The organism is Catellatospora tritici, from assembly GCF_019083965.1.
Classification (GTDB): domain Bacteria; phylum Actinomycetota; class Actinomycetes; order Mycobacteriales; family Micromonosporaceae; genus Catellatospora; species Catellatospora tritici.
Genome location: NZ_JAHRCY010000008.1, coordinates 314,719 through 371,396 on the forward strand (window position 1 = coordinate 314,719; position 56,678 = coordinate 371,396).

Sequence of the window (56,678 nt, forward strand, 5' to 3'; positions counted from 1 at the left end):
CGGGGGGGGGGGCTTGTCCGCGCGGGTGTGTCCCGGGCGGCGCGCGGGGGGGGGGGGGGCCCCGGCGCCGCTTCCGTGTCACCACTGAACCGCTTTACCTCGCGAATGGACTGCCCTAGCATGGGAGCGCTTCCATAGATGGCCGTCCCGGCAGTCGCGGTTGCCCGACCGCCGTACGGGACCGGCCGTTCCGCCCCTCTGAGGAGTCCCCATGTCCAGAAATTCGCGGCGGTCGCTGCTCGCCGCGCTCGCGGCGGTGCTCGCGGCCGTCACCCTGGCGCTGCCGTTCGTCGGCGCCCCGGCCGCGCGGGCCGCCGATCCGCGCGACAGCTTCATCACCCGCTGCGGCATCCGCTTCTGCCTCGACAACCGGCCGTACTACTTCGCCGGCACCAACACCTACGACGTGTTCACCTTCGGCTACGACTGGCTGCCCGGCGAGCAGTACGTCGACAAGGCCAAGATCGACGCGCACATGCTCCGGCTGCAGAACGACAAGGTGCAGGTGCTGCGCCTGTGGATGTTCAGCCACGAGGACTGGATGGGGTTCGAGGCCGCCAAGGGCGTCTACACCGAGGAGGCGTTCGTCCTCTTCGACTACGTCATCAAGTCCGCCCGCGAGCACAGCATCCGGCTCATCCCGGTGTTCGAGAACTTCTGGGAGGCGTACGGCGGCATCGACAAGCGCCTGGCCTGGGAGGGCCTGCCCACCGGGTACGCCAACCGCTGGCGCTTCTTCAACAAGACCGCCTGCCCCGGCTGCTTCACCCAGTACAAGAACTACGTCCAGAAGGCGCTGACGCGGACCAACTCGATCACCGGCGTGGCCTGGAAGAACGACCCGACGATCCTGGCCTGGGAGCTCATGAACGAGCCCCGCTACCCCGACGCCACCCCCAACGAGAACACCACCGGCACCACGCTGCGGGCCTGGGTCGACGAGATGGGCGCGTACGTCAAGAGCCTGGACCCCAACCACCTGCTCGGCACCGGCCAGGAGGGCCAGGAGACCGCCTACGGCTACGGCGGCGACTCCGGGGGCCCGTTCGTCTACATCCAGCAGTCGCCCTACATCGACTTCACCTCGGCGCACATGTATCCGACCGAGGGCTGGGCGGGCCTGAACTACGCCTCGGCGCGCACCCTGCTCAAGAAGTGGATCAGCGACTCGCACACCCTGGTCGGCAAGCCGTTCTTCCTCGGCGAGTGGAACGCCCACGACAACAAGACCACCTGGTGGACCGAGATCTATGCCGAGATGGAGGCCAGCGGCGGCGACGGGGACGCGTTCTGGTGGTATCCGGCCAACACCAACTGCGGCGGGTTCGACTCGGGTGAGGGGTGCGCGGAGCACGCGGTATTCCGTACCCACTCGCAGAACATGGCCGCCAAGAGCGGCGTGGCGGTCAGCCCGAGCCCGTCCCGGTCGGCCAGCCCCTCGCCGAGCCTCTCGCCGAGCCCGTCGCGGTCGGCCAGCCCGTCCCCGAGCGTCTCGCCCAGCCGGTCGGCCAGCCCGTCGCCGAGCACGAGCCCGAACACCGGGGCGGCCTGCCGGGTGACGTACCGCATCGACAACTCCTGGCAGGGCGGCTTCAACGCCTCGGTCGTCATCGCGAACACCGGCACCACCACGTTCACCAACTGGGTGCTGACGTTCACCCTGGCCAGCGGCCAGACCGTGGTCAACGGCTGGAACGGGATGTGGACCGTCAGCGGCAGCACGGTCACCATCACCGCGCCCTCCTGGGCGCCCAACCTGGCGCCGGGCCAGAGCTGGACCGCCAGCTTCACCGGCGGCGGAACGACCGCCGTACCGAGCAACTTCAAGCTCAACGGCGTCGCCTGCGCCACCGCCTGACCCGACCGTCCGTACCCGGACACGACGAGGGCGGGCCGATCACCATCGGCCCGCCCTGGTCCACAGCCTCAGGGCTCCTGCGGCTCGTCCGGGTCGTCCGGGGTCGGCGAACCCGGGCCCACCCATGCCTTGTCCGGGTCGCCCGACGGGGGCGCGCCGGGCCCGACCCAACCGCTGGCCTCGGCGTCCGGCTTCGGCGAACCGGGGCCCACCCACTTGTCAGATCCGGAGACCTGCTCGACGTTCTCCACCACTCCCAGCTCCTCAAGCTCGGCGAGGGTGACCGCGTCGATGTCGACAAGCTCGCCAACGCCGTGTGCGACCCCGAAGGGGTCGGTCCAGGCGACCGCCAGTCGCACCAACATCGTTTGCTCGGCCTCCCCCGCGATCGGCACAATTCGATCGAACAGCGATCCACCAGGACCGCGACCAACGTCACGGTCTTGTGTGCACGAAACTGTAGCCGCGCGGCGGTGTTGCCGTACGCCCCTTGTCGAGTTAGCTACACCTGGACGACAACATTCCCGGTGGTCAGGCCATACTGGACCTCCGGCGAACTGGCGGAGACGTGAACACCCCTACTTGCGTGCACTGTTCCCGAGTGGCGGGCCCGGACGACAGGTTCTGCGGCGGCTGCGGGGCGAGCCTCACCCCACCGTGTGTCCACTGCGGACGCGCGGTGGCCTTCGGCGACGCGTTCTGCACCGGTTGCGGCAGTCCGCTGACCTCCCCGACGGCAGCCGTCGTGCACGAGGACCGGCGTCAGGTCAGCGTGCTCTTCCTGGACATGGTGGGCTTCACCACCTTCTCCGAGCAGGTCGACCCCGAGCAGGTGCGCACGCTGCAGCAGGAGTACTTCGCCACCGTCCGCCAGGTGGTGCGCCAGTACGGCGGCGTGGTCGAGAAGTACATCGGCGACGCGGTGATGGCCATCTTCGGCGCGCCCGTGGCGACCGAGACCGACGCGCTGCGCGCGGTGCGGGCCGGGCTGGAGGCGCAGCGGGTGCTCGGCCGCGGCCGCCTGGCCGAGGCGATCGCCTTCCGGGCCGGGGTCGCCACCGGCGAGGCGCTGGTGGACGTCGGTGCCGCCCGCGACGGCGGTCAGGCCATCGTCGCCGGGGACGTCGTCAACACCGCCGCCCGACTACAGGCCGCCGCCGAGCCCGGCTCGGTGCTGGTGTGCGCCGAGACCGCCCGCGGCACCGCCGACGACATCGAGTACGACGAGCGTCCGGCCCAGACCCTGCGCGGGCGTACCGCCAGCACCCGTGTCTTCCTGGCCGTCGCGGCCCGACTGCGCCGACGCGACCGGGACGAGTCCACCCCCATGGTCAACCGCGACCACGAGCGCGGCCTGCTGGTCACCGCGCTGCACCGCACCATCCGCGACCGCAGCACCCAACTGGTCACCGTGTTCGGCCCGGCGGGCATCGGCAAGAGCCGGCTGCTGCGCGAGCTGTTCCGCCACGCCGAGCGCATCCCCGACACCACCGTCACCTGGCGGGTCGGCCACTGCCCCCCGTTCGGCGAGAACGTGACGTTCGCGGCGCTGGCCGAGATCGTCAAGGCACAGGTCGGCATGCTGGACACCGACGACGAGGCGACCGCCCGGACGCGGCTGGAGACCGCGCTCAAGGCGATGGTCGGCGAACTGGAGGCGGCCCGGCTGGCCGACGCGCTCGGCCCGCTGGTCGGCCTGCCCGGCGCGGGCCTGAGCCCCGGCGAGACCGAGTCGGCCTGGCGACGGTTCCTGCTGGCGATGACGACGGCGTCGCCGACCGTGCTGGTCTTCGAGGACATGCACTGGGCCGACGAGGCGATGCTGCGCTTCGTGGAGATGCTCGGCAGCATCGGCCCCGGCGTGCCGCTGCTGGTCGTCGCGACCGCCCGGCCCGAGCTGCGCGAGCGCCGTCCGGACTGGACCAGCGCGGTCACCGGCGCGGTGTCGGTGTCGCTGGGCCCGATGCACGACGAGCACATCGCCGCGATGTACCGGCTGATGTTCGGCCAGGCGGTCTTCCCCAGCACCGGGGTCGCGCCCCTGGTCGAGCTGGCCGGTGGCAATCCGCTCTACGCCCACGAGTTCGTCCGGATGCTGGTGGAACGGGGTGAGCTGCGCCCGGTCGGGGCCAACTGGGCGCTGGCCGACACCACGCCGATGCCGCAGACCGTGCAGGCGGTCATCGCCAACCGCCTCGACCTGCTCGACGGCACCGACCGCGCGGTGCTGCAGGCCGCCGCGGTGGTCGGCAGCCAGTTCTGGCCCGGCCCGGTCGCCGCCGCGCTCAACGTCACGCCCGACGTGGTGGTGCGCTCGCTGCGCCGCCTGCAGCAGCGCGACATCGTCGCCGAGCACCCCACCTCCGCCATGGCGGGCGAGCCCGAGTACGGCTTCCGGCACGTGCTCGTCCGCGACGTCTGCTACCAGCGGCTGCCCCGGGCCGAGCGGGTCAGCAGGCATCAGCGCACCGCCGACTGGTTGGAGCAGATCAGCGACAACCGGGCCACCGACCTGGCCGAGGTGCTGGCCAACCACCGGTGGGCGGCGCACGAGATCGCCCGCACGCTGGGCATGGACCCCACGCCGTACGCCCAGCCCGCCCGCAACGCGCTGCACCGGGCGGCGCGGCGCGCGTACGCCCTGCACGCGCTGGACGCCGCGGCCGTCCTGGTCGACCGCGCGCTGAGCCTCAAACTCGACGCCGACCCGGTGCTCGAACTGTTCGCCACCGAACTGGCCCTGTTCCGCGACACCGGCTCGTTCGCCGACGGCAGCGGCTTGCGGCAGCTGTCCGACCTGGTCGAGGAGCTGACCCGGGCCGGTGAGCGGGCCGCCGCCGCGCGGGCGCTGACCCTGCTCGGCACGGTCGCCTGGAGCCGCGCCGACCGCGCCGCCACCCTGGCCTACCTGGACGCCGCCGTCGAACGGTACGAGGAACTGCCCGAGACCCTGGAGAAGGCCGAGGCGCTGCTCGAGCTGGCCCGGGTGCACATGATGAACTTCGAGACCGAACCGGCCATCGCCGCGTCCGAGGCCGCCGCCGACATCGCCGACCGGCTCGGGCTGGCCGAGGCCCGCGCGAACGCCCGCATCACCTCGGCCACCACCCGCTACCAGGCCGGGGACCCCACCGGCTTCGCCGACCTGGAGCTGCTCACCAACCACTGCCGCGAGCACCGGTTGACCAGCCGCCGCCGCGCGGTGCAGAACCTGGCCTGGGCCTGCCTGGAGGAGGGCGACCTCTCCCGGCACTACCGGCTGCTGACCGAGCAGCGCACCGTGGACGTGGCGGGCGGGCTGAGCCTGGCCACCAACTTCCACAAGGAAGCGGCCGACGCGTACTTCGCGGGCGACTGGGCGACCCAGGTGCGGGCGATCAGCGAGACGATGCGCACCGACGCCGCCGAATGGGACGCCACCTCGGTGCTGACCTCGTCCTGGATCCGGGTGCTGCGCGGCGAGCCGACCGACGACGACGCGATCGAGAAGGTGCTGCACCTGGCCCGGGGCAGCGGTTTCCACCGGGTGCTGCGGGGCGCGGCGGCGCACGCGGCGCTGTGCCGAGCACTGCAGGGTCGGACCGACCAGGCACTGTCACTGCTGTCCGAACTGGACCGGGACTGGCGGGCCCGGGTGACGCTGCCGTACGGCGAGTGGGCGGCCGCGGCGGGACACGCGGGCAGCCTGCTCGGCGAGGAGGCGGCGGCCCGGGTGCGCGTGATGCTGGAGCTGTCGCCCCGGCGTACGCCCTGGGTCCTGGCCGCCCTGGCCACCGTCTCGGGCGACCACCTCACCGCGGCGACCCACTTCGCCCGCATCGGCGACGCCAGCGACCGCGCCCTGTCCCTGTCCTGGGCCGCCCGCGCCGGCGCCCTCCCCCAGCCCCTCCTCACCGAGCTGCACGACTTCGCCGCCCGCAACCACGCCCCCCACCTCCTCCCGCCAACCCCACCCCGCCGCCCCCGCACCCCCCGCAAACCACGTTGATCATGAACCTTTGGCACGGTTCGGCGGCGTGTCCCAGGCACAGCTTCCTGATCACCGGCCCAGGGCTCGGCGTGGCCGGTCAGGCGTGGCCGGTCAGGCGGGGCCGGTCAGGCGGGGCCGGTCAGGCGGGGCCGGCAGAAGGAGTGAGACGGGTGGTGAGGGCGGCCAGGTCGGGGAGGAACCAGAGCTGGCGGCCGCGGTTGGACTCGTACACGAAGTCGCGCAGAGCGGTGCTCGCCGTGACGTGGTGAGCGATGTCACCGAGCACGGCCAGGCGCAGCCGGTAGTTGACGAACTTCTGCGCGATCTCGCCCGCCACCCGCGTACGCAGCGCGAAGAAGTCCTCGTCGAGCCGGGTCACCGGTAGCGCCACCCACTCGGCGCCGCTGCCCAGTGCGTCCCCGATCACGTCGGTGATGTCCCGTTCGGTGTAGGCGGGCCCGTCCGCCGGGTACACCAGCACCGCCAGCCCGTTGATCTCCACCAGCTCCGCACGCACGACTGCCCCTTTACCGACGCGACAAATCGCCCACGCTAACGACCCCGACTACAGGCCGCATCCCGATTTCCGGGATGCCGCCCCTTCCACAGGTTGTCGATCAGGAAGCCGTGCCCGCGCCACGCCGTCGAGCCGTGCCACAAGTTCATGATCAACCGGGGGGTGGCGGGGTGGTCAGCCGACGGGGACGGGTGGGGTGGGGGCGGGGGCGTTTTTGAGTTTGGCGGCGTAGATGTCGACGTATTGGCGGCCGGAGAGGTCCATCAGCTCGTACATGATCTCGTCGGTGACGGCGCGTTCGACGAAGCGGTCGCCGGCCATGCCGGCGTAGCGGGAGAAGTCGAGCTGGGGGCCGAAGCGGATGCGGACGCGCATCACCTTCGGGATGATCTTGCCGGTGGGCTGGACCACGTCGGAGTTGAGCATCGCGACCGGCACGACCACCGCGCCGCTCTCCAGGGCCAGCCGTGCCACGCCGGTCTTGCCGCGGAACAGGCGGCCGTCGGGCGAGCGGGTGCCCTCGGGGTAGATCCCGGCCAGGCCTCCCGCGCGCAGGACACGCAGCTGGGTGTCCAGGGCCGCCTGAGCGGCCCGGCCGCCGGTGCGGTCCACCGGGATGGTGCCGGTGCCCACGAAGAACATCTTGGTGAGCCAGCCCTTGATTCCCTTGCCGGTGAAGTACTCCGCCTTCGCCACGAAGGTGACCTTCCTTTTGACCACCAGCGGCATGAAGATGGAGTCCGAGAAGGAGAGGTGGTTGCTGGCCAGGATCGCCGGACCGGTGGCGGGCACGTGCTCCAGCCCTTCCACCTGCGGACGGAAGATCAGCTTCAGCAGCGGCCCGAGGATGACGTACTTCAGCAGCCAGTAGAGCACTTAGTCCCGTCCAGGTCTGATTGGGCGAACGTGGCATGCATCGCAGAGCCTACTGCCGCAAGTCGGGGGAAACGTGTCAGGATTTGATGCGGTGCCCACCGGCGCCGACCGAGCCCCTACCGCCGCCAACGCCCCTACAGCCGCCAAGGAGTGTGCCAGGTGCCAGCCACCGACGACCCGGACCGCACCCCGGCCGAGCCGGCACGTCCCGGAAACTCGGGCGACCAGGCCACGCCTGAGCAGGTGGACGCCGAGTTCGCGCGGATCGTGGCCGCCTTCGACCAACCGGTCGCCACGCCGACGTGGCCCGCGCCCGAAGAAGCGCCGCCCAGCAGCGGCGGTGCCGCCACCGGCACCGGCCTCATCTGGCCGACCGGCGGCCCGATGCTGAACCGGCCCGTGCTGTCGGGCGACCCCCGCGCGGTCGGACCGCAGGACCCGTCGCTGCTCGACGGGCTGGACACGTTCGGGGCGGGCCTGCCCGACGACACCCCGGAGGAGTTCGTCCCGCCGCCGCCCCCGCCGCTGCCCAAGATCCCGTTCGCGGCCGTGCTGTCGGTGTTCGCGATCATCTTCGGCTTCGTGCTGTTCTTCGACACGAGCCTGCTGCCGCTCAGCGAACAGGTGAACATGCTGCTGGCGCTGACCGGCATCCTGGGCGGCGCGACCGCGCTGGTGCTGCGGCTGCGCCCCGGCGACGAGGACGACGACCTGCCCCACGACGACGGCGCGGTGGTCTGACCGGCCCGACTGGGTGCCCGGCCGGAGGTCCGGCCGGGCGGTGACCGGCGGGGTCAGTTCGACTTCTCCAGCCAGTCGAGGATGGCGTCGATCGGCTCGCGCCACCGCGTGTCGAGCATCAGGTCGTGGCCCATGCCCGGGAACAGCAGCGGGGCGCCGCCGTAGTGGCGGGCGACCCGGCGCAGCGCCGAGGCGGACACGATCCGGTCGTCGGGGCTGCCCACGACCAGCACCGGCGGGTCGCCGACCGGCGGCTCGGGCTTGCGCCCGGCCAGCAGCTGCCACTGGGCCCGGCTCGAGGCCCGGCCCAGGCGGGCGGTGTAGGCGCGGCCCGCGCTGGCGGGCAGTTCCCGGCTGAACAGCTGCCCGGCGGGCAGCCGCAGCCCGGCGCCGAACGCGGCGGGCAGGCTCACCATCGGGTTGCGCAGCGCGGTGCCCAGGCCACCGAAGACCGGCGACAGCAGCACCGCGGCGCGGGCCGGGTAGCGCGCGAGCGCGTGCGCGGTGACCAGGGCGCCGGCGCCGTGGCCCACGATCACCGCGCGGCGCGGCAGGCCCGCCGCGGCCTGGGCCACATCGTGGGCGTACGCGCGCAGGTCCGCCTTCTTCACCGGGGCGCTCTCGCCGTGCCCGCGCAGACTCACCGCGTACGCGGCGAACCCGCGGTCGGCGGCGTGCTCCAGCCAGTGCTCGGCGAAGACCCACGCCCCGTGGCCGAAGCCGGGGACGAACAGCACCGGCGGCTTGCCCTCGTCGACCTCGGGTGTGGCCCGGCGCAGTTCGCGGCGCGCGGGCGGGACGGGGAACGCCCACTCGCGGGCGCGGATGACCTTCATCGGGCCGCCCCTTCGACGCTGACCTCGTCAAGCAGCCGCTGGACCGCCTTGAGGTACGTGGTGTGGCTGATCTCGAACCAGTGCCGGGACGTGTCCTTGACCTTCGCCGAGGTCCAGCGTCGGTCGAGCTCGGACTCCAGCTTGCGCTGCACCGCGACCGCCTTGGCCGGGGCCGCCTCGCGCAGCCGCAGCATGCGCGCGAACAGCACCATCTGCCAGTGCACCAGCGGCAGCAGGCCCGAGTCGGGTTGCAGCAGCCCGGCCACGGCCAGCGTCGGCTGGCGGCGCGGGAACGCGTGCAGGGACAGTTTCGGGCGCCCCTGCGCGTCGATGCCGAGCAGGGCCGGGTCGATGAACTCGAACTTCGTCTCGTACCCGGTGGCCAGCACGACCAGGTCCGGCTCGATGATCTCGCCACCCTTGAGTTCGACGTCGTTGCGGTGGAACCGCGCGATGTCGCCGACCGGGGTGATCGAGCCGTGGCCGAGGTGGTAGACCAGCTGGCTGTTGACGATGGTGTGCGTCTCGTAGATCTTGTGGTCAGGCTTGGGCAGGCCGAACCGGGTCAGGTCGCCCACGGTCGACTTGAGCGTGCGGTGTGCGATGAACTGCCGCGCCTTCAGCGGCAGGCGCAGCCACAGCATCAGGTCGTTGACCTGGTCGGTGGGGCGGCCGAGGGTGAACTTCGGGGTGTACCAGTACCCCCGGCGGCTGGAGTGCCAGCACTTGCTCGCCTGCTGGGCCGCCTCGACGGCGATGTCGCAGCCGGTGTTGCCCGCGCCCACGACCAGCACCTTGCGCCCGCGCAGCTGCGCGGCGTCCTTGTACTGCGCCGAGTGGATGACCTCGATCTTGGTGTCGTCCAGGCCCTCGTAGACGGGGCGCTTGGGCGACCAGTTGTGCCCGTTGGCGATGACCACCGCCGCGTACCGGTGGATGCGCTCGCCGCCGAAGCCGCCGGTGGAGCGGGTGGTCACGTCCCAGCGGTCGCCCTCGGCGGGCTCCACCTTCACCACCTCGGTGCCGAACCAGATGCTCTTCTTCAGGTCGAAGTGGTCGGCGTAGTGCTCCAGGTACTCCAGCACCTGGGTGTGCTTGGGGTAGTCCGGCCAGCTGTCGGGCATCGGGAAGTCGGGGAACTGGGTGAACGGCTTGGATGAGATCAGGTGCGTGCCGGCGTAGACCGGGCTGCGGTTGTGCCGCCAGTTCCAGGCGCCGCCGACGCTGGTCTCGCGCTCGTAGCAGTCGACGCCGAACCCGTGCTCCTTCAGGTTCTTCATCGCCGTCAGGCCGCTCGGACCGGCACCGATCACGCAGACCGTGCCACTGCGGTCGTACACCGGCCAGCCGTCGCGCCACGCAGTCGCGGGGCCGCCGAGCTCCGGATCGCCGTAGCCCGTTGAATAACTCACCCGCGACCTCCACCCGAGCATGACCGAAAGACGCAGTGCATCTTTCCCGGTGGCGGGCGCGGTTGTCCATACCGGGCGGCGGGGCGAAACGGTCAGGCCAGGTCGACCACCAGCGGGTAGTGGTCACTGGCCCGGACCGCCTGCTCGGTCTCGTGCACGCGGTAGTCGACCAGCTCCAGCCGCCGGTCCAGCAGGATCGCGTCCAGCCGCCGGTCCACGCCGTGGGTGGGGAACGTGCCCTGGTCACCCCGGCCCGCCAGCGCCGCCGCGTCGGCCAGCTCCTCGGTGAGCAGCCCCCACGAGGGGCCGCCGGGCGTCTCGTTGAGGTCGAGGCCGACCACGATCGGCTCGCGCACCGCCGCCAGCGCGGGCCGCAGCAGCGCCGCCTGCGCGGGGCGTTCCACGTCGTCGGTGGACAGATGCGAGCCGACCACGACGAACGGGTCGCGGCCGTACACCTCGCAGCGGGCGAAGACGGCGCCGCGCAGGTGGCGGCCGGGGGTGAGCGGGTAGCGCAGGCACCAGTGCTCGCGGACGCGTACCCGGAGATTGGTCATGATCACGTTGCCCAGGCCGGGCAGCCCGCCCGCGCCCATCACCAGGCCGAACGAGTCGGCCAGCTGGGCACACTTGGTGCGCCAGCGCCAGCGGCGCGGTGCCTCCTGCACGATCAGCACGTCCGGGTCCAGGTCCCGGACCACCGAGGCGAGCGCGGAGAGGTCGTCGCGCAACGAATGCACGTTGTACGACACGACGCGCAGAGTCATGCCCAACGCTTCTACCCCCTCACCCTCCCCTTGCCACCGCGCCACGCCGGACGCGCGGCGTCGCAGGGCGTCGCCGGAAGGCGCAGTTTCGGGGAAAGTGCCCGAAAGCGGACCAAGATTCGCGCAGCTTCCCCGAAACTGCACGCCCCCGCGCGACGCTCGGGGCGCCCAGCGGGAGGACGGAGCGGGAGGACGGAGCGGGGGGCACGGGGCGGGGGCGCGGAGCGGCGGGGAAGGGGCCCGCCACCGGCGAGCGGCGGCCGGTGGCGGGGCGGTGCTAGCGGCGGGCGAGGTCGGCGGCGCCGACGAGGCCCGCGACGTTGCCCATCTTCGCGGCGCGCAGCTCGGCCACCGGCAGGCGGCCGCGCTGGGCGAGCGCGTCGAGGTAGGACTGGCGGGTGGGGGTCATCAGCAGGTCACCGGCGTCGATGACGCCGCCGCCGACGACCAGCACCTGGGGGTCCAGGATCTGCACCAGGTCGGCCAGGCCCTGGCCGAGCCAGTAGCCGATCTGTCCGAACGCCTCGATCGCGACCTCGTCGCCGGCCTGCGCGGCGGCGGTGACGATGGGACCGCTGATCCCCTCGACCCGGCCGTCGGCCTTCGACAGCAGCAGCTCGGCCCGCTTGGGCTCGGCCTGCGCCCCGGCGCGCGCGAACCGCACCAGCGCGTTGCCGCTGGCGTACTGCTCGATGCAGCCGTGCCGACCGCAGCCGCACTTGTGCCCGTCGGGCACGGCGAGCATGTGGCCGATCTCGGCCGCGATGCCGTGCGCACCCCGGACCAGGTTCCCGCCGAGCACGATGCCGCCGCCGATGCCGGTGCCGACGGTGAACATCACCATCGAGTCCTCCGCGTCGGCGGCCGCGCCGTAGCGGAACTCCGCCCACGCGGCCACGTTGGCGTCGTTCTCGACCACCACGGGCAGGTTGACCGCCTTGGCGACGTACTCCCGAAGCGGCTCGTCTCGCCAGGCCAGGTTGGGTGCGAAGAGCACCGTCGACCGACTGGCGTCAATCCAACCGGCGGCGCCGATGCCGACCGCGTCCACCGCATGATCGGTGGACAACTCCTTCACCACATCGATGATCACGTCCCGGGTCGCGGCGACGTCGCCGGCCGGGGTGTCGCGACGCGAGGTCGCGATTACGGTGCCGTCAGGATCGACCACACCGCCGAGCACTTTGGTGCCACCGATGTCCACGCCGATGGTGAGTGCCACGGCCGAACCCTTCCTTGCTGGGCTTGCCGGCGGTGACGACAGGGTGCCACGCCGTACGACGGATCATCCCCGCTCGCGCCGGGACCGGAACTGCTTGCGCATCACCCTAACGCCGTGGCGAGCTGCCACAAGCCTCGCCCGGCAAAGATCGATGTCAGAGCTCGGCGGGCGGGTGTGGTGTCGCCTTGCGGACAGCCTTCTTAGCTGGCTTGACACCTTCGGGTGTCGCCGGGGTTTCCGGCTCAGAAATTCCCGGTGTCTGTTTCGCGACAACCTTCTTGGCAATCTTCTTCGCGACCTTCTTGGCGGCCGGTGCCGCCGCCGGGCCGGATGGCGTGTCGCCCGCGGCCGCACCGGAACTCGCTGCGGCCTCCGGCGTGTCGTGGCCGTGCCCGCCGTACGTCGCGTCGCGCCACACGTCGTCGGTGCCCGGCCGGGCCGCCGACACGCTGCGCAGGAAGCTGGCCAGGCCCGCGGCAAGGTCACCGGCGCCGGTGGCGACCCGCTCGACGAACTCCGGGTCGGGGTCGCGCACGGCGGCGATCACCCGGCACAGCGGGCAGACGCAGCACTCGGCCGAGCCGGTGGCCAGGTGCGGGTTGGCATTGGCGGCCAGGGTCGCGGCGGCCAGCGCGGCGGCGACGAGGCGCTCGGCCTCTTCGCGGGCGGTTCCGGGGGAGATGTCCATGTCGCTCAGCCCGCCGCTTCCACGCGCTTCTTGAGCTCCTTCAACGCGGTATCCATGATCGCCTTCTCGGCCTTCTTCTTGAACATGCCGAGCATGCCGATGCTGAGGTCCACCGAGAGCGTGTAGGTCACGGTGCAGGTGCCGTCGCCGTTGTCGACGATGTCGTACGACCCGTCCTGGGCCTTCTGCATCTTCGACGGCGCCACCAGGTGCCACTCGATCCGCGAGATGTCCTCGGCGTAGTCGTACTGCAGGGTGTACTCGTCGGCGACCATGCCCGCGTCGATGACGAAGCGCACGGTGGCCGGGTAGCCGTCCTCGTACTCCTCCAGCACTTCCGCGACCTTGATGGCCTGGGTCCAGCGGGGATACGAGGCATAGTCGCAGATGACCTCGGCGATGCGGGCCGGGTCCGCGTTGATCACGATCGACTGGGAGGAGGAATCCGCCATGACCAGCAGGCTACCGGTCGAACCCGGCACGGTCGCGACGCGGCGCCCCACACGCCCGCGATCGGCCGCCGACCGCATCGGTAAAGGAGCGTGACATCGCCGCAGGCGATGTAGCGACGCGCCGATGCGGTCGGCTTCAAAGGCCGATCGCCGCGCCCGCGAAGGCGGGCGCCAACAGCACAGCCGATCGTCGCGCCCGCGGAGGCGGGCACCAGCAGCACTTGCGACGGCGCTACAGTGCCGGGGGCGGGCGTTCACGCGGCCGTTGGGCGGGCGCGCCCGACGGGCGGCGGGAGGGCCGCGCCTACGGGCGGCGCGAGTGCGCCGCGCGCCCGAGTGAGTGTGCGAAGGAGCGCATGGTGCGGCAGTTCTCGCAGGCCCCGGTGGTGACGATCGACGACACCGCGCGGCTGACCGACCCGGTCTGGCTCAACGCGGCGGAGGTGCCGCAGCTGGTCCAGTTCTCCCGGCGCACCGCTGGGGGCTGGGCCGACGTCACCTGCGCCCAGTTCCACGCCGAGGTGGTCGCCACGGCCCGCGGCCTGGTCGCGGCCGGGGTCCAGCCCGGTGACCGGGTCGCCCTGATGAGCAAGACACGATACGAGTGGACGCTGATCGACTACGCGATCTGGGCCGCCGGCGCCGTCACCGTGCCCATCTACGAGACCTCCAGCACCGAGCAGGTGCAGTGGATCCTGGCCGACTCCGGCGCGGTCGGCTGCTTCGCCGAGACCGCCGCCCACGAGGCCGTGGTCCGCGAGGCCGCCCCCGAACTGGGCCGGGTCTGGCGGATCGAGGGCGGCGACCTGCCCACCCTGGTCAGCCTGGGCGCCGACGTCGACCCGGCCGAGATCGAGGCGCGCCGCACCGGCGGCAGCGCCGACGACCCGGCCACGATCGTCTACACCTCGGGCACCACCGGCCGCCCCAAGGGCTGCGTGCTGACCCACCGCAACATGCTCTCCGACATCGGCAACGCCATCCCCGCCCTGGACGTGCTGTTCACCCCGGGCTCCTCGACCGTGCTGTTCCTGCCGCTGGCGCACGCGTTCGCCCGGCTGCTGCAGCTGGGCGTGGTGCAGGGCCGGGTCAAGACCTCGCACACCGCCGACGTGAAGAACCTGGTCGAGGACCTGGCCGCGTTCCAGCCGACGTTCCTGCTGAGCGTGCCGCGGGTGTTCGAGAAGGTGTTCAACAGCGCCCGGCAGAAGGCACAGGCCGGCGGCAAGGGCGGCGTCTTCGACAAGGCCGAGGCGGTGGCGATCGCGTACAGCCGGGCGCTGGACGCCCCCGGCGGGCCGGGCCTGGGCCTGCGCCTGAAGCACAAGGTCTTCGACCGGCTCGTCTACGCCAAGCTGCGCGCCGCGCTGGGCGGGCGCTGCCGTAGCGCCATCTCCGGCGGCGCCCCGCTGGGCGACCGGCTGGGCCACTTCTTCCGCGGCGCGGGCCTGCTGGTGCTGGAGGGCTACGGCCTGACCGAGACCTCGCCCGCGATCACCTTCAACCGGGCCGACGCGCAGAAGATCGGCACCGTCGGCAAGCCGCTGCCCGGCGTCACCATCGCCATCGCCGACGACGGCGAGATCCTGGCCCGCGGCGAGGTCATCTTCCGGGAGTACTGGAACAACCCGGCGGCCACGGCCGAGGCGGTCGACGCCGACGGCTGGTTCCACACCGGTGACCTGGGCGCGCTCGACGACGAGGGGTTCCTCAGCATCACCGGGCGCAAGAAGGAGATCATCGTGACCGCGGGCGGCAAGAACGTCGCCCCGGCCGTACTGGAGGACCGGGTGCGGGCCCACCCGCTGGTCAGCCAGTGCATGGTGGTCGGCGACCGGCAGCCGTTCATCGGCGCCCTGATCACCATCGACCCCGAGGCGCTGCCCGGCTGGCTGGCCGAGCGCGGCCGCCCGGACACGCCCGTTTCGCAGCTGTGCGACGACCCCGACCTGCGCGCGGAGATCCAATTGGCGGTGGCCGAAGCCAACCGCGCGGTGTCGGCGGCCGAGGCCGTTAAGGTGTTTCGCATTCTGCCCCGTGACTTCACCGAGGCCACCGGTGAGCTGACCCCGTCGCTGAAGGTCAAGCGCGCGGTCGTGATGAAGGAGTATGCGGACGAGATCGATGCCATCTACCACCGCTGACCGCAGAAGCCTGATCCGCCGGATCCCCGCCTCACAGATCACCGCGATCGCCGTACGCGGGATCATGTTGGCGCTGGTCACCGTGCTCATCCTGGCCGCCACCCGCGACGTCGCCGAGCTGCGCTGGGTCGTGCTGCTGGTGCTGGCCGGGCTGCCCGCCGTGATCGCGCCCCGGCACCGCTTCGCCGCGCCACTGGGCCGCTTCGCCGAGGTCATCCTCGTCGGCCTGGGCGCCAGCGCCGTCGCGCTCGCCGCCGACCAGGTCGGCACCGTGACCGACGGCATCGGCGCGGCCGCCCTGCTGCCGTACCTGGCCGTGCCGATCACCGCGGCGATGCTGCAGAACCGCCCGCTGGAGTCGGCGGGCCTGCTCGGTGTGGCCACGGTGGCGCTGGCCGCCGCCGGCTGGTTCACCGTCACGCCCGACGGCACGCGCCAGCTGACCGACGTCGGCTACATCGCCATGTGCGCGCAGTGGCTGATCCTGGCCGCGATCGGCACCATCACCACCGGTGCGATGCAGCGCGCGGCGCTGGCCCGCCGGGCGCCGCAGCCCTACGCCGAGGCCACCCGCCTGCTGACCCAGCTGCGCCAGGTGGCCCGGCAGCTGCCCGGCGCCACGCTGGACCCGGGCAGTATCGCCGAGCACCTGCTGGAGGAGCTGCGCCCGCTGGGCCGCCCGCAGCGGGCCGCGGTCTTCGCCGCCAGCGGCGCGGGCCGCCTGGTGGTGCTGGCCCAGTTCGGGGTGGAGGCCGACGACACGTCGACCCGGGCCGCCTGGGAGACCAGCCTGGACTCCGACTCGGCCGTGGCCGACGCGTGGGCCAGCCAGCAGCCGCAGGTCTCCGGGCGCACCCAGCTGCGCTCCCGCGAGCAGAACGGGCCGGTCTCGGCCCTGGTGGTGCCGCTGGTCGCGGGCGTACGCACGGTGGGGCTGGTGGCGTTGGAGCGCGACGGGGCCAACGGCTACCCGCAGGCGCTGACGAACCGGATCGTGAACACGGCGACCCCGGCCGCGCTGCGGCTGGAGGCGGCGCTGCTGTTCGAGGAGGTCCGCTCGATCGCCACGAACGAGGAGCGGCAGCGACTGGCCCGCGAGATCCACGACGGCGTGGCCCAGGAACTCGTGATGATCGGGTACGGAGTGGACAACGCCCAGGCCACGCTGCCCGAGGGCGCCGAGGACACCGCCGAGGAGCTGCGCGTGCTGCGCAGCGAGATCACCCGGGTCATCACCGAGCTGCGGCTGAGCCTGTTCGAGCTGCGCAGCGAGGTGGACCGGCACGGCGGCCTGACCGCCGCGATCGCCGAGTTCGCCCGCATCTCGGGCAACCAGGCGGGCCTGAAGGTGAATCTGTCTCTGGACGAGGCCGGGCGCCTGCCCGCCTCGATCGAGTCGGAACTGCTGCGCATCGCGCAGGAGGCCATCACCAACGCGCGCAAGCACGCCGCCGCCGCCAACCTGTGGGTGACCTGCACCGTCGACCCGCCATACGGCCTGATCGAAGTGTCCGACGACGGTCAGGGCATTCCTGACGAGCGCACGGACGGGCGCTACGGTCTTGCGATCATGGCGGAGAGGGCGGAACGTATCCGTGGCCGGCTCGAAATTCGACCTCGGGACCCGGTCGGGACGACAGTTGCCGTGGTCGTGGGTGGTTCCCCTCGACAGGACACCAGGGCGACGCGATAACGTGTGACACTCCTCAGCGGCAGCGGGGGGGTGTCAGAAGGGAATTTAGCGGGCATGTCTACCAGCACAGTGCCGACGGGACGCACCAAGGTCCTGCTCGTCGACGATCACGACCTGATCCGCAAGGGCCTGCGGCACGCGTTCGAACGCGACCGTCAGTTCGAGGTCGTGGGCGAGGCGAGCACCGCCGCCGAGGCCGTGCGCCAGGCCGGTGCCCTGCACCCCGACGTGGTCATCATGGACCTGCGCCTGCCTGACGGCAGCGGTCTCGAGGCCACCCGCACGCTGCGCAAGTCGAGCTCCACCATGGGCATCGTCGTGCTGACCATGTACGCGGGCGACGACCAGCTCTTCGGCGCCCTGGAGGCCGGCGCGAGCGCCTTCGTGCCCAAGACCGCCCCCGCCGACGAGGTCGTCGCGGCCGCCCGCCACGCCGCCTCGGCGCCCAGTGCGTTCACCGCGGCCGATCTGGCCGAGGCGATGAAGCGGCGGCTGACCCCGAGCGGCCCGCAGCTGTCCCCGCGCGAGGGTCAGGTGCTCAAGCTGCTGGCCGAGGGCATGAGCGTCTCCGGCATCGCCAAGCAGCTGTTCGTCAGCGAGTCGACGGCCAAGACCCACATCTCGAAGCTGTACGAGAAGCTGGGTGCGGCCAACCGGGCCCAGGCTCTGATGACGGCGCTGCGCCTGGGCCTGCTGCAGGCTCCCGACGCCCCCAACCTGTCCTGATGGGCCGGCACGCGCAGTCCAGCGGTGACGATCTCCTGCTCACCGACTGGCGTTCGGACCGGCTCGGCGCTGCCCGGCGGGGAGACAACCCGCTGGTCATGGCCAAGCTGAACAGCGGCTACGCGGTCTTCGGCGACACGCAGCACCTGCCGGGATACTGCGTGCTGCTGTCCGACGTGGACGGGGCCGACCACCTGACCGACCTGACCCGCGCCCAGCGGACCGACTTCCTGAACGACATGGGTCTGCTCGGCGAGGCGGTCTTCGCCGCGTGCAACGGGTTCGACCCGGCGTTCCGGCGGCTCAACTACGAGATCCTGGGCAACTCGCTGCACCAGCTGCACGCCCACATCCACCCGCGCTACTCGTGGGAGGCCCGGGAGTTCCGCGACGGCCCGGTGTGGCGCTACCCGAACGAGGTCCGCCTCTCGGAGGAGAACGACACCCTGGTGTCCCCCCGGGCGGAGGAGTTCGACCAGCTTCGCGAGGCGATCACCGCCGAGCTGGCCCGCCTGGCGTAAGCCGGGTAGCCGCGTTTACGGCGCCCGCGTTCCGTGCACATACGGAGTGCGGGCGCCGTCGCTTGTCCGGACCGCGCCCCACCCAACCTGAATTTGTGGGACATTTGCCGAGGATCGGTACGCGTCCCACAGCGGCGAAGGGCGGTGCGGGCCCATGGGCAGCGACGTCAAGCAGCACGTGTACACCCGCGCGGATCGGGCGCGCTACCGCCGCAAGGTACGTACCTGCCTGGACGTTTTCGCCCTGATGCTCGGGGAGTCACAGTTCGACTTCGATCGCCCGCTCAGCGGGCTGGAGGTCGAGTTCAACCTGGTCGACGGCCTGGGGCAGCCGACCATGCGCAACGCCGAGGTGCTTGCCGCCATCGCCGACCCGGCGTTCGTCACCGAGCTGGCCCAGTTCAACGTCGAGATCAACGTGCCGCCGCGCGAGCTGGCCGGAACCGGCCTGGACGTGTTCGAGCAGGACGTCCGCGCCATGATCAACGCCGCGGACGGCAAGGCCGACACCCTCGACGCGCACCTGGTCATGATCGGCATCCTGCCCACGCTGCGGCTGGAGCACCTGGTCAAGGAGAACCTGTCGGCCAACCCCCGCTACGCGCTCATCGACGAGCAGGTGTTCGCGGCCCGGGGCGAGGACATCGCCATCCGCATCGACGGCGAGAACCCGCTGTCGGTCACCGCCGACAGCATCACCCCCGAGGCCGCCTGCACCAGCGCCCAACTGCACCTGCAGGTCAGCCCGGCCCAGTTCGGCGCGTACTGGAACGCCGCGCAGGCCATCGCCGGGGCGCAGCTGGCCGTGGCGGCCAACTCCCCGTTCCTGTTCGGCCACCAGCTGTGGCACGAGACCCGCATCCCGCTGTTCAAGCAGGCCACCGACACCCGCGCCGAGGAACTGAAGTCCCAGGGCGTACGCCCCCGGGTCTGGTTCGGCGAACGCTGGATCACCTCGGTGTTCGACCTGTTCGAGGAGAACGTGCGCTACTTCCCGGCGCTGCTGCCCGAGTGCGCCGAGGACGACCCCGCCCAGGTGCTGGCCTCCGGCGACGTGCCGGAGCTGGCCGAGCTGCGCCTGCACAACGGCACCATCTACCGCTGGAACCGGCCCGTGTACGACGTCTCCGACGGCCTGCCCCACCTGCGGGTCGAGAACCGGGTGCTGCCCGCCGGGCCGACCGTGGTCGACATCATGGCCAACGGCGCGTTCTGGTTCGGGCTGGTGCGCACCCTGGCCGAGGGCGGGCTGCCGGTGTGGTCGCGGATGCCGTTCAGCGCCGCCGACGAGAACTTCTACACCGGTGCCCGGCACGGCATCGACGCGCACCTGTTCTGGCCCGACCTGGGCTACCTGACCGCCACCGAACTGGTGCTGCGCAAGCTGCTCGGCCTGGCTCACCAGGGCCTGGACAGCTGGGGCGTCGCCCCGGCCACCCGCGACCGGCTACTGGGCATCATCGAGCAGCGCTGCCTGCGCAAGCGCAACGGCGCCTCCTGGCAGATCGAGACGGTCCGCGCGCTGGAGGCGGGCGGGGTGGCCCGGCCCGAGGCGCTGTCGCGCATGCTCGCCGCGTACCAGGGGCACATGCAGGCGAACCTGCCCGTGCACGAGTGGCCGGTGGCGGGCTGACCTCCGACGGTCAGTCTCCCGCCAGCAGTTCGCGCAGGCGGGCGGCCTGCAGGTCCCAGCCCCACTCCTGCTCGACCCAGGCCCTCCCGGCCGCGCCCATCTCGGCGCGCAGGCCGTCGTCGGTCAGCAGCTCGACCAGGCGCGCGGCCAGCGCCGCCACGTCCCGGCCGCCGACCACGAACCCGGTCTCCCCCTCGCGTACGGCGTCCGGTGCCCCACCGGAGTCGCCCGCCACCACCGGCAGACCGGTCGCCGAGGCTTCCAGGTAGACGATGCCCAGGCCTTCGACGTCCAGGCCGCCGTTGCGGGTGCGGCACGGCATCGCGAACACGTCCCCGGCCGCGTAGTGCGCGGGCAGGTCCCGCCACGGCACCGAGCCGGTCAGCACCACGTGGTCGGCCACGTCCAGCTCGCGGGCCAGCCGCTGCACGGTGGGGCGGTGCGGGCCGCCGCCGACCAGCAGCAGGGCCGCGTCGGGGACGGCGCGGCGGATCAGGGGCAGGGCTCGTACCAGGGTGTCCTGGCCCTTGCGCGGGACCAGCCGGGACACGCATACGATCACCGGGCGACCGGTCAGCCCGTGCCGGGCCCGCACCGCCGACCCGTCGACGTCCGGGTGGTACGCGGCCGCGTCCACGCCCGGCGCCAGCCGCCGCAGCTCAGTCCGCTCCCCCAGCGCCTTGGCCAGCCGGGTCCGCTGGTACTCCCCCAGGTACGTCAGCGCGTCGCAGCCGTCGGCGATGCGCCGCAGCGCGCCGCGCGCCCCGGGCAGCGCCGCCCAGCCGATCTCGTGGCCGTGCGTGATCCCGATCGCGCGCTCGACGCCCGTGCGTTTGCGCAGGCCCTGGGCCAGCAGCCCCAGCGGGGCGGCCGCGCCGAACCAGACCCGGTCACAGCCTTCCGCGCGGGCCAGCTGGGCGGCGCGGCGGGCGACCTGCGGGGTGGGCAGCAGCACGCCGGTGCGTTCGCGGATCACCGGGTAGGGCTGCTCGGCGTCGAAGGGGGCCGGGTCGCGCCAGGTGGAGGCGTAGACGACGAGTTCGCCGTCGGGCTGGCGCAGGGCGAGGTTGTGCAGGAACTGCTGGATGCCGCCGGGACGGGGCGGGTAGTCGTTGGTCACCAGCAGCGTGCGCATCCGCGCAGCCTACCGACCCGACGGCAGGCCCCAGCCGCCCTGGTCGCCACCGACCCCGACGAGTCCAGCCGCTCCGGCCGGTCGCCAAGGCCGGTTCGGGGGTGATCGCTATGAGTGGTCAAAAGATGGCTCTGGAGGGCAGATTCTGACCACTCACAGCGATCATCCGAAGGGAGATCGGCAGTTTTGGTCAGAATCCGGGGTTTCGGGCCGGTGCCGTGCACGGAAATGACCGGAGACAGCGATCTTCCGGCCTGGTGGTCCCGCGATGCGGAAACAACAGCCCATCCACAGAGAACGCTGCACCAATAGTGACCGCAGGCGGCGATCTTGCCAGGGGTCACGGCCGCACCGCAGCCGGAAACGTCGGCAAGCCACCGTCAGCGGACGCCTCTGGCGTACGCGCGCGCGGCCGCGATCCGCTCCACCGTCGTCGGGTGGCTGCCGAACAGCATCTGCTCCCACGTGGGCGGGTCCGGATCGCTCAGGTTCACCAGGGACAGTCGCTGCTGCATCCGCTCGAACGCGGCCGGGTCGTCGGTCAGCCGCAGCGCGTGCTCGTCGGCCCGCGCCTCGATCAGCCGCGACACATACGACTGCACCGGCCCGGCGACCAGCCCCACCACGGTCACCACCGCCAGCAGCAGCCCGATCGCCCGCGGCTCGCCGATCGACTCGACCCCGGCTCGCTGCAGCAGCCACGACCACCCGCCGAGCAGGAACAGCCCCACCACGGCCAGCGCCGCGCCCAACGCGCCGATCACGGTGCCGATCACCACGTCGGCGTCCTTGGCGTGGCCGAGCTCGTGCGCGACCACGGAGACGATCTCCTCCGGCGGCGCCTCGCGCAGCAGCGTGTCGTACACGACGATGCGCCGGGTCGGCCCGATGCCGCTGACGTACGCGTTGACGGCGGTGGTGCGCCGCGACGCGTCGGCGACCAGCACGTCGCGCACCGGCACCCCGTCGCGCCGCGCCAGCTCCATCAGCTCGGTGCGCAGCGGGCTCGCCTCCATCGGCGTGAACTTGTTGAAGACGGGTTCGACCAGCACCGGGAAGATGAAGCTGAGCAGCACCACCAGCCCGGCGGCCCCGGCGGCGGCCCAGGCCCACCACCAGTTCGGCGCGAGCCGGGTCAGGCCGAAGAACCCGAGCAGTGCGACCGCGCCGAGCACCGCGCCGACGGCGTACCCCTTGAGCTGGTCGACGGCCCACGGCCCCCAACTCTGGGTGGACAGCCCGTAGCGGACCGACACGGTGTGCGCCCAGGCCGAGAACGGCAGCGTGACCAGCTCGGCCACGACCAGCACCAGGAATCCGCCGCCCAGCACCTTGGCCAGCCACGGCCCGGGGACCAGTCCCACCAGCTTCGCGCCGAGCGGCGTCAACCCCAGCAGCAGCGCCACGACCAGGCCGACGACCATGCTCGGGTACGAGATCAGCCGCGTCTCGCCCCGCAACGCCCTGGCCCGCGCCACCCGGTCGGCAGGCAGCAGCGACAACGCGTCGAGCTGATCGGCGCGCGGCGCGGGTGGCCGGTGCCACGGCACCAACACCGCCGCGACCACGATCAACGCGATCCCGAGCACCCCGAACGCCACCCACGCCCAGCCACGACTGTTCACCGCCCGATCCTAAGGCGCCCCGCCGCAGCGGCCGCTCGGTGTCATCCGCAGCGCAGCGGAGGATGACACCGATTAAGGCCGCGTAGGCGCGGCGCCCATGTCACAGCGGCCGCTCGGTGTCATCCGCAGCGCAGCGGAGGATGACACCGATTAAGGCCGCGTAGCGGAGCGCGCATGTCACAGCTCAGCTACGGGTCAGGCGGCGGACCAGGGACTCGGAGTTCATCGGGTACGCCCCGTGGCGCCGCACGCCGTCGGCGACCTCGCGGTCGGAGGAGACCACCACGATCGGCCGCCCCGGCGGCTCGGCGCGCACCAGGCGACGGATCACCTCGTCGGCGGTCTCGCCCTTGCGGGAGAACAGCACCCGCACCCCGCGCGGCGGGGCGGGCAGGCCGTGCACCCGGTCGGCGCCGTCGAAGACGACGGTGACCTCGGCGCCGGTCTGCGCGGCGACCCCGCCCAGGCCGGTGATGAGCCGGTTGCGCTGCTGCTCCAGTGACATCTCGGCGAAGCCGCGCTTGGTCACGTTGTAGCCGTCGACGACCAGGTGCGCCTTGGGTAGGGCGAGCAGCTGGGCCAGGCGGGCGGGGTCGTCGGCGTCCAGGGCGCGGTTGGCGGCGGTGGGGGCGCTGGCGGTGTCGGCGTACGCGGCGGCGACGGTGTCCCCGGGCAGGATCTTGGCCGGGTCCAGCGCCAGCTCGCGGCGCAGCCCCACGGCGGCCTGCCCGATCGTCTCCAGCAGCAGCCACAGCCGCGCGTCGTCGACGGCCCGGGTGTCGCGGGCGGCCTGCCGGGCGTCCCCGGCGGCGGCCTCCAGATCGGCGACCCGGGCCCGCATCCGGCGCAGCTCCGCCTCCTGGTCGCCGTGTCCCTTGGCGGCCCGGCCCTTCTCGATGGCCAGCAGCTCGTTGGCGCGTTTGAGGGCGGCCTGGTTCTCGCGCAGCCCCTTGGTGGCGGTCCGGGCCTCCTCGCGGACCTGACCCAGCTCCTCGCGCACCCGGGCCAGTTCGTCGCGCAGCTTGTCGGCCTCGACCCGGGCCACGGCCCGGTCGTGCTCGGCTCGGGCGGCCCTGGCCTGCGCCTCGCGGATCTGCTCGGCCACCGCCGAACTCTCCGCCACCGCCGCGACGGCCTGACCGGCGACGTCCAGCAGATCGCGCCAGCCGTCAGGTCTGGCCAGGTAGGCCAGCGCCGCCACCTCGATGGGGTCCGCGGCGGCCGGGGCCATCCCACCCAGCACCGCGGCGCCGAGCTCACCGGCGTCGGCGAGCACCTTGCCGCTGATCCGCTGCCGGAACAGGGGGTCGCCGGACAGCTGGGTGGCGATCTGGGCACCGCCGAGGCGGGCGCGCCGGTTGGGCGCGAACTTGGCCACCTTGCGCAGCGGCACGGGCAGCTCGTCGCCTGGCAGCAAGGTCAGGACCGCCGCCGCCATCGCGATGACCCGCTGCCGGATCGGTTCGGGCAGGATCGGTTCGGGGGCGAAGTCGGCAGCCTCCAGCGGCTCCCCGGAGGAAGCTTCGAACGAAAGTTCAGCGGCCGACATGCTCCTAGTCTTCCACCGACGTACAGATCTTGTCGCTCAGGTTGGCGGCTGCCCCTGTGCGCCGACCGCCCACTGTCACACCGGACGGTTAGCGTGCGATTCGTGCCGTCCCCGAACCGCTCTGGCCCGAACGACCCTGCCCCGAACGACCCTGGCCCGAGACGCCCGGCGCCGGGCCAGCGCTCCCCCGGCGACCGTTTCGAGCAGCCGACCCTGGACGCGATGCTGGCCGATCCGTTGCAGCTGGATCTGCGGCACACCACGTTCGTGGTGCTGGACCTGGAGACGACCGGCGGGGCCCCGGACGGCGGCGGCATCACCGAGGTCGGCGCGGTGAAGGTGCGCGCCGGCGAGGAGCTGGGCGAGTTCGCCACGCTGGTCAACCCGGGGGTGCCGATCCCGCCGTTCATCACGGTGCTGACCGGGATCACCACCGCGATGACGATCACCGCGCCGCCGATCCAGGCGGTGCTGCCGCCGCTGCTGGAGTTCCTGCGGGGAGCGGTGCTGGTCGCCCACAACGCGCCATACGACGTGGGTTTCCTCAAGGCGGCGTGCGCCGCGCACGGCTACGCCTGGCCCAACCCGCGCGTGGTGGACACGGTCGCGCTGGCGCGCCGGGTGCTGCTGCGCGACGAGGTGCCCAACCGCAAGCTCGGCACGCTCGCGGCGTACTTCCGCATTCCCGAGCAGCCCAACCACCGCGCGCTGGCCGACGCGAAGGCGACCGTCGGGGTGCTGCACGCGCTGATCGCGCGGCTGGGCGGGCACCGGGTGCACACGCTGGGCGAGACCATCGAGTTCGTCAAGGCGGTCAGCCCGACCCAGCGGGCCAAGCGGCACCTGGCCGAGGGGCTGCCGCACGCGCCCGGGGTCTACCTGTTCCGGGCCCGCGACGACCGCCCGCTGTACGTCGGCACCTCCAACGACATCGCCACCCGGGTGCGCAGCTACTTCACCGCGGCCGAGCGCCGGGCCCGGATCAAGGAGATGCTGCACGTCGCCGAGAAGGTCGAGGCGGTCGAGTGCGCGCACGCGCTGGAGGCGCAGGTGCGCGAGCTGCGCCTGATCGCGGCGCACTCGCCGCCGTACAACCGGCGGTCCAAGCATCCGGAGCGGGTGCAGTGGCTGAAGCTGACCGACGAGCCGTATCCGCGCCTGTCGGTGGTGCGCGTGCTGGCCCCCGACGGCGCGGCCTACCTCGGCCCGTTCGCGGGGCGCCACGCCGCCCAGGCGGCCGTGGACGCGCTGCACGAGGCGCTGCCGCTGCGGCAGTGCGCGCCGCGGCTGTCGGCGCGCCGGGCATCGGCCGCGTGCGCGCTGGCGGAGCTGGGCAAGTGCCCGGCCCCGTGCCTGCTGGCCATCTCCACCGAGGAGTACGACCGCGTCGCCGCCGCCCCGGTCCGCGACGCGTTCAGCGGCGACCCGGACGGGGTGGTGCTCCCGCTGCTGTCGCGGATGCGCACGCTGTCGCAGGCGGAGCGGTTCGAGGACGCCGCGGCGGTGCGCGACCGGCTGGCGGCGTTCCTGCGCGCGGCGGTGCGCATGCAGCGGCTGTCGGCGCTCACCGCGATCGCCGAGCTGATCGGCGCCCGGCGCAACGCCGAGGGCGGCTGGGAGATCGCGATCATCCGGTATGGACGGCTGGCCGCCGCCGCCACGTCCGCGCCGCACGTACACCCGCGCCGGGTCCTCGACGCGCTGCGGCCCACGGCCGAGACGGTGCTCGGCGGCCTGGGGCCGACCCCGTGCGCCACCCCGGAGGAGACCGAACGCATCCTCGACTGGCTGGAGCGGCCCGAGACCCGGTTGGTGGAGACCAGCGCGGGCTGGGCGTCGCCGGTGCGCGGCGCGGCGCGGTGGCGTCGACTGACCCAGGCGGTTCCGGCCACGGCGAGCTGACCGTTCGGGCATTCCGTGTCCGAAGCGTGTCCGAATGCATGAAAACTCTTGACCGATCGGCGCCGACGTTCGTTACTAGGCTATGGACCGATATCTCGCAATCTCGCGGACGTGTCCCGTCCCGCACCGGGGGCAGCTGTACCTCTGTTCCGGGCCGGCGACCCTCCGCACGTCGAGGGGGGTGTCCTGAGTGGACGCGGACGCGGGGGCGCTGCCGACGGTCCCGGTGGGGCGGGCTGGAGAGAGCCTGCTCACCACTCGGTTGCGAGCGATGCTGAACTGGTCCGGCGCGCGGGAGAACCCGTCGGACCCGGTGGCCACTCTGATCAAGGCGCACCGCCGGGTGCATACCGGCTCCGACGCCAACCTGCTGCGCCGGGCGTACTCGGTGGCGGCGCGCATGCACCACGGGCAGATGCGCAAGAGCGGTGATCCGTACATCACCCATCCGCTGGCCGTCGCCGAGATCCTCGCCCACCTGGGCATGGACACCACCACGCTGGTCGCGGCGCTGCTGCACGACACCGTCGAGGACACCAGCTACACGCTGCCGCAGCTGCGCGCCGACTTCGGCCCCGACATCGCGCTGCTGGTCGACGGGGTGACCAAGTTCGACAAGGCGCACTTCGGCGCCCGTGCCGAGGCCGAGACGATCCGCAAGATGATCGTCGCCGCCGGCCAGGACATCCGGGTGCTGGTGATCAAGCTGGCCGACCGGCTGCACAACATGAAGACCCTCGACGCCCGCTCGGCCGCCTCCCGCGCCCGCATCGCCGGGGCGACCCGCGAGGTGCTGGTGCCGCTGTGCGACCGGCTCGGCATCCAGGCGCTCAAACGCGAGCTGGAGGACAAGGTCCTGCTCTTCCTCGACCCGGACGAGTACCAGCGCATCGACGCCGTGGTCTCCAACCGGCCCGGGTGGAACGAGTACATGGCCGAGGTGGTCGCGCTGGGCACCACCGCGCTGCGCAAGGAGAAGCTGAGCGGCCTGGTGGAGCCCCGGCCCCGGCACTACTACTCGATCTGGAAGGACACCCAGCAGGCGGGCAGCCCGGTGCCGATGGACCTGCCCCGCATCGTGGTGATCCTCGACGGCGACGACCCCGACTGCTACGCCGCGCTGTGCGCCGTACACCAGCAGTGGAAGCCGATCCCGGGGCGGTTCAAGGACTTCATCGCCGCCCCGAAGAACAACCTCTACCGCTCCCTGCACACCACCGTGCTGGGCCCCGAGGACCAGATGGTCGAGGTGCTGATCCGCACCGACCAGATGCACCGCGCGGTGGAGTACGGCGTCGTCGCGCCGTACCGCTACCCGACCCGACCCTCGCGCCGCAGCACCGCCCTGAACCTGTTCACCACCCGTGCCACGCCCAAGCCGACGCCGCCGCACCAGCGCCAGCGCGGCGAGCACGCCTGGCTGCGCCGGGCGCTGGACCTGGAGCAGGCCGCCCCGGACGCGGTGCAGTTCGTGGAGACGCTGCGCTGCGACCTGGCCGAGCAGCAGATCCAGGTGTTCGCCTGGGGGCGCCAGTTGCTGCTGCCCGAGGGCGCCAGCCCCGTCGACGTGGCGTACGAGCTGGGCACCCGGACCGGCGACCGCTGCGTCGCCGCGACCGTGAACGGCGTGCTCACCCCGCTCAACGCGACCCTCACCGACGGCGACGTGGTGGACATCCTGGTCAGCCGGGCGCGCAACCACCCGGGCCCGCGCAAGGAATGGCTGGACTTCGTCAAGTCGCCCAACGCGCGACTGCGGCTGAGCCGCCGCTTCACCGAGCCCGAGGTCGCCGCCGGTACGGTCAGCGACCGGCTGCAGCTGGGCCGGGCCGCGATCGGGCTGGCGCTGCGCCGCCACGACCGGGCGCTGGCCGACGAGCAGCGGCTGGCCGACCTCGCCGTGGCGATGGGCTATCCGGATCTCGACACTCTGCTGATGGCCGTGGCCGAACACAAGATCACCGCGGACACCGTGGTCGACCAGCTGATCGCCAGCGTCGACCTGCAGGGCGACGCGCTGCGCGAGCGGCAGGCCAATCTGGTGCCGCCAACGCGCGACGGCGGTGACGCGGCGCAGCGCCGCAAGTCGTCTACCCTGTCCAGGTGATCCGACGCCGTTCGCCGCTGCGCACCAGACTCGTGGCCCTCGGCTACGGCGTGTTCTACCGCATCCCGCCGAAGTGGCGGCAGCGGATGGTCAAACTGGCCACGGCCCGCTACTCGGTGGGCGCGGTCATGCTCATCTTCGACAGCGAGGCCGCCGAGCCGGGCCGGATCCTGCTGCTGCGCCAGCCCCCGGGTCGGGGCTGGACGCTGCCCGCGGGCCTGCTGGGCCGCCACGAGACGCCGATCGAGGGCGCCCGCCGCGAGACCGCCGAGGAGACCGGCATCGTGCTGCGCCCCGACCAGATCCAGCCCGCCGTGCCCAACGCGGTCATCCACACCAAGGGGCACTGGGTCGACACGGTCTTCACCGCGCGGGTGCCCGCCGACCGCACCGAGCTCAGCGTCGACGGCGCCGAGGTGTGGGAGGCCCGCTGGCACTCCCTCGACGAACTGCCGGTGATCACCCCGGCCACGGCCCGGCTGCTGGCGCACTTCGGCATCGGGCCGGACGCGCCCGCCGACGCTCGGCCGGCCGTCCGATGACCGCGTATGCCGCCCCGGCCGACGTCTGCGCCGTGGTGCTGGCCGCCGGGCTGGGCACCCGCCTGCGCCCGCTGACCTCGCTGCTACCCAAGGCGCTGGTGCCGGTCGGCAACGTGCCGCTGCTGGACCGCGCGTTCGCGCGGCTGGCCGCCATCGGCCTGTCCGGCCCGGACCGGGTCGCCGTCAACGCGCACTGGCTGGCCGACGAGGTCGTCGCGCACGTCGGCGCGCGGGCCCACGTCAGCGTGGAGGAGCAGCCGCTGGGTACGGCCGGGGCACTGGGCAACCTGCGCCGCTGGATCGCCGGGCGGGCCGTGGTGGTGCTCAACGCCGACGCGTACGTGGCCACCGACAGCGGCGACCTCGCGGCGCTGCTGTCGGGGTGGGACGGCGAACGGATCCGGCTGCACGGCGTACGCGCGCACAAGCCCGACCCGTTCCTCGGCTGGAACTTCGCCGGGTCCTCGCTGCTGCCCGCCGCCGACGCGGCCGTCCTGGCCGACCTGCCCGCCGAGCTGGCCCGCACCACGTGGCGCCCCGCCGAACGCGCGGGCCGCCTGGAGATCGTCCCGCTGGGCGGCCTCTACCTCGACTGCGGCACCCCCGCCGACTACCTGACCGCCAACCTGCACGCCGCCGCCGACGCCAACCTGATCGCCCCGGGCGTCGAACTGACCGGCACCGCCACCAACAGCGTCCTCGGCGCCGGCGCCCGCGTACATGGCAAGGTCACCCGCTGCGTCCTGTGGCCCGGGGCCGAGGTGGCCGCGCACGAGTCCCTCACCGACGCCATTCGCGTCGGAGGTTCCCTCACCGTCCCGGCCGGGTAATCATCATCGATCATGAAGTTGTGCCAGGGACACACCGTCGAGCCGTGCCATAAGTTCATGATCGACGGACCATAGACAGGAGAGACGGCATGATCACGGCGATTGTTTTGATTGATTGCGCTACTGACGCGATTCCGGAGGTGGCGGAGGAGTTGGCCAATCTGGAGGGGGTCAGTGAGGTCTACTCTGTGGCGGGCGGGGTGGATCTCATCGCGATCGTGCGGGTGCGGGAGTTCGACCACATCGCCGAGGTGATCGCGGGCGGGATCTCGAAGGTGCCGGGCGTGCTCAACACCGACACCCACATCGCGTTCCGGTCGTACTCGCGGCATGACCTGGAGCAGGCGTTCGCGATCGGGTTCTGAGGCGGCGTGCGCGCGGCGTGCGTCACAGCGGCGGTATCTACCGGGCAGTAACCTCGGCTCGCTAGGCTGCGACCATGCAGCTGAGCGTCGACCGTGGCAGTGATCGACTGGCCGTACAGCTCCACCCGGTGGACGACCCGGCCGCGCCGCTGGTCGTGCTGTTCCCGGCGATGGGCGTGCCCGGCGGCTACTACAAGCGGTTCGCGGCCAGCCTCAACGAGGCCGGACTCGCGGTCGCCGTGGCCGATCCGCGCGGCAACGGCGCGAGCACGCCCGCGCCCAGCCGGTCCAGCGGCTACGGCTACCCCGAGACGGTCGACGACGTCGCCGCGGTGCTCGACGCGCTCGCCGAGCACCGGGCCGGACGGCGCACCATCCTGCTGGGACACTCCCTCGGCGGCCAGGCCTGCGTGATGCACCTGGCCCGCCGGGGCAGCGCCGACATCGACGGGCTGGTCCTGATCGCGGTCGGGCTGCCGTACTGGCGCAACTATCCGCGCGGGCAGCGGCTGGCCGTCCTGGCCATGACCCAGACCATCGGCGCGGTCTCGGCGCTGCTGCGCGTCTGGCCAGGCTGGGGCTTCGGCGGCCGCCAGGCGCGGGGCGTCATCCGCGACTGGGCCTACTCCTCGCGCTGGGGCCGGTTCCCCGCGGCCGTGTGCACCCAGGAGCAGCTGGCGACGATCGACGTCCCGGCGCTGGTCGTCAGCGTGGACAACGACCGGTACACCCCACGCGGCGTCGTGGACCATCTGGCCGGGCTGCTGTCGGGCGCCGCGGTGCGCCGCGAGCACCTCCGCAGCGACGAGGCGGGCCTCACCCTGAACCATTTCGTATGGGTCAAAGCCGGTGCTCCCCTGGCCGCCCGCATCACCGACTGGCTGCCCGCACGCCAGCCCTCCTGACCGGACCTGGCCTCGGCCCACAGCCGACTCGCACCGGACGCACACCGCCCGCAGAGATCGCGACATCCTGCGGACATCCGTCCCCACTGTATTTGCTCTGCACCCATTCCCTTGCTCTGCACCCGTCGGCGCAAACGCCTCGACACGACACGCCGCCAAGCGCGCCCATCGCACGGAACGGCCAGCCGTTGCGCCCGTGGGTGCAGAGCAAGGCCGTGGGTGCAGAGCAAGGCCGTGGGTGCAGAGCAAATGCTGTCGACACCATCACCCACCGGCGGCTGGCCACGTTCGCGAGAACGGGAGCCAGAGGCTCGTCAGCTTCGGAGCCACCTCGCCGGCGGCGAACAACACCAGGCCGAGGAGACGCGGCGGCACCGCGTCGAGACTCGTGGTTCAGCCGTTGGCGACAGGAAGTTCGGCGAAGCCGCGGAAGCCCAGCCGGTCACGACGGACCGACGCCCCGGCCAGGCGCAGCCCCGGCAGCCGCCGCAGCAGCAGCGGAAACGCCACCTGGGCCTCCAGTCGGGCCAGCGGTGCGCCCAGGCAGTAGTGCGCGCCCGCGCCGAACGACAGCGACGGCACCGGCTCGCGGTGCGGATCGAATCGGTCGGGCCGGGCATACCGTTCCGGGTCCCGCGCCGCGGCGGCGAGCAGCACCATCACCTCGGCGTCGGCGGTCAGCCGGAGCCCGTCCAGGACGCCTTCCTGCCCGGCATGGCGCGACGTGGCCTGCACCGGCGGGTCGAAGCGCAGCATCTCCTCGACGTACGCGCCGGCCAGTTCGGGGTGGGCGCGCAGCTCGGCGGTGAGGTCGGGGTGGGCCAGCAGGGCCGCCAGGCCGTTGCCGAGCAGGTTGGTGGTGGTCTCGAACCCGGCGACCAGCAGCAGGGCCAGGTGCGCCACCATCTCCGCGCCGCCGATCTGTCCGGCCGCGCCCGCGGCCAGCAGGTCGCTGAGCATGTCGTCGCCGGGATGGGCGCGCCGATGCGCCAGCAGCTCGATGAAGTAGTCCTCCAGGTCCACGGCGGCCGCGTCGGCACGGGCCATGCTGTCGCTGTCCCCCGCGAAGACCTCCAGCGCCAGAGTCAGGTCGTGCGCGCGGGGGCGGAACCAGTCCCGATCGGACTCCGGCACCCCGAGCAGCGTGCAGATCACCGCCACCGGCAGTGGGAAGGCGAACGCGTCCATGAAGTCGACCGGGCCGGGCCGGTCCATTCCGTCGATCAGGCCATCGACGAGCCGGATCACGTCCGGCCGTAGCTGCGCCACGCGCCGGGCAGTGAAGGCGGAGCCCGCCAGTCGGCGCAGGCGGCCGTGGTCGGGCGGGTTGCGCCACAGCATGGTCCGACCGAGCCAGCGCCAGGCCGCCGAGGCGCGCCAGCCGGGCAGCGTACGGTCGAGCACGGTGGAGTCGGTGGCCAGGAACGACGGGTCACGCAGCACCCGGTCGGCTTGCTGGTACCCGGTCACCACGAAGAAGCCCTCGCCCAGGGCCAGCACCGGTCCGGCGGCGCGCAGGCGTTCGTACTGCGGATAGGGGTCGGCGCGTCCCTCGGTCGTCGCCAACGTCTGCATCGCGGCCAGTGCGTCCATTCACGCCACCTCCCCGTAGCCGTACCAGGGCAGAATATGACGGGAGGGCAACCGCGTCCTGCGGTCGCCCTCCCGTGCGTGTGACTGCGTGCTCAGGTGTCAGTGCTTGCCGCTGGTGATCTCCTCGCGGGCCGGCGGCGGCTCGACCGGCGGAGCGGCCTGCTGGACCGGCGGGGCGGCCTGCTCGATCGGCCGGAAGAAGCCCCGGACCGCCGGGCCGAGGGCCCCGAGCCGGTTCATCTTCTTCGGCACCGTCCAGCCGACGTACGGCAGGTCGGCGTGGCCGTGCTCGTCGACGGGCGCCAGCGGCTGGTGCACCTCGACGAACTGGCCGTTGGGCAGGCGCTTGATGATGCCGGTCTCGACACCGTGCGCCAGCACCTCCCGGTCGTGCTGCTGCAGGCCCAGCGCGATGCGGCGGGCGATGTAGTACGCCAGCGGCGGCAGGGTCAGCAGGCCGATACGGCCGGCCCAGGTCATCGCGTTCAGGCTGATGTGGAACTTGTCGGCCACGATGTCGTTGCCGCCGGAGATCGTCAGCACCATGTAGAACGTAAGCGCCATGGCGGCCAGACCGGTGCGGTCGGGCACGTCACGCGGACGCTGGAGCAGGTTGTGGTGCCCCTTGTCCTTCTTCCAGCGCGCCTCGATCCACGGGTACGCCATCGGCAGGACCGTCAGGATGCCCGGCAGCACCACCGTGGGCCAGAACAGCGGCGGGATGGTGTAGCCGAACGCCCTGATCTCCCAGGCGGGCATCAGACGGGTCGAGCCGTCCAGGAACATGACGTACCAGTCGGGCTGGCTGCCCGCGGAGACCACGGCCGCCTCGTACGGGCCGAACAGCCAGATCGGGTTGATCTGGAACAGGCCGCCCATCAGCGCGATCACCGCGAAGACGAGCATGAAGAAGCCGCCCTGCTTGAGCGCGTACCGCGGGAACATGCGCTCGCCGACCACGTTGCTGTTGGTCCGGCCCGGACCCGGCCACTGGGTGTGCTTCTGCATGAACACCAGCGCCAGGTGCACGGTGACCAGGCCGAGCAGGATCAGCGGCAGCAGGAACACGTGCAGGATGTACAGGCGGGACAGGATGATCTCGCCCGGGAACTCGCCGCCGAACAGCGACGTGGTCACCCAGGAACCGACCACCGGGATCGACAGCATGATCGCCGAGGCGATGCGCAGACCGGTGCCGGACAGCGCGTCGTCGGGCAGCGAGTAGCCGGCGAAGCCCTCGGTGAAGCCCAGCCAGAACATCGACAGGCCGATGATCCAGTTCAGCTCACGCGGCTTGCGGAACGCACCGGTGACGAAGATGCGGATCATGTGCACCACGATCGCCGCCATGAACAGCAGCGCCGCCCAGTGGTGCATCTGGCGCATGATCAGGCCGCCGCGCACGTCGAACGACAGGTTCAGCGCCGTCTCGTACGCCCGCGACATCTTTACGCCCTGCAGCGGGACGTACGACCCGTTGTAGTGCGTCTCCAGCATCGACGGCTCGAAGAACAGCGCCAGGAAGGTGCCGGTCAGCAGCAGCACGATGAACGAGAACAGCGCGATCTCGCCCAGCAGGAACGACCAGTGGTCGGGGAAGACCTTGTTCAGCAGCGAACGCAGCGGCGTGGCCACGTGCAGCCGGGCGTCGACCGCCTCGGCCGACTTGCCCGGCAGGGCCTTCAAATCGACTTTGCGACGCTTCATGACTTCTCCCAGAACGCCGGGCCGACCGGCACCTTGTAGTCACCGGTGGCCGCGAAGTGACCATCCTTGTCGACCGTGATCGGCAGCATCGGCAGCGATCGGGTCGCCGGGCCGAAGATCGGCTTGGCGTTGTCGGTGATGAGGAACTGCGACTGGTGGCACGGGCAGAGCAGGCGGTTGGTCTGCTGCTCGTACAGCGACGCCGGGCAGCCGGCGTGCGTGCAGATCTTCGAGTACGCCACGTAGCTCTGCCACGGGCTGTCCTTGTTGATGTCGTACAGGTTGAAGCGCAGCGCCTCGGCGTCGCCCTCGCGCAGGTGGATCAGCAGCGTCGGCGAGTCGGCGTACTTGTTGCTGACTCCGCCCGGGATGCCGGGGAACACCGTGATCTGGCCGCCGGTGCTCACCTCTTCCGGCCGGATCGGCGTGTAGTCGTCGCGAACGAGCTTGATCGGGTTTTCCTTGGTGGCGCCCGCGAACCCGGTCTTGAACAGGACGTCCGGGTGGTGCGGGTCCTTGATCATGGCACCGATCGGCAACGCGACCGCCGCCGCACCCAGCGGCAGCAGGCCGAGCAGCGACAGCTTCAGCGCCGGGCGGCGGGCCACGCTCAGCTCGCTGCCGATGAACTTCAGCGTCTCGCCGGTGATCTTGCGCTCGACCGGGTCCGACGGACCGTCGTGGCGGTCCTGGATCGAGATCTCGTGCGGCAGCAGCTTCTTGCCCCAGGTCAGGATGCCCAGGCCCACGCCGACCAAGGCCAGGCCCAGGGTCAGGCCCAGGATCGGGGTGTAGAGCTTGCTGGGGTTGCTGCCCATCTCGTACTCCCATGGCCACCAGATGAAGGCGATCACGAAAGCGGTGGCGGCCAGACCCGTCAGCAGGAAGAAGAAGGCGACGATGCGCACCATGCGCTTCTCGCCCTTCGACCCCGCCGGGTACTGCGGCTCGTAGTGGACGATCTCGATCCCGTCACGCCGGGCGCCCTCGCGGACGATGTCGAACGTGGTGAGGTTCGGGTCGTCCAGGTCGTCGACGACCGGAGTGTTCGACTCGCTCATGACTTACCTGCAATCCAGAGGGCCGCGAAGACGAGGGCCACGACGCCGACCAGGAAGATGGCCAGACCTTCGGTCACCGGACCGAAGCGGCCGAGGCCCCAACCGCCCGGGTCCTGGTCGGTCTGCAGAGCCCGCACGTAGGCGATGATGTCGTACTTGTCCTGCGGGTCGAGTTCGGTGTCACCGAAGACCGGCATGTTCTGCGGGCCGGTGAGCATCGCCGCGTAGATCTGGCGGTCGGTCGACTCGGCCAGCGTCGGGGCGTACTTGCCGCTGGACAGCGCGCCGCCGCCGGTCGAGAACGCGTGGCAGGACGAGCAGTTGATGCGGAACAGTTCACCGCCGCGGGACACCTCGCCCTTGCTCGCGAACTCCTCGCCCACCGGGAGCTGCGGGCCGCCGCCCAGCTCCTGGATGTAGGCACCGAGCTGGCGCGCCTGGTCGCTGGTGAACTGCGGCTGCTTGCGCTCCGCCTGCGCCTCCTGGCGCGCGGCGGGCATGCGGCCGGTCTCCACCTGGAACTCCACGGCCGCCGAGCCCACGCCGATCAGGCTCGGGCCGCGGCCGTCGACACCCTGGGCGTTGTTGCCGTGGCAGGAGATGCACGACTTGTCGTACAGCGCCTGGCCGGCCTGGGCGGCGTCGCTCAGCGGCGCGGCGCCCTGCGCCTGCACACCGGGGGCGAAGGTCAGGTACAGACCACCGGCGAACATCAGCGCCGCGAACATTCGCAGGGCGCCAGACATCCGTCGACGGGCCCGGCCGCGCTGCCGGGGGGCACCCGGCGCCGGCACGGTGGTTTCGGTTTTCATGGCCGAGCTCACATCCGCTCCAGCAGGTAGATCATGAAGAAGAGGCCGATCCAGACCACGTCCACGAAGTGCCAGTAGTACGACACGACGATGGCCGAGGTCGCCTGCGCCGGCGTGAACCGGCCCATGGTGGTGCGGATCAAGTAGATGACGAAGGCGATCAGACCGCCTGTCACGTGCAGGCCGTGGAAGCCCGTGGTGAGGTAGAACATCGAGCCGTAGCCGTCAGCGTTGATCTTGATGCCCTCGTGGATCAGGTGCAGGTACTCGTTCACCTGGCCCAGCACGAAGGTCAGACCCATCAGGAACGTGATGGTGAACCAGAACCGCAGGCCGTACACGTCACCGCGCTCCGCGCGCAGCACGCCGATCTGACAGGTGATGGAAGACAACACCAGGATCGTCGTGAAGAACAGCGCGTAGGGCAGATTCAGCACGTGGAAGTGCTTCTCCCACTGGCTGTAGTCCGCTGCGCGGATGGCGAAGAACATCGCGAACAGCGCCGCGAAGAACATGAGTTCGCTGGAGAGCCACACGATCGTCCCGACGCTGACCATGTTCGGCCTGGTCAGGGAGTGGATCCTGCTCTTGTCGATGGCTGAGGCGGCAGTCACGCGGTCATTATTGCCCCCGACCTGCATCGGCGAGCGTCGGGGTGCCTGGTTGGCGGCGTGTCGTGGCCCGACCACGGCGTGTCCGCCGCCACGGTCTAGCCTCGGTTCGTGCCCCCTGTCGATCATTTCAGCCCGCTGACCTCGGCCTTAGCGATCTCCGGCGACCAGATGCCCCCGTTCGACCTCACCACGTTCTTCACCCGGACCCGGCTCGACTCGTGGCTCGCGGTGGGTCTGGTGCTGTCCGCGGCGCTGTATCTGTACGGCAGGCACACCCTGCGCCGCCGCGGCGACCGCTGGCCGATCGGGCGCACGCTGGCCTTCCTCGGCGGCCTGGCGCTCATCGCCGTGGTCTCCGTCACCGGCGTCGGCGCGTACGACACCACCCTGGTCAGCGTGCACATGGTCCAGCACATGACGCTGTCCATGGTCGCCCCGATCTTCCTGGCGCTGGGCGCCCCGGTCAGCCTCGCCCTGCGTACGCTGCCGCCGCGCCCGCGCCGCACGCTGCTCGCGGCGCTGCACAGCCGGGTGGCGGCGGTGCTGGCGTTCCCGCTCACCGCGTTCGCGATCTTCATCGCCAACCCGTTCGCGCTGTACTTCACCAGCCTGTACGAGCTGACCCTGCGCCACGAGTGGCTGCACGAGTTGATGCACGCGCACTTCATCGCCACCGGCTGCCTGTTCTTCTGGCCGCTGCTGGGGCGCGACCCGCTGCCCGGCCGCTGGCCGTACCCGGCGCGGGCGCTGCTGATGGTGCTGAGCGTGCCGTTCCACACAGTCCTGGGGCTGACCATCATGCAGTCCAAGACCCTGCTCGGCGGCGACTGGTACCCGTCGCTCGGGCTGAGCTGGGTCGACCCGTGGGACGACCAGGTCACCGCGGGCGGGGTGCTGTGGGCCGGCGGTGAACTCGTCTCGGTCACCATGCTCGGCATCCTGGTCGCCCAGTGGATCCGCCAGTCTCGGCTGGAGGCGGCCCGCGTCGACCGCCAACTCGACCGCGAGGAGGCGCTGGCCGCCACCGCACGCTCCGCGCAACCGCTGGATCACGCCAACCTCTAGGATGTGCCCATGAGTACCAAGACCGTCCTGCTCTACAGCGACGACCAGCAGGTCCGCGACCGGATGCGGCTGGCCATCGGCGAGCACCCCGGCAAGGATCTGACCGTCGAGTTCGTCGAGGCGTCCAGCTACGGCGAGTGCGTCCAGCTCGTGGACGACTACGAGATCGACCTGCTGGTGCTGGACGGCGAAGCGACCCCCGGCGGTGGCCTGGGCGTGGCGCGTCAGCTCAAGGACGAGATCGACGACTGCCCGCCCACCTGCGTCGTGATCGCCCGAGCGGCCGACCGCTGGCTCGCCGCGTACGCCCGGGTCGACGTGACCCTGGTGCACCCGCTCGACCCGATCGAGACCGGTCGCGCCATCGCCGACATCCTGCACCGCGAAGTGGCGCAGGACCAGGTCGTCACGGCCTGATCCGAGGGCGCGCCACGCCCCTCCACCTGCCAAGCCCGCGGTCGCGACCGCCCGTGCCGCCGCCTAGCGCGCAGACGGCACGGGCCGGTCGGGACAGCGGCGCCCCTGTTACGGGAGGCCCTCATGGGCGATCAGCACACCTGGCCACGACTGCTCGGCGCGCTGCTGCGCCGGGAGGAGCTGACCCCCGACGAAACCGCCTGGGCCATGGGCGAGGTCATGGACGGCGCGGCGACGCCCGCCCAGATCGCCGGGTTCGCGCTGCTGCTGCGGGCCAAGGGCGAGACGCCCAGCGAGATGCGCGGCCTGGTCGCGGCGATGCTGGCGGCCTCGGCCCCGATGCCGCAGACCGACGCGCAGCGGCTGGCCTCGCTCGACGTCGTCGGCACCGGCGGTGACCAGGCCCACACCGTCAACATCTCCACCATGACCGCGATCGTGGCCGCCGGCGCGGGCGCGCGGGTGGTCAAGCACGGCAACCGGGCCGCGTCGTCGTCCTGCGGCACCGCCGACGTGCTGGAGTTCCTCGGCATTCCGCTCGACCTCGGTCCGGAGCAGGTCGCCAAGGTCGCCGACGAGGTCGGCATCGGCTTCTGCTTCGCCGCTCGGTTCCACCCGGGCATGCGACACGCGGGCGGCCCGCGCCGCGAACTGGGCGTGCCCACCGCGTTCAACTTCCTCGGCCCGCTGACCAACCCGGCCCGGCCCCGTTCGGCCGTGGTCGGCTGCGCGGACGTGCGGATGGCGCCGGTGATGGCCGAGGTGTTCGCCGAACGCGGTGACACGGTCCTGGTGGCCCGGGGCGAGGACGGCCTGGACGAGATCACCACGGCGGCTCCCACGCGCCTGTGGCTGGCTCGTGGCGGGCGGGTGACCCCGCTGGTGCTCGACCTGACCGAGGTCGGGGTGCCCCGGTCGGTCTCCGGCGATCTGAGCGGCGGCGACGTGTCCTACAACGCCGAGGTCGTCCGTCGGCTGCTCGCCGGTGAGACGGGTCCGGTGCGCGACGCGGTGCTGGGCAACGCGGCCGTCGCGCTGACCGCGCACGACTGGGCGCAGCAGGACCTGGGTCCGGCCGATCCGGACACGATCGCCGCCGAGCTGGCCCAGGCCGTACGCGGAAATCTGGAGCGCGCCGCCGCGGCGGTGGATTCCGGCGCCGCCGCGAGCACGCTCGACCGCTGGATCAGCGCCGCGACCGAGGCGAAGTACGCGGCGTAAGCCGCGAACCTGCTGGCCCGGTCGCGGCGTAAGCCGCGCCCGACTGAGATTCACCGCACGCACGAAAGCGGCCCGGCTCCCCTGCGGGAACCGGGCCGCTTCTTCGTATGTCCTCAGTGCTCCGCGGTGCGGCGGGTGCCGGTGTAGTACTCGAACAGCAGCGCCGAGGCCGACAGCAGCACGCAGATGATGCCGAGCGCGATCAGCCACCACATCCAGAACACCAGGCCCAGCGACGTGATCAGCGCCGAGACCGCGATGCCGAACGGCCAGTAGCTACCGGGGCTGAAGAAGCCCAGCTCACCGGCGCCGTCGGCGATCTCGGCGTCGAGCCGGTCCTCCGGGCGCAGGTCGATGCGGCGCGACACGAACCAGAAGTAGCCGCCGCACATCGCGCACAGCAGCGTCGACATGATCAGCGCGACGACGCCGATCCACTCGATCCCGCCCTGGGCGTGGTCGGTCCACCAGCCGTAGACCACCGCGGCGACGATCAGGAACAGCGAGACGCCGACAAAGATCCGGTATTCCGTCTTCATGGTTGCTCAGCCCTTGTCCGCGTCACGCTTGGTCGGGAACGGCGTGGTGGTGGTGGCGTACGGCGCCTCGCCGATGGAGGCCAGGGCCTCCGGCGTGGTCTTGCCCGCCTTCAGCGCCGCGACGTACTGCGCGAACTTCTCCGGGGTCACCGTGCGCAGCTCGAAGTTCATCATCGAGTGGTAGGTGCCGCAGAGTTCGGCGCAGCGGCCGACGTAGTGGCCTTCCTTCGTCGCCGTCACCTGGAACTCGTTGTAGACGCTGCCCGGGAAGACGTCGCGCTTGAACAGCAGCTCCGGCACCCAGAACGAGTGGATGACGTCCTGGCTGTGCTCGCGGAAGCGCACCGTCCGGTTGATCGGGATGACCACAATCGGGATGTAGCTGCTGTCGCCGACCGTGCTCTCCACCACCGGCGCGCCGACCGCGCTGCTCTCGGGGTAGTTGAACTGCCAGTTCCACTTGAACGCGACCACGTCGACGGAGACGTCGGGGTTGCTCGACACCTTGTTCACGTCGGTCTGGATCACCGCGGTGTAGTAGAACAGCACCGAGATCACCAGGAACGGCAGCACCGTGTACAGGATCTCGATCGGCAGGTTGAACCGCGTCTGCGTGGGCAGCTCGGAACCCACCTTGCCCCGGCGGTACATGCCGATGCACCAGAAGATGAGGCCCCAGACGAAGACGCCCACCAGCAGGGCGGCGACCACGGAACCGATCCAGAGGTCGTACATGCGCTGCGACTGTTCGGTAACGCCGCCCTCGGGCCAGCCGAAGCCGCCGAACGCCGAACCGACGTCACATCCACCGAGCAGTGTCACCGCGACGATCGACATCGCGCTCAGGCCGACGGCTCGTCCGCGGGCTCGTGTTGCCACCACCTGCTCCTGCCTCCTACTAGCAGCGCCACCTTCGGACACACCGATGAGGGCGTGACCGACGGTCGCAGAGTACTCGACCCAGGGCCTCCGGCCGGGCCTGGGGTCGGCCCGGAAAACCGGCGTGTCCGCGGGTTGACCGACGGCGGCGCAAGCCGCCACCGCTAGATCACGATACCGTCGGAGGGTGGCAGATCCCCGGCAGGTTGGGCCAATCGACCGCGGCGAGGACGTGTCGGCGGCGTACTTCGATGCCGCCACCGCCGCGCCACTACATCCGGCGGCCAGAGAAGCCCTGGTCGCGGCACTTGACGACGGCTGGGCCGACCCGGGCAAGCTGTACACGCAGGCCCGCCGGGCACGCCGACTTCTGGACGCGGCGCGGGCCACGGTGGCACAGGTGCTGGGGGTACGTCCGGACGAGGTGACTTTCACCGCCAGCGGCACCGCCGCCGTGCACGCCGCCGTCCTGGGTGGACTGGCCGGACGCCGACGCGCCGGAACGACCCTGGTCCGCTCGGCGATCGAGCACTCGGCCGTGCTGCACGCCGGACAGCGCCACGTCGCCGCCGGCGGTGCCGAGGTGGAAGTGCCGGTCGACCTGCTCGGCCGCGTCGACCTCGACGCGTGGCGTGCGGCGGTCGGCGCACCCGGCACCGCACTGGCCTGCCTGATCAGCGCCAGTCACGAGGTCGGCACGGTGCAACCGGTGGCGGCCGCCGCGGCCGGGTGCGCCGATGCCGGGGTCCCGCTGCTGGTCGACGCAGCGGTGTCGCTGGGCCGGGTGCCGGTGCCCGGCGGCTGGCAGCTGCTCACCGGCAGCGCCCGCAAGTGGGGCGGCCCGGCCGGGGTGGGCCTGCTGGTGCTGCGCAAGGGCACCCGCTGGGTGTCGCCGTATCCGGCCGACGACCGCGAGACCGGCCGGGCCGTCGGTGCCCCCGACCTGCCCGCGATCGTGGCGGCGGCGGCCTCGCTGCACGCCGTGCACGCCGAGTCCGTCGCCGAAGCCGCGCGCCTGTCCGCCCTGGTCGACCGGGTGCGGGCGACCGTCGCGGCGACCGTGCCCGAGGTGGAGATCGTCGGCGACCCGGTCGACCGGCTGCCCCACGTGGTGACCTTCTCCTGCCTGTACGTCGACGGTGAGGCGCTACTCACCGCGCTGGACCGACGCGGCTTCGCGGTCTCGTCCGGCTCGGCCTGCACGTCGTCCACCTTGGTGCCCAGCCATGTGCTGGCCGCCATGGGCGTGCTCACGCACGGCAACGTACGGCTGTCGCTGCACCGCGACACCACCGCCGACCAGGTCGACCGCTTCCTGGCCGAACTGCCCGGGATCGTCGCGGACCTGCGCGCGGAGGTGGGCCTGTGAGGTGCGAGGACGGAGCGAAGCGAGGCCCGCGAGCACGAACCGTGGAGGTACCGTGAGGTGCGAGGACGGAGCGAAGCGAGGCCCGCAAGCACGAACCGTGGAGGTACCGTGACCGAGCTCGCCGAGCCGTTCGAGACGCTCGACTGCCTGGGTCAGCGCTGCCCGCTGCCGGTGATCGCGCTGGCTCGCCGCTTCCCGTCGATCCCGGTCGGCGCCGTGGTCCGGGTGCTCGCCGACGACCCGGCCGCCGCCGTCGACATCCCCGCGTGGTGCCGCATGCGCGCCCAGCAGTACGTCGGCGCGGTCTCGGTCGCGGGCTCCCCCGCCTTCGACGTCCGCCGCCTCACCTGACAGTCGGGGTACACCCGCGACTGCATTTGCTCTGCACCTACGCCCTTGCTCTGCACCCGCGGGCGCAACAGCACCCACGGCCTTGCTCTGCACCCACCGGCTTGCTCTGCACCCACCGGCTTGCTCTGCACCCACCGGCTTGCTCTGCACCCACCGGCTTGCTCTGCACCCACCGGCTTGCTCTGCACCCACCGGCTTGCTCTGCACCCAGGGGCTTGCTCTGCACCCAGGGGCGCAACAGCACGGCACCCACCCACACGTGTTGCGTGGGCGGGTGCAGAGCAAGCGAATGGGTGCAGAGCAAATGCGCCCGCGACCCGAGACGTCAGAGAGTGGCGGCACCCAGGTGCGGGCGGAGGTCGGCGGCGGCGTTGTCGCCGTAGGACTCCGCGAGGCGCTTGAGGAAGTTGTCGGGGTCGATCTCGTACTCCTGGGTGCCGACGGTCTCCAGGACCAGGGTGGCCACCAGCGCGCCGGTCTGGGCGGCCCGCTCCAGGCCCAGGCCCCAGGACAGGGCCGCGAAGAAGCCCGCGCGGAAGCCGTCGCCGACGCCGGTGGGGTCGTACGCCTGGATCTCGCGCGCCACCGGCACCCGGATCGTGCCGATCTCCCGGCCGGTGATCACGACGCCGTTCTTGCCCAGCGTGGTCACCCGCACCCGCACCCGGTCCAGAACCTCGTCAGAGGTGAGACCGGTCTTCTGCTCCAGCAGCGAGTTCTCGTACTCGTTGGTCAGCAGGTACTGCGCGCCCTCGATGAGCTTCAGCACGTCCTCGCCGCCCATGCGGGCCAGCTGCTGGGACGGGTCGGCGGCGAACGCGTACCCGCGCTCGCGGCACTCCTGCGAGTGGCGCACCATCGCCACCGGGTCGTTGGCGCTGATGATCACCAGGTCGAGCCCGCCGAGGCGGTCGTGCACCGGCTTGAGCTCGATGTCGCGGGCCTCGCTCATCGCCCCGGCGTAGAACGACGCGACCTGGCACAGGTCCTCGTCGGTGGTGCACACGAAGCGGGCGGTGTGCGCGACCTCACTCACGTGTACCGAGTCACAGTCGACGCCGTGGCGCTCCAACCACGAGCGGTAGTCGGCGAAGTCCGCGCCGACCGCGCCGACCAGGGCGGACCGCAGTCCGAGCTGGCCCAGGCCGAAGGCGATGTTGGCGGCCACCCCGCCGCGCCGGATCACGAGGTCGTCGACGAGGAACGACAGCGAGACCTTGTCGAGCTGGTCAGCGATGAGCTGGTCCGCGAAGCGGCCCGGAAAGTGCATCAGGTGATCTGTCGCGATGGATCCGGTAACGCACAGCTTGTTCATGACTGACCTCGGGTCGGCGTGGATGGGCCCGCAAAGCGTATCGGCCGGACACGAAACAGCGGCACTCGCATGTTGCCGAGTGCCGCTGCGTGTTGCTCGTCTCAGTAAAACGAGTCGCTTTCCCTGAGCCTTGGGCTCAGTGACCGAGCTTTCGCTTCCCCTGAACCTTCGCCTCAGTGGAAGGAATCACCGCAGGCGCAGGAGCCGCCCGCGTTCGGGTTGTCGATGGTGAAGCCCTGGGCGTCGATCCGGTCAGCGAAATCGACCGTCGCGCCAGTGAGGTACGGCGCGCTCATGCGGTCGACCACGACCTCGACGCCGCCGAACTCCTTGACGATGTCTCCGTCAAGCGAGCGCTCGTCGAAGAAGAGCTGGTAGCGCAGCCCCGAGCAGCCGCCCGGCTGCACGGCGACCCGCAGCCGGAGGTCGTCACGACCCTCCTGCTCCAGCAGGGCCTTGACCTTCGCGGCCGCGACCTCGGTGAGGTTGATGCCGTCCGTCTTGATGTCGGGCGTCGTCACGTGGTGCTCCCCAAGCGTGAAGTGCGGATAAATCCTTTGGGCTAACGCTAGCGCGGGCGGGATTGATTCCCCATCCCGCCTCACGGTCGCCGCCCGCTAGCGCGGGGCGGCCGGCGGCAGAGTGGCGCTGATCACGGCCCGCTGGGTCGGTTGAGCCTGAGCGTGGCGTACACGACCGGCCTCGTTGAGCCGCACGAACACCCCACGCCGGTCCTCGGCACACAGGCACCGCTCGACCAGGCCTTCTTTCTCCAGCCGGGCCACCGTGCGCGACAGCGCGCTCTGGCTCAGGTGCACGCTGCTGCCCAGCTCCTGCATGCGCAGGCTCTCGTGGTCGGCCTCAGCGAGCCGGTCGAGCACCTCGAACTCGCTCATACCCAGGCCGTGGCCGTCCTTGAGCGCGTGCTCCAAGGCGCAGGACAGCGCCGCGTAGCGACGGGACAGGTCCCGCCACTCGTGAACAACGCTCACCTCTTCAGGCACTCGCGCAGCCTAGCATGCGCGCACACAAAATGCACAAACATTTAATGCTTGTGCATTCAATGCACATGCATCTAGTGTACGGCGCATGGCTTCCACCACGACGTTCGCGTCGACCGATTCACCCCGTACCTCCGCGACCCCCAACGATCCGCAGGGCACCGGCGACGTGGCCGACCCTGCCCGGTGGACCCCTCGGCTGTGGGGCACGCTGCTGGTGCTGTGCGCCGTGCTGTTCCTTGACGGGCTCGACATCTCGATGGTCGGGGTGGCACTGCCCGCCATCCAGTCCGACCTGGGCCTGTCCACCGCCTCACTGCAGTGGATCGTCAGCGGTTACGTCCTCGGATACGGCGGCCTGCTCCTGCTCGGCGGGCGCACCGCCGACCTGCTCGGGCGGCGCCGGGTGCTGCTGGTGGCCTTGGCCGTCTTCGCGGGCGCCTCGGTGCTCGGCGGTCTGGTCGACAACAGCGCCCTGCTGATCGCCAGCCGCTTCGTCAAGGGCCTGGCCGCCGCCTTCACCGCCCCCGCCGGGTTGTCCATCCTGACCACGACCTTCCCCGAGGGACCGGTGCGCAACCGGGCACTGGGCATCTACACCGTCTTCGGCGCCAGCGGCTTCTCCTCCGGCCTGATCCTCGGCGGCCTGCTCACCGAGATCGACTGGCGGGTCACCTTCCTGCTGCCCGCCCCGCTGGCCCTGATCGCGCTCGTCGCCGGAATCAAGCTGATCCCGAAGAACCAGCACCGGGCGCAGGGACGGCAGGACCTGCTCGGCGCGGCCACCTCCACCGCGGCACTGCTGCTGCTGGTGTACACCGTGGTCAACGCACCCGCGGCCGGCTGGCTGAGCATCCGTACCCTCGGCTCGCTGCTGCTGGTCGCGGCGCTTGCGGCCGCGTTCCTCAGCATCGAGCGGCGGGTGGCGCACCCGCTGGTGCGGCTGGGCATCTTCACCAACCGGACCCTGGTGCGGGCCAACCTGACCGCGATGGCGGTCAGCGGCGGCTACCTCAGCTTCCAGTTCGTCTTCGGGCTCTACCTGCAGCGGGTGCTGGGCTGGTCACCGTTGCAGATGGCGCTGTCGCTGCTGCCCACCGGGCTCATCGTGGCCACTTCGGGCTCGGTGGCCGGCGCCCTCATCACCCGCTACGGCACGCGGCGGCTCATCGCCTGGGGCATGCTCGCCTTCGTCGCCGCGTACGCCCTGTTCCTGCGGGCCGACGCCCAGCCGGACGTGGCCACCGTGATCCTGCCCACGGCGCTGCTGCTCGGCGCGGGCTTCGCGCTGACCTTCTCCGCACTGAACGTGCAGGCGACCAGCGGTATCGCCGACGACGAGCAGGGCCTGGCCTCCGGGCTGGTGCAGACGTCGCTCCAGGTCGGCGGGGCGATCGCGCTGGCGGCGACCACCGCGGTCGTCGGCGGCGACCGCATCGTCGCCGGTCACCTGCCCGGCACGTTCCAGGCCGCGATCGGACTGGTCACCGTGATCTCGCTGCTCGGACTGCTCGCCGCGGTGCTGCGGGGGCGCACCGCCGACCGGACCGAAGCGGAGGCCGTGTGATGCGGGCGCTGATCACCGACCCCGACTCCCCCGCCGGGCTGCGCCTGGGCGAGGCGCCGGACCCGCAGCCCGGCCCGCGGCAGGCGTTGGTGCAGGTGCGGGCCGTCTCCCTCAATCGCGGCGACCTGTCCCACGTACGCGGCCTGCCGCCCGGCACCGTCACCGGCTGGGACGCCGCCGGGGTGGTCGTCGCCCCGGCCGCCGACGGCTCCGGGCCACCCGCGGGCGCCCGTGTGGTCACCTTCGGCCTCGAACCCGCCTGGGCCACGCTGCGCGCGGTCGACACCGGCGAACTGGCCGAACTGCCTGCCGAGGTCGAGTTCGACCAGGCCGCGGCGCTGCCGGTGGCCGGGCTGGCCGCGCTCGGGTCGCTGCGGCGGCTCGGCCCGGTCCTCGGCCGCCGCATCGTGATCACGGGCGCCTCGGGCGGTGTCGGACGGCTCGCGGTCCAACTCGCCGCGCAGGCCGGGGCCGAGGTGATCGCGGTGGCGGGCAGCCCGCGCCGGGCCGAGGGCCTGGTCGAGCTGGGCGCGTCCGAGGTGGTGACCGCCCTCGACCAGATCGCCGGGCCGATCGACCACGCGCTGGACAACGTCGGCGGCCCCGACCTGGCGGTCCTGTTCGACCGGCTCAGCGCGGGCGGCACCGTGGTGTCCATCGGTGCCGCGTCGGGCGAGCCGACCGTGTTCACGCCGTACAGCACCATCGGGCGGCAGCGGCGGCTGGAGGCGTTCGTCAACGAGGTCGACGCCGGTAGCGGGCCGGACCTGGCGTACCTGGTCGGGTTGGTGGCGTCGGGGCGGCTCGATCCGCAGGTCGCCTGGCGCGGCGGCTGGGAGCGGGTGGCCGAGGCCGCGGCGGAGTTCTTCGCCCGCCGCGTCAACGGCAAGGCCATCCTCGACGTCAGCTGACCAGGGCGGGTCGATGATCATCCAAGTTGCCGGGCAATCGTGGGGAAGGCGGGGCGTAACCCCACGATTGCCCGGCAACTTGAATGGTCTTGGTCCGGATGGTGAGACCAGGGCACGCGGAACCGCAGGTGGCGATGCCCGGCCCGATGGTGGGTGGGCGCGGGTCGACCGTCAGCGGGACCACTGGCGGGCCAGGCGGGCGGCGAGTTCGCGCAGGCCGCGGGCGGGTTCGGCCAGGGCGGTGGTGACGTCGCCGAAGTGGTCGACCAGCGCGTACGCCTCGGTCACTCCGGCGACGCCCTGCTCGCGGCGGCCCGTGGTGACCCGGCCCGCCAGCACCACGCAGGGGATGCCCAGGTCGCGGGCGGCCCCGGCGAGCCCGGAGATGGCCTTGCCCCGCAGCGACTGGTGGTCGAACGAGCCCTCGCCGGTGATGAGCAGGTCCGCCTCCTCGATCACCTCGTCCAGGCCGGTCAGCTCGCGGACCAGGTCGATGCCGGAGGCGACCCGCCCGCCGAGGGCCAGCAGCGCGGCGCCCAGCCCACCGGCCGCCCCGCCGCCGGGCAGGTCGGCGAGCCCGGTCGGGCAGCCGGGCAGGTCACGTTCGAGCACCAGCGCCCACTGGGCCAGGGCCGCGTCGAGCAGGGTGACGTCGGCGGGGGTGGCGCCCTTCTGCGGGCCGTACACGGCGGAGGCGCCGTGCAGGCCGGTCAGCGGATTGTCCACGTCGGTGGCGGCGACCAGCTCGATCCCCGCGCCGGTGGCCGAACGCAACGGACGGGCGTCGAGGGCCAGCGAGGCGCACTCGGCCAGGGCGGCGCCGCCGGGGGCCAGCGGGGTGCCGTCGACGGTCAGGCCGACCGCGCCGAGGGCGGCCAGCAGTCCGGCGCCGCCGTCGTTGGTGGCCGAGCCGCCGAGACCGACCACGACACGGACGGCGCCCCGGTCCACGGCGGTCAGGATCAGCGTGCCCAGGCCGTACGAGGAGGCGGTCTTCGGGTCCCGGGCGGCCGGTTCGACCAGGTGCAGGCCGCAGGCCTGCGCGCTCTCGACGTACGCGGTGATCCCACCCGGACCCCCGACCAGCAGCACCGATCCGGTCGTCGGACGGCCCAGCGGGTCGGTGGTGTCGACCTCGACCAGCTCGCCGCCGACGGCCGCGCGCAGCACCTCGACGAAGCCGGGCCCGCCGTCGGCGATCGGTCGGCAGATCAGCTGGTCGCCCGGGGCGGTCTGGTGCCAGCCTGCGGCGATCGCCTCGGCGGCCTCGACCGCGCTCAGGGTGCCGGCGAACTTGTCGGGACAGATCAGCACGCGCATGGGTGCACCCTAGTAAAGCGCTTTCCCGCCCGCATCCCGACACCGTGGGGCAGGCCACAGCGCCGCGGGCGGTAACGACGGGTGGGGTTGGTGCGACTATGGAGGCGTGACTGCATCAACCTCGGCCCCTGTGCTGTTACTGCTCGGTCGCGGCGTCGATCCCGACTCCGAGCGCGGCGTCGACTGTCCGGGCGACCTGCCCGCGCCCAGCGACCCCGGCCTGGTCGAACGGGCCCGCGCGGCGAAGGCCGCCCTCGGCGACCGGGTCTTCGTGCTGGGTCACCACTACCAGCGTGACGAGGTCATCCAGTTCGCCGACGTCACCGGCGACTCCTTCAAACTGGCCCGCGAGGCGGCGGCACGCCCGGACGCGGAGTTCATCGTCTTCTGCGGCGTGCACTTCATGGCCGAGTCGGCCGACATCCTGACCTCCGCGGCGCAGAAGGTGGTGCTGCCGGATCTCGCGGCGGGCTGCTCGATGGCGGACATGGCGGTGCTGGAGCAGGTCGAGCAGTGCTGGGACCTGCTGAGCGACCTCGGTATCGCCGAGTCGACGGTGCCGGTCACCTACATGAACTCCTCGGCTGACATCAAGGGGTTCGTGGGCCGCAACGGCGGCGTGGTGTGCACCTCCTCCAACGCCAAGCGGGCCCTGGACTGGGCGTTCGAGCAGGGCGAGAAGGTGTTGTTCCTGCCCGACCAGCACCTGGGGCGCAACACCGCGGTGCTGGAGATGGGCTACTCGCTGGACGACTGCGTGCTCTACGACCCGCACAAGCCCAACGGCGGCCTGACCGACCAGCAGCTCCGTGACGCGAAGATGATCCTGTGGCGCGGGCACTGCTCGGTGCACGGGCGCTTCACCCACGAGAACGTGCTGGCCATGCGCGAGCAGGTGCCGGGCGTCAACATCCTGGTGCACCCGGAGTGCCGACACGACGTGGTGACCGCGGCCGACTACGTCGGTTCGACGGAGTACATCATCAAGACGCTGGACGCGGCCGAGCCCGGTTCGAAGTGGGCCGTGGGCACCGAGCTGAACCTGGTCCGCCGCCTGGCCGGGCAGCACCCGGACAAGCAGGTCATGTTCCTGGAGAAGACGGTCTGCTACTGCTCGACCATGAACCGCATCGACCTGCCGCACCTGGTGTGGGCGCTGGAAGAGCTGGTCGCGGGCCGGGTGCCGAACCAGATCACGGTCGATCCGGACACCGCGCACCACGCGCGGGTGGCGTTGGACCAGATGCTGGCCCTGCCGTAGGCGCCCTGTCACTCTGTGTACGAGCGCCGTGTCCGATTAGCGGCGCTCGTACTTGTTTAAGCTTCGCGTGTATTCCGTCACACATCACTCAGCGCTATGCTGCCGAGGTTGCCCACCAGGCCCCGCCGTAGAGTTGCTGCCCGGCCCGTGTCTCATACCCAGGAGGTCTGCCTTGTCGGACATGCTCGTCGTCACCGGCGGAAACCCGCTGCAGGGTGAGGTCCGGGTCCGCGGGGCCAAGAACCTCGTGTCGAAGGCGATGGTGGCCACGGTCCTGGGCGAGTCGCCGAGCGTGATGTACGACGTGCCGCGCATCCGCGACGTCGAGATCGTGCGCGGCCTGCTGGACCTGCACGGCGTCAAGGTCGTCGACGGCGAACTGGACGGCGAGCTGCGCTTCGACCCGTCCAACGTCGAGCGGGCCGGTATCGACGAGATCAACGTGCACGCCGGGTCCAGCCGCATCCCGATCCTGCTGTGCGGCCCGCTGCTGCACCGGCTCGGCCACGCGTTCATCCCCGACCTGGGCGGCTGCCACATCGGCCCGCGTCCGATCGACTACCACCTGGAGGCGCTGCGCCGCTTCGGTGCCATGGTCGAGAAGACGCCCGAGGGCCTGCACCTGTCCGCGCCGGACGGCCTCAAGGGCATCAAGTACGAGCTGAACTACCCGTCGGTCGGCGCCACCGAGCAGATCCTGCTCACCGCCGTACGCGCCGAGGGTGTGACCGAGCTGAGCAACGCCGCGGTCGAGCCCGAGATCATCGACCTGATCTGCATCCTGCAGAAGATGGGCGCGATCATCAAGGTGCACACCAACCGGGTGATCGAGATCGAGGGCGTGCCGCACCTGGGCGGCTTCACGCACCGGCCGATCCCGGACCGCATCGAGGCGGCGAGCTGGGCCTCGGCCGCGCTGGCCACCCGGGGCGACATCCTGGTCCGCGGCGCCCGCCAGGCCGACATGACCACGTTCCTGAACGTGTTCCGCAGCATCGGCGGCCAGTTCGAGATCGACGACAACCCGGTCGGCGGCGGCATCCGGTTCTGGCACCCCGGCGGCGACCTGCGCGCGGTGGCGCTGGAGACCGATGTACACCCCGGTTTCATGACCGACTGGCAGCAGCCCCTGGTCGTGGCGCTGACCCAGGCCAACGGCCTGTCGGTGGTGCACGAGACGGTGTACGAGAAGCGCTTCGGCTACACCAGCGCACTGAACCAGATGGGCGCGAACATCCAGGTGTACCAGGAGTGCCTGGGCGGCACCCCGTGCCGCTTCGGCCGGCGCGGCTTCCGGCACTCGGCCGTCATCGCCGGCCCGGCCAAGCTGCACGCCACCGACCTGGTCATCCCGGACCTGCGGGCCGGATTCAGCCACCTGATCGCGGCGCTGGCCGCCGAGGGCACCTCGCGGGTGCACGGCGTCGACCTGATCAACCGGGGCTACGAGGACTTCGAGGCCAAACTCGCCGGGCTCGGCGCCACCGTCTCGCGCTGAGGATGTGACCTGCGGCATCTTGGTGGGTGGTGGTGCGCGTGACGCCGTGTCACCACCCCCGGCTGCCGCTGTACCCTTGCTGGCGTGCCGTTGTTCTCCCGTAAAACCAGCGACGCCCCCGCCGTGACCGAGCCTGAGGCTGAGGTCGAGGCGGCGGCGGGTCCCCGTGCCTACACGCCCGGCAAGGGCAAGGCCACCCCGAAGCGCACCTCGCAGCGCCGCCGCGTCGCCGCCGCGCAGCAGCCGCGTACGCCCGAGGAGCGCCGTGAGGCCAAGCGCCTGGCCCGCGAGCAGGCCCGTGCCGATCGCCAGGAGGCGATGGCGGGGATGCGCAGCGGCGACGAGCGCCACCTGCTGCCGCGGGACAAGGGCCCGGTGCGGCGCATGGTGCGCGACATCGTCGACTCGCGCCGCAACGTCGGCAGCTACTTCTTCGGCGCCACACTGATCATCTTCTTCCTGATGATGTGGCGCGACCCGCGCATCGCGCTGGCCGGCAACGTCCTGTGGCTGCTGCTGGGCCTGGCCGTGATCGTGGACAGCTTCATCCTGAGCCGCAAGATCAAGAAGCTGGTCAAGCAGCACTTCCCGAAGAGCACCGAGCGGATGGGCTCGCTGTACTTCTACGGCATCATGCGCGCGATCAGCTTCCGCCGCATGCGCATGCCCAACTGCCAGGTCAAGATCGGCGACCCGATCGTCCCCGGCAAGGCCTAGGACATCTGTCCTGTCGCAGTCCGTATCGGTCGCTCTGCCAGCCGGTACGGCGCGACTCTAGCGTTGTGCCCATGACAGACGCGGTGCGACTGACCTCGGTCGCGAAGAACTACGGCGCGGTCCGGGCGGTGGACGGGGTGGACCTGTCCATCGCCCGCGGCCAGACCGTGGCCCTGCTGGGCCCCAACGGTGCCGGCAAATCCACCACCATCAGCATGATCCTCGGCCTGCTGACCCCGACCGCGGGCACCGTCGAGGTGTTCGGCACCTCCCCCGCCGACGCGGTACGGGCCGGACGGGTCGGCGCGATGCTGCAGGAGTCCGGCTTCCCCGCCAGCGCCACCGTCCGTGAGCTGGTCGAACTGGCCCGGTCGCTGTACCGCGACCCGCTGCCGCTGGCCGAGATCATGGCCACCGCCGACGTCGCCTCCATCGCCGACCGCCGCTCGGACAAGCTCTCCGGCGGCCAGTCGCAGCGGCTGCGTTTCGCGTTCGCCCTGGCAGGCAACCCCGAACTGCTGATCCTGGACGAGCCCACCGCCGCCCTGGACGTGGAGAGCCGCCAGCAGTTCTGGGCCGCGATGCGCCGCTACGCCGCCACCGGGCGCACCGTGCTGTTCGCCACGCACTACCTGGAAGAGGCCGACGACTTCGCCGACCGGGTCATCGTGATCGCCCGTGGTCGGGTGGTCGCCGACGGCAGCGGCACCGAGATCAAGAAGCTGGCCGGCGGCCGTACCGTCAGCTTCGACCTGACCGGCCAGGACCCCGACGCCTACGCCGACCTGCCCGGTGTCGTCTCCGCGCAGGCCCGCGGCGAGCGGGTGCTGCTGCGCTGCGACGACTCCGACGTGACCGTGCGCGCCCTGTTCGAGGGCGGCCACCGGGTCACCAACCTGGAGGTCACCGGCGCCGGACTCGAAGAAGCCTTCCTCACCCTGACCGCGACGCCCGAGATGGAGCCGGCCCGATGATCGCCTACCTGCGTTTCGAGCTGCGGCGCCTCATCCGCGACCCCCGCGTGATCGTCTTCACGGTCGTGCTGCCCGTGCTCATCTACTTCATCAGCACCGGCAGCGCCGAGGCCGCCGACCGGATCGGGTCGGTGCAGGTCGCGGCGTACCTGATGGTGAGCATGGCGGCCTACGGCGCGCTGGTCGGCGTGATGTCGGTCGGCATCGGCGTGGCCAACGAGCGGGCCACCGGCTGGCTGCGCCAGCTGCGCATCTCCCCGGTCACCCCCGGACAGGTCGTCGCGGTCAAGGCACTGCTCGCCTCGATCATGGCGGTGCCCTCGGTGGCGGCGGTCGGCATCATCGCGGCGACCCGCAACGGAGTGGAGCTGTCAGCGCTGCAGTGGGTGGCACTGGTGGGTCTGCTGTGGCTGGGCAGCCTGCCGTTCGCGGCGCTCGGGCTGGCCCTGGGCTTCTCGATGCCGCCGAACCTGATCCAGCCCGCGAGCATGCTCGGCGTGTTCGGCCTGGCCTTCCTGGGCGGCCTGTTCGTGCCGGTCGAGGCGATGCCGACCGCACTGGCGAAGATCGCGACCTGGCTGCCCAGCAACCGCTACGCCGAGCTCGGCTGGTCGGTCGCCGGGGACAAGACGCCGCCGCTGGGGGGCGTGGCCATCCTCGTCGGCTGGGCCCTGGTCTTCGGCGGCCTCGCCGCCCTGATGTACCGCCGCTCGGCGGCACAGAAGTGATCGGACTGTTCACGCGCGGGGCGGGTACGGCGGTGCCGTACCCGCCCTCGGGCATCGACGAGCAGACCGCGCACCGGCGGGGCGTACGCCGGGGCGTGGTCTTCGCCGCGATCTGGTTGTGGCCGCTGGTGCCCACCTTCGGTGCCATCGCCGAGGGGCACGTCCGGCCGATGCTGTTCGCGGTGGCGGGCCTGGTCGCGTTCATCCCGATCTACCTGACCGTGGTGGTGCGCGGCTTCAGCGACCCCGACCCGGTGCCCAAACCGCGCGACCACGCGCTACTCGGCCTGCTCACCGTCCTCGGCATCACCCTGGCTCTGGCGTACGGCGCCCAGCCCGGCGGCTGGATCGGCCTCACCCTCTACCTCGCCGCCGCCGGCGCCGCCCTCTACCCCACCCCGTGGGCGCAGCTGTGGATCATCGGCTGCGTCGCCGCCCTGGTCGCCGTCGGCCACCTGCACGGCGAGCACTGGTCCGAGATCGGCGACAACGCCTTCAACATGATCATGGCCGGTGCGCTCGTCCTGGTCGTACGCCGCCTCATGCGCCTGGTCCGCGAACTGCGCACCACCCGCGACCAGCTGGCCCACGCCGCCGTCGAGCAGGAGCGCCTGCGTTTCGCCCGCGACCTGCACGACCTGCTCGGACACAGCCTGTCGGTGATCGTGGTCAAAGCCGAGGTGGTGCGCCGACTGGCCGAACGCGACCCCGCCGCCGCCGCCCGCGAGGCCGCCGACATCGAGCAGATCGGCCGCACCGCCCTCACCGAGGTACGTCAGGCCATCAACGGCTACCGCACCCGCGCCTTCTCCGCCGAACTGGCCGGGGCGGGCGCGGCGCTGGCCGACGCGGGCATCGAGACCACCGTCAAGACCACCGACGACACGCTGCCGCCGTACCTGGACGACGCGTTCGCCTGGGTCGTCCGCGAGGCCGCCACCAACGTCATCCGCCACAGCGGCGCCGACACCTGCGTGATCGCGCTCAGCCGCCCCGGGCCGTGGCAGCTGGAGGTACGTGACGACGGCCGCGGCGGCAGCGCCGACCCGGCCGCGCACGGCAACGGGCTGCGCGGCCTGGCCGAACGGCTGGCCCAGGTCGGCGGAGTGCTGTCGGTGGTCGACCTGAGCACCAGCCACAGCCGCGGCTTCGTACTGCGCGCCACCGCGCCGGAGGCGGCCTGATGATCCGGGTACTGCTCGCCGAGGACCAGGGCATGATGCGCGGCGCGCTCGCGCTGCTGCTGGACCTGGAACCCGACCTGGAAGTGGTGGCACAGGTCGACCGCGGCGACGAGGTCGTCGACGCGGCGCTGCGCAGCGGGGCCGACGTGGCGCTGCTCGACATCGAGATGCCGGGCCTGTCCGGGCTGGACGCCGCCGCCCTGCTGCGTACGCAGGCGCCGCAGTGCCGGGTGCTGATCCTGACCACCTTCGGCCGCCCCGGCTACCTGCGCCGGGCCATGGACGCCGGGGCGCGCGGGTTCCTGGTCAAGGACGGGCCGGTCGAGTCGCTGGCCGCGGCGGTCCGGCGGGTCCTGGCCGGAGAGACCGTGATCGACCCGGCACTGGCCGCGGCGGCGCTGTCGGCCGGGCCGAGCCCGCTCACCGAACGCGAACGCGAGGTGCTGGCCAGCGCCGCCGACGGCGCGACCGTCGCCGACCTCGCGGCCCGACTGCACCTGTCCGAGAGCACGGTGCGCAACTATCTGTCGGCCGCGATCGGCAAGACCAACACCCGCAACCGCATGGAGGCCGTCCAGGCCGCCCGCGCCGCCGGCTGGCTCTGACCCCCGGCTGGCGGCTGGCGGCTGGCGGCTGGCGGCTGACGCGTAACACGATGATCGCCGTCTTCGGTCACTATCTCGGCTGTAGGACGCCCTTTTGACCGACGACGGCGATCATCGACCGGAACGGCCCCGAAGATCGCCACTGGCGGTCAGAACACTGCGCCGCCGATTGCTCAGGGCAGACCCGCGAGGCGGAGCAGGGCGGCGGTCGCGGCGGCCGCCACGACGACGACCACGAACGGGGCGCGCCGCCACGCGAGCACCGCGCCGACCAGTACCCCCACCGGCCGCGCCACCCCCAGGGCCACCCGTCCCGACTCGGTGAACACGGCGGTGGCCACCAGCGCCGCGAGCAGTGTCGTGGCCGCGATGGGGAGCAGGTGCCGCAGCCGATCGGGCAGCACCAGGCGATCACGCAGCAGCACCCCGGCCACCCGGAACGCGTACGTGCCCGCGGCCAGCGCCGCGATCACGAGCAGGGTCTTCGTCGTGGTGCTCATACCGTCTCCCGCTCGGGGTCGGCGGCCGGGGCGTCGGTGCGCGGCCGCGGGGTGGGGATCAGCAGCGCCGCGCCGACCCCGGCCAGGGCCACGAGCACGGGCAGACCGGCGGGCAGCAAGGGCGTGGTCAGCACGGCGATGGCGGCGCCGGCGAGGGCGGCGTACCGGGTGGGGCGGTCCTTGAGCGAGGCCATGAGCAGGGCGAGCAGGCCCGCAGGGAAGGCGGCGTCGAGGCCGTACACGGCGGGGTCGCCGACGGCGCCGCCGAGCAGCGCACCGACCACGGTGCCGATGTTCCAGGTCAGGAAGATGGCGGCGCCGACGGCCCAGAAGGCGCGGCGGCCGCGGGCCGGATCGGGTTGCGCCAGCGCGAACGCGGTCGACTCGTCGATGAGTACGTGCGAACCGAGCAGGCGGGCGGGCAGCGTGTCGCCGACCGACCCGCCCACGGCC

53 protein-coding genes (1 of these 53 running past the window's edge) are annotated in these 56,678 nt (G+C 71.8%); 28 read left to right on the forward strand and 25 right to left on the reverse strand.

Translation table 11 applies throughout. From position 1 onward, the window contains the following. The first annotated feature begins 211 nt into the window (after positions 1–211). A complete protein-coding gene (locus KUA19_RS20505) occupies positions 212–1,858 on the forward strand; it encodes a cellulose binding domain-containing protein (protein WP_217397835.1) in 1,647 nt (548 codons plus the stop codon). Positions 1,859–1,926: 68 nt separating this feature from the next. Here KUA19_RS20505 and KUA19_RS20510 read toward each other — a convergent pair whose 3' ends face one another. After that, positions 1,927–2,223 carry a hypothetical protein gene (locus KUA19_RS20510; RefSeq protein WP_217397837.1) on the reverse strand — a complete coding sequence of 99 codons (297 nt, stop codon included), beginning with the start codon at positions 2,221–2,223 and terminating at the stop codon, positions 1,927–1,929. 203 nt (positions 2,224–2,426) lie between these two features. Here KUA19_RS20510 and KUA19_RS20515 point away from each other — a divergent pair, with 203 nt between their 5' ends. Next, positions 2,427–5,846, forward strand: a complete 3,420-nt coding sequence (locus KUA19_RS20515) for an AAA family ATPase (protein WP_443623179.1) — start codon at positions 2,427–2,429, stop codon at positions 5,844–5,846. A gap of 121 nt (positions 5,847–5,967) precedes the next feature. Here KUA19_RS20515 and KUA19_RS20520 read toward each other — a convergent pair whose 3' ends face one another. Together KUA19_RS20520 and KUA19_RS20525 are read right to left on the reverse strand one after the other, a co-directional pair. Continuing rightward, a complete protein-coding gene (locus KUA19_RS20520) occupies positions 5,968–6,345 on the reverse strand; it encodes a DUF4180 domain-containing protein (RefSeq protein ID WP_217397840.1) in 378 nt (125 codons plus the stop codon). Between the two features lie 174 nt (positions 6,346–6,519). Further along, entirely contained in the window at positions 6,520–7,221 is a 702-nt protein-coding gene (locus tag KUA19_RS20525; RefSeq protein ID WP_217397842.1) for a lysophospholipid acyltransferase family protein, read from the reverse strand. 159 nt (positions 7,222–7,380) lie between these two features. Between KUA19_RS20525 and KUA19_RS20530 the strand changes: the two genes are divergently transcribed. Beyond that, the gene (locus tag KUA19_RS20530; protein WP_217397844.1) at positions 7,381–7,962 is read left to right on the forward strand and encodes a hypothetical protein; all 582 of its coding nucleotides are present in this window, start codon (positions 7,381–7,383) and stop codon (positions 7,960–7,962) included. A gap of 53 nt (positions 7,963–8,015) precedes the next feature. Here KUA19_RS20530 and KUA19_RS20535 read toward each other — a convergent pair whose 3' ends face one another. The 6 genes from KUA19_RS20535 to KUA19_RS20560 all read right to left on the reverse strand — a co-directional run bounded on the left by KUA19_RS20535 (position 8,016) and on the right by KUA19_RS20560 (position 13,339). Next, positions 8,016–8,798: an alpha/beta hydrolase gene (locus KUA19_RS20535; RefSeq protein ID WP_217397846.1), complete on the reverse strand. Its 783-nt coding sequence runs from the start codon at positions 8,796–8,798 to the stop codon at positions 8,016–8,018. After that, entirely contained in the window at positions 8,795–10,210 is a 1,416-nt protein-coding gene (locus tag KUA19_RS20540; RefSeq protein WP_308167538.1) for a flavin-containing monooxygenase, read from the reverse strand. Before KUA19_RS20540 ends, KUA19_RS20535 begins: the two co-directional genes overlap by 4 nt. Before the next feature lie 92 nt (positions 10,211–10,302). After that, entirely contained in the window at positions 10,303–10,977 is a 675-nt protein-coding gene (locus KUA19_RS20545) for an endonuclease/exonuclease/phosphatase family protein (RefSeq protein WP_217397850.1), read from the reverse strand. A gap of 277 nt (positions 10,978–11,254) precedes the next feature. Next, positions 11,255–12,199, reverse strand: a complete 945-nt coding sequence (locus tag KUA19_RS20550; protein ID WP_217397852.1) for an ROK family glucokinase — start codon at positions 12,197–12,199, stop codon at positions 11,255–11,257. Positions 12,200–12,353: 154 nt separating this feature from the next. After that, positions 12,354–12,887 (reverse strand): hypothetical protein, encoded by a 534-nt coding sequence (locus tag KUA19_RS20555; RefSeq protein WP_217397854.1) that lies wholly within the window; start codon positions 12,885–12,887, stop codon positions 12,354–12,356. A gap of 5 nt (positions 12,888–12,892) precedes the next feature. Then, the gene (locus tag KUA19_RS20560) at positions 12,893–13,339 is read right to left on the reverse strand and encodes an SRPBCC family protein (RefSeq protein ID WP_217397856.1); all 447 of its coding nucleotides are present in this window, start codon (positions 13,337–13,339) and stop codon (positions 12,893–12,895) included. 359 nt (positions 13,340–13,698) lie between these two features. Here KUA19_RS20560 and KUA19_RS20565 point away from each other — a divergent pair, with 359 nt between their 5' ends. The 5 genes from KUA19_RS20565 to KUA19_RS20585 all read left to right on the forward strand — a co-directional run bounded on the left by KUA19_RS20565 (position 13,699) and on the right by KUA19_RS20585 (position 20,056). Continuing rightward, positions 13,699–15,483, forward strand: coding sequence for an AMP-dependent synthetase/ligase (locus KUA19_RS20565; protein ID WP_217397859.1), 1,785 nt, complete (start codon positions 13,699–13,701; stop codon positions 15,481–15,483). After that, positions 15,464–17,176, forward strand: a complete 1,713-nt coding sequence (locus tag KUA19_RS20570; RefSeq protein ID WP_217397861.1) for a sensor histidine kinase — start codon at positions 15,464–15,466, stop codon at positions 17,174–17,176. Before KUA19_RS20565 ends, KUA19_RS20570 begins: the two co-directional genes overlap by 20 nt. A gap of 54 nt (positions 17,177–17,230) precedes the next feature. After that, on the forward strand, positions 17,231–17,902 hold the full coding sequence (locus KUA19_RS20575; protein WP_120316171.1) for a response regulator transcription factor: 672 nt from the start codon (positions 17,231–17,233) through the stop codon (positions 17,900–17,902). Then, positions 17,902–18,423, forward strand: coding sequence for an HIT family protein (locus KUA19_RS20580; protein WP_217397862.1), 522 nt, complete (start codon positions 17,902–17,904; stop codon positions 18,421–18,423). The genes KUA19_RS20575 and KUA19_RS20580 overlap by 1 nt, the downstream gene beginning before the upstream one ends. 154 nt (positions 18,424–18,577) lie before the next feature. Continuing rightward, a complete protein-coding gene (locus KUA19_RS20585; RefSeq protein WP_217397864.1) occupies positions 18,578–20,056 on the forward strand; it encodes a glutamate-cysteine ligase family protein in 1,479 nt (492 codons plus the stop codon). Between the two features lie 10 nt (positions 20,057–20,066). Here KUA19_RS20585 and KUA19_RS20590 read toward each other — a convergent pair whose 3' ends face one another. The 3 genes from KUA19_RS20590 to KUA19_RS20600 all read right to left on the reverse strand — a co-directional run bounded on the left by KUA19_RS20590 (position 20,067) and on the right by KUA19_RS20600 (position 24,365). Beyond that, positions 20,067–21,191: a glycosyltransferase family 4 protein gene (locus tag KUA19_RS20590; protein ID WP_217397866.1), complete on the reverse strand. Its 1,125-nt coding sequence runs from the start codon at positions 21,189–21,191 to the stop codon at positions 20,067–20,069. A 380-nt stretch (positions 21,192–21,571) separates the two neighbouring features. Then, entirely contained in the window at positions 21,572–22,816 is a 1,245-nt protein-coding gene (locus tag KUA19_RS20595; protein WP_217397868.1) for a M48 family metallopeptidase, read from the reverse strand. Positions 22,817–23,000: 184 nt separating this feature from the next. Next, positions 23,001–24,365, reverse strand: a complete 1,365-nt coding sequence (locus KUA19_RS20600; RefSeq protein WP_217397870.1) for an NYN domain-containing protein — start codon at positions 24,363–24,365, stop codon at positions 23,001–23,003. Positions 24,366–24,587: 222 nt separating this feature from the next. Here KUA19_RS20600 and KUA19_RS20605 point away from each other — a divergent pair, with 222 nt between their 5' ends. From KUA19_RS20605 to KUA19_RS20630, 6 genes are all read left to right on the forward strand, one after another. Next, positions 24,588–26,267 carry a DEDD exonuclease domain-containing protein gene (locus KUA19_RS20605; protein ID WP_217397997.1) on the forward strand — a complete coding sequence of 560 codons (1,680 nt, stop codon included), beginning with the start codon at positions 24,588–24,590 and terminating at the stop codon, positions 26,265–26,267. Positions 26,268–26,457: 190 nt separating this feature from the next. Continuing rightward, on the forward strand, positions 26,458–28,374 hold the full coding sequence (locus tag KUA19_RS20610) for a RelA/SpoT family protein (RefSeq protein ID WP_308167541.1): 1,917 nt from the start codon (positions 26,458–26,460) through the stop codon (positions 28,372–28,374). Beyond that, positions 28,374–28,916, forward strand: a complete 543-nt coding sequence (locus KUA19_RS20615) for an NUDIX hydrolase (protein ID WP_217398001.1) — start codon at positions 28,374–28,376, stop codon at positions 28,914–28,916. The genes KUA19_RS20610 and KUA19_RS20615 overlap by 1 nt, the downstream gene beginning before the upstream one ends. Beyond that, entirely contained in the window at positions 28,913–29,746 is an 834-nt protein-coding gene (locus KUA19_RS20620) for a nucleotidyltransferase family protein (RefSeq protein ID WP_217397872.1), read from the forward strand. Before KUA19_RS20615 ends, KUA19_RS20620 begins: the two co-directional genes overlap by 4 nt. Before the next feature lie 89 nt (positions 29,747–29,835). Beyond that, positions 29,836–30,111, forward strand: a complete 276-nt coding sequence (locus KUA19_RS20625) for an Lrp/AsnC family transcriptional regulator (protein ID WP_203687908.1) — start codon at positions 29,836–29,838, stop codon at positions 30,109–30,111. A gap of 74 nt (positions 30,112–30,185) precedes the next feature. Further along, on the forward strand, positions 30,186–31,016 hold the full coding sequence (locus KUA19_RS20630) for an alpha/beta hydrolase family protein (protein ID WP_217397874.1): 831 nt from the start codon (positions 30,186–30,188) through the stop codon (positions 31,014–31,016). A gap of 393 nt (positions 31,017–31,409) precedes the next feature. Here the strand turns inward: KUA19_RS20630 and KUA19_RS20635 are convergent, their stop codons facing one another. From KUA19_RS20635 to ctaE, 5 genes are all read right to left on the reverse strand, one after another. Next, a complete protein-coding gene (locus tag KUA19_RS20635) occupies positions 31,410–32,609 on the reverse strand; it encodes a cytochrome P450 (protein WP_217397876.1) in 1,200 nt (399 codons plus the stop codon). A 99-nt stretch (positions 32,610–32,708) separates the two neighbouring features. Then, on the reverse strand, positions 32,709–34,316 hold the full coding sequence (gene qcrB, locus KUA19_RS20640; RefSeq protein WP_217397878.1) for a cytochrome bc1 complex cytochrome b subunit: 1,608 nt from the start codon (positions 34,314–34,316) through the stop codon (positions 32,709–32,711). Then, positions 34,313–35,377, reverse strand: coding sequence for a cytochrome bc1 complex Rieske iron-sulfur subunit (gene qcrA / locus KUA19_RS20645; RefSeq protein WP_217397880.1), 1,065 nt, complete (start codon positions 35,375–35,377; stop codon positions 34,313–34,315). Before qcrA ends, qcrB begins: the two co-directional genes overlap by 4 nt. Further along, on the reverse strand, positions 35,374–36,189 hold the full coding sequence (gene qcrC / locus KUA19_RS20650; RefSeq protein ID WP_217397882.1) for a cytochrome bc1 complex diheme cytochrome c subunit: 816 nt from the start codon (positions 36,187–36,189) through the stop codon (positions 35,374–35,376). The genes qcrA and qcrC overlap by 4 nt, the downstream gene beginning before the upstream one ends. Positions 36,190–36,197: 8 nt before the next feature. Then, positions 36,198–36,803, reverse strand: coding sequence for an aa3-type cytochrome oxidase subunit III (ctaE, locus tag KUA19_RS20655; protein ID WP_217397884.1), 606 nt, complete (start codon positions 36,801–36,803; stop codon positions 36,198–36,200). 168 nt (positions 36,804–36,971) lie between these two features. Between ctaE and KUA19_RS20660 the strand changes: the two genes are divergently transcribed. The 3 genes from KUA19_RS20660 (at position 36,972) to trpD (ending at position 39,506) form a co-directional block, all read left to right on the forward strand. Further along, on the forward strand, positions 36,972–37,868 hold the full coding sequence (locus tag KUA19_RS20660; protein ID WP_217398003.1) for a cytochrome c oxidase assembly protein: 897 nt from the start codon (positions 36,972–36,974) through the stop codon (positions 37,866–37,868). Positions 37,869–37,877: 9 nt separating this feature from the next. After that, complete coding sequence (locus KUA19_RS20665; RefSeq protein WP_217397886.1) at positions 37,878–38,285, forward strand: response regulator; 408 nt, start codon at positions 37,878–37,880, stop codon at positions 38,283–38,285. A 123-nt stretch (positions 38,286–38,408) separates the two neighbouring features. Continuing rightward, complete coding sequence (gene trpD, locus KUA19_RS20670; RefSeq protein ID WP_217397888.1) at positions 38,409–39,506, forward strand: anthranilate phosphoribosyltransferase; 1,098 nt, start codon at positions 38,409–38,411, stop codon at positions 39,504–39,506. A 113-nt stretch (positions 39,507–39,619) separates the two neighbouring features. Here trpD and KUA19_RS20675 read toward each other — a convergent pair whose 3' ends face one another. Together KUA19_RS20675 and ctaC are read right to left on the reverse strand one after the other, a co-directional pair. After that, entirely contained in the window at positions 39,620–40,045 is a 426-nt protein-coding gene (locus KUA19_RS20675; protein WP_217397890.1) for a cytochrome c oxidase subunit 4, read from the reverse strand. 6 nt (positions 40,046–40,051) lie between these two features. Continuing rightward, complete coding sequence (gene ctaC / locus KUA19_RS20680) at positions 40,052–40,882, reverse strand: aa3-type cytochrome oxidase subunit II (protein ID WP_217398005.1); 831 nt, start codon at positions 40,880–40,882, stop codon at positions 40,052–40,054. A gap of 274 nt (positions 40,883–41,156) precedes the next feature. Here ctaC and KUA19_RS20685 point away from each other — a divergent pair, with 274 nt between their 5' ends. Together KUA19_RS20685 and KUA19_RS20690 are read left to right on the forward strand one after the other, a co-directional pair. Then, positions 41,157–42,293, forward strand: a complete 1,137-nt coding sequence (locus KUA19_RS20685) for a cysteine desulfurase family protein (RefSeq protein WP_217398007.1) — start codon at positions 41,157–41,159, stop codon at positions 42,291–42,293. Between the two features lie 108 nt (positions 42,294–42,401). Further along, entirely contained in the window at positions 42,402–42,644 is a 243-nt protein-coding gene (locus tag KUA19_RS20690) for a sulfurtransferase TusA family protein (RefSeq protein WP_217397892.1), read from the forward strand. A 325-nt stretch (positions 42,645–42,969) separates the two neighbouring features. Here the strand turns inward: KUA19_RS20690 and KUA19_RS20695 are convergent, their stop codons facing one another. From KUA19_RS20695 to KUA19_RS20705, 3 genes are all read right to left on the reverse strand, one after another. Further along, positions 42,970–43,959, reverse strand: a complete 990-nt coding sequence (locus tag KUA19_RS20695; RefSeq protein WP_217397893.1) for a carbohydrate kinase family protein — start codon at positions 43,957–43,959, stop codon at positions 42,970–42,972. Between the two features lie 173 nt (positions 43,960–44,132). Continuing rightward, on the reverse strand, positions 44,133–44,480 hold the full coding sequence (gene erpA, locus KUA19_RS20700) for an iron-sulfur cluster insertion protein ErpA (RefSeq protein WP_217397895.1): 348 nt from the start codon (positions 44,478–44,480) through the stop codon (positions 44,133–44,135). 96 nt (positions 44,481–44,576) lie between these two features. Next, positions 44,577–44,963 (reverse strand): MarR family winged helix-turn-helix transcriptional regulator, encoded by a 387-nt coding sequence (locus KUA19_RS20705; RefSeq protein ID WP_308167542.1) that lies wholly within the window; start codon positions 44,961–44,963, stop codon positions 44,577–44,579. An 85-nt stretch (positions 44,964–45,048) separates the two neighbouring features. Here KUA19_RS20705 and KUA19_RS20710 point away from each other — a divergent pair, with 85 nt between their 5' ends. Both KUA19_RS20710 and KUA19_RS20715 read left to right on the forward strand, forming a co-directional pair. Beyond that, a complete protein-coding gene (locus tag KUA19_RS20710) occupies positions 45,049–46,527 on the forward strand; it encodes an MFS transporter (protein WP_217397897.1) in 1,479 nt (492 codons plus the stop codon). Next, complete coding sequence (locus tag KUA19_RS20715) at positions 46,527–47,438, forward strand: zinc-binding dehydrogenase (RefSeq protein ID WP_217397899.1); 912 nt, start codon at positions 46,527–46,529, stop codon at positions 47,436–47,438. Before KUA19_RS20710 ends, KUA19_RS20715 begins: the two co-directional genes overlap by 1 nt. 171 nt (positions 47,439–47,609) lie before the next feature. Here KUA19_RS20715 and KUA19_RS20720 read toward each other — a convergent pair whose 3' ends face one another. Beyond that, positions 47,610–48,758 (reverse strand): glycerate kinase family protein, encoded by a 1,149-nt coding sequence (locus KUA19_RS20720; protein WP_217397901.1) that lies wholly within the window; start codon positions 48,756–48,758, stop codon positions 47,610–47,612. Positions 48,759–48,888: 130 nt separating this feature from the next. Here KUA19_RS20720 and nadA point away from each other — a divergent pair, with 130 nt between their 5' ends. From nadA to KUA19_RS20755, 7 genes are all read left to right on the forward strand, one after another. Then, the gene (gene nadA / locus KUA19_RS20725; RefSeq protein ID WP_504739742.1) at positions 48,889–50,019 is read left to right on the forward strand and encodes a quinolinate synthase NadA; all 1,131 of its coding nucleotides are present in this window, start codon (positions 48,889–48,891) and stop codon (positions 50,017–50,019) included. Positions 50,020–50,200: 181 nt separating this feature from the next. After that, positions 50,201–51,517: a UDP-N-acetylglucosamine 1-carboxyvinyltransferase gene (gene murA / locus KUA19_RS20730; RefSeq protein WP_217398011.1), complete on the forward strand. Its 1,317-nt coding sequence runs from the start codon at positions 50,201–50,203 to the stop codon at positions 51,515–51,517. 84 nt (positions 51,518–51,601) lie between these two features. Then, positions 51,602–52,234 carry a DUF3043 domain-containing protein gene (locus KUA19_RS20735; RefSeq protein WP_217397904.1) on the forward strand — a complete coding sequence of 211 codons (633 nt, stop codon included), beginning with the start codon at positions 51,602–51,604 and terminating at the stop codon, positions 52,232–52,234. A gap of 71 nt (positions 52,235–52,305) precedes the next feature. Further along, a complete protein-coding gene (locus tag KUA19_RS20740) occupies positions 52,306–53,208 on the forward strand; it encodes an ABC transporter ATP-binding protein (protein WP_217397905.1) in 903 nt (300 codons plus the stop codon). After that, positions 53,205–53,936 carry an ABC transporter permease gene (locus KUA19_RS20745; RefSeq protein ID WP_217397906.1) on the forward strand — a complete coding sequence of 244 codons (732 nt, stop codon included), beginning with the start codon at positions 53,205–53,207 and terminating at the stop codon, positions 53,934–53,936. Before KUA19_RS20740 ends, KUA19_RS20745 begins: the two co-directional genes overlap by 4 nt. Next, the gene (locus KUA19_RS20750) at positions 53,933–55,120 is read left to right on the forward strand and encodes a sensor histidine kinase (RefSeq protein ID WP_217397907.1); all 1,188 of its coding nucleotides are present in this window, start codon (positions 53,933–53,935) and stop codon (positions 55,118–55,120) included. The genes KUA19_RS20745 and KUA19_RS20750 overlap by 4 nt, the downstream gene beginning before the upstream one ends. Beyond that, a complete protein-coding gene (locus KUA19_RS20755) occupies positions 55,120–55,725 on the forward strand; it encodes a response regulator transcription factor (protein ID WP_217397908.1) in 606 nt (201 codons plus the stop codon). Before KUA19_RS20750 ends, KUA19_RS20755 begins: the two co-directional genes overlap by 1 nt. A 173-nt stretch (positions 55,726–55,898) precedes the next feature. On the opposite strand, the gene KUA19_RS20760 is transcribed toward KUA19_RS20755, so the two are convergent. Continuing rightward, positions 55,899–56,225 (reverse strand): AzlD domain-containing protein, encoded by a 327-nt coding sequence (locus KUA19_RS20760; RefSeq protein ID WP_217397909.1) that lies wholly within the window; start codon positions 56,223–56,225, stop codon positions 55,899–55,901. Then, positions 56,222–56,678 carry the 3' portion of an AzlC family ABC transporter permease gene (locus KUA19_RS20765; RefSeq protein WP_308167543.1) on the reverse strand. Its footprint extends 272 nt past the window's final position, so only the last 457 of its 729 coding nucleotides appear in the window; the start codon falls outside the window, past its right edge; the stop codon is at positions 56,222–56,224. Before KUA19_RS20765 ends, KUA19_RS20760 begins: the two co-directional genes overlap by 4 nt.

Bases quoted from the DNA above. Each gene is read 5' to 3' on its own strand.
- KUA19_RS20580 (WP_217397862.1), top strand. From the start codon at position 17,902: ATGGGCCGGCACGCGCAGTCCAGCGGTGACGATCTCCTGCTCACCGAC.
- KUA19_RS20625 (WP_203687908.1), top strand. From the start codon at position 29,836: ATGATCACGGCGATTGTTTTGATTGATTGCGCTACTGACGCGATTCCG.
- KUA19_RS20710 (WP_217397897.1), top strand. From the start codon at position 45,049: ATGGCTTCCACCACGACGTTCGCGTCGACCGATTCACCCCGTACCTCC.
- KUA19_RS20545 (WP_217397850.1), bottom strand. From the start codon at position 10,977: ATGACTCTGCGCGTCGTGTCGTACAACGTGCATTCGTTGCGCGACGAC.
- trpD (WP_217397888.1), top strand. From the start codon at position 38,409: ATGGGCGATCAGCACACCTGGCCACGACTGCTCGGCGCGCTGCTGCGC.
- KUA19_RS20570 (WP_217397861.1), top strand. From the start codon at position 15,464: ATGCCATCTACCACCGCTGACCGCAGAAGCCTGATCCGCCGGATCCCC.
- KUA19_RS20720 (WP_217397901.1), bottom strand. From the start codon at position 48,758: ATGCGCGTGCTGATCTGTCCCGACAAGTTCGCCGGCACCCTGAGCGCG.
- KUA19_RS20575 (WP_120316171.1), top strand. From the start codon at position 17,231: ATGTCTACCAGCACAGTGCCGACGGGACGCACCAAGGTCCTGCTCGTC.
- qcrC (WP_217397882.1), bottom strand. From the start codon at position 36,189: ATGAAAACCGAAACCACCGTGCCGGCGCCGGGTGCCCCCCGGCAGCGC.
- KUA19_RS20505 (WP_217397835.1), top strand. From the start codon at position 212: ATGTCCAGAAATTCGCGGCGGTCGCTGCTCGCCGCGCTCGCGGCGGTG.
- KUA19_RS20585 (WP_217397864.1), top strand. From the start codon at position 18,578: ATGGGCAGCGACGTCAAGCAGCACGTGTACACCCGCGCGGATCGGGCG.
- KUA19_RS20635 (WP_217397876.1), bottom strand. From the start codon at position 32,609: ATGGACGCACTGGCCGCGATGCAGACGTTGGCGACGACCGAGGGACGC.
- qcrB (WP_217397878.1), bottom strand. From the start codon at position 34,316: ATGAAGCGTCGCAAAGTCGATTTGAAGGCCCTGCCGGGCAAGTCGGCC.
- KUA19_RS20560 (WP_217397856.1), bottom strand. From the start codon at position 13,339: ATGGCGGATTCCTCCTCCCAGTCGATCGTGATCAACGCGGACCCGGCC.
- murA (WP_217398011.1), top strand. From the start codon at position 50,201: ATGCTCGTCGTCACCGGCGGAAACCCGCTGCAGGGTGAGGTCCGGGTC.
- KUA19_RS20675 (WP_217397890.1), bottom strand. From the start codon at position 40,045: ATGAAGACGGAATACCGGATCTTTGTCGGCGTCTCGCTGTTCCTGATC.
- KUA19_RS20695 (WP_217397893.1), bottom strand. From the start codon at position 43,959: ATGAACAAGCTGTGCGTTACCGGATCCATCGCGACAGATCACCTGATG.
- KUA19_RS20715 (WP_217397899.1), top strand. From the start codon at position 46,527: ATGCGGGCGCTGATCACCGACCCCGACTCCCCCGCCGGGCTGCGCCTG.
- KUA19_RS20535 (WP_217397846.1), bottom strand. From the start codon at position 8,798: ATGAAGGTCATCCGCGCCCGCGAGTGGGCGTTCCCCGTCCCGCCCGCG.
- KUA19_RS20605 (WP_217397997.1), top strand. From the start codon at position 24,588: ATGCTGGCCGATCCGTTGCAGCTGGATCTGCGGCACACCACGTTCGTG.
- KUA19_RS20660 (WP_217398003.1), top strand. From the start codon at position 36,972: ATGCCCCCGTTCGACCTCACCACGTTCTTCACCCGGACCCGGCTCGAC.
- KUA19_RS20620 (WP_217397872.1), top strand. From the start codon at position 28,913: ATGACCGCGTATGCCGCCCCGGCCGACGTCTGCGCCGTGGTGCTGGCC.
- KUA19_RS20630 (WP_217397874.1), top strand. From the start codon at position 30,186: ATGCAGCTGAGCGTCGACCGTGGCAGTGATCGACTGGCCGTACAGCTC.
- KUA19_RS20745 (WP_217397906.1), top strand. From the start codon at position 53,205: ATGATCGCCTACCTGCGTTTCGAGCTGCGGCGCCTCATCCGCGACCCC.
- KUA19_RS20755 (WP_217397908.1), top strand. From the start codon at position 55,120: ATGATCCGGGTACTGCTCGCCGAGGACCAGGGCATGATGCGCGGCGCG.
- KUA19_RS20600 (WP_217397870.1), bottom strand. From the start codon at position 24,365: ATGTCGGCCGCTGAACTTTCGTTCGAAGCTTCCTCCGGGGAGCCGCTG.
- KUA19_RS20760 (WP_217397909.1), bottom strand. From the start codon at position 56,225: ATGAGCACCACGACGAAGACCCTGCTCGTGATCGCGGCGCTGGCCGCG.
- KUA19_RS20510 (WP_217397837.1), bottom strand. From the start codon at position 2,223: ATGTTGGTGCGACTGGCGGTCGCCTGGACCGACCCCTTCGGGGTCGCA.
- KUA19_RS20555 (WP_217397854.1), bottom strand. From the start codon at position 12,887: ATGGACATCTCCCCCGGAACCGCCCGCGAAGAGGCCGAGCGCCTCGTC.
- KUA19_RS20590 (WP_217397866.1), bottom strand. From the start codon at position 21,191: ATGCGCACGCTGCTGGTGACCAACGACTACCCGCCCCGTCCCGGCGGC.
- qcrA (WP_217397880.1), bottom strand. From the start codon at position 35,377: ATGAGCGAGTCGAACACTCCGGTCGTCGACGACCTGGACGACCCGAAC.
- KUA19_RS20740 (WP_217397905.1), top strand. From the start codon at position 52,306: ATGACAGACGCGGTGCGACTGACCTCGGTCGCGAAGAACTACGGCGCG.
- KUA19_RS20665 (WP_217397886.1), top strand. From the start codon at position 37,878: ATGAGTACCAAGACCGTCCTGCTCTACAGCGACGACCAGCAGGTCCGC.
- ctaC (WP_217398005.1), bottom strand. From the start codon at position 40,882: ATGTCGATCGTCGCGGTGACACTGCTCGGTGGATGTGACGTCGGTTCG.